Below are 57031 nucleotides of genomic sequence, written 5' to 3'. Positions count from 1 at the left end.
GGGCGGGGTCGCCGGGGATCAGGCGGATCAGGACGAAGACCGATACCGCCACGATCAGCAGCGTCGGCAATGCCATGACGATCCGCGTCAGCGCAAAGCGAAACATGAAAGGCCCTCCCAAGCCTCAGGAGCATTTCCGCATTTCCTGTGCGGGCCGAAGTCCGCTTCGTCCGAAAATGCTCGAAGCCGGCCCCGCCATGCGGCGGGCCGGCGAACCGCCTCACTTGGAGACGCTGACTTCCCAAAGGCGCAACTGGGACGCCCAGGGCGTCACGCCGCTCACGCGCTTGTTGTGGGCGATGATGTCGAGGTCGTTATGGGTGAAGATGGTCGGGACCTGGTCGATGAAGCGCTTGTTCAGGTCGTCGAAGATCTTCTGGCGCTCGGCGACATCCGTCACCACCATCGACTTCTGGATCAGGGCGAGCGCCTCCGGCTCCTCCCAGATCTTGCGCGGCTGCTTGTCCTTCGGGCCGGCGATCTGCTCGTAGCCGAGCGCGGGGTCGAAGCGGCTCGAATAGGAGAAGGCCTGCATCTGGTAGTTGCCCTTGTTGTAGCGGTCCAGCTGCGTTGCCCATTCCAGCACCTCGATCTCGGCATTGATGCCGACCGCCTGCATCATCGCCTGGGCGATGACGGCGGTGTTGAAGCTCGGCACGCTGGAGCGCTTGTTGGCGAGGATCGTGATCTTCTCGCCCTTGTAGCCGGCCTTCTGCAGCAAGGCCTTGGCCGCGGCGGGGTCGTATGTGAAGCCCTGCTTCTCGACGTCGCCGTAATATTTCGAGGTCATGTAGACCGGCGAGTTGTTGGGCTTGCCGAGGCCGTTGGTGACATTGCCGACGAGCTCGGGGAAGTCGATCGCGGCGGCGATCGCCTGGCGCAGGGCCTGGTTCTTCATGACGGGATCGCGCGTCTGGATGATCAGGCTGTGCCGGACCGGGTTCGGCGCGATGGCGAGCGTCAGGTTCGGCGCGTTCTTGAGATCAGGCACGTCCGATTCCGGCATCAGCGCCATGTCGAGCGAGCCCGAAAGCAGGCCAGCCTTCACCGTTGCCGCATCGGGGATGACCATGAAGCGGGCTTCCTTCACCAGCGGGCGCTTCGAGCCGATATAGCCGTCGCGCTTGTCGCCCTTGGGCGAGACATACTGGTCGAAGGCGAGGAGCTGGACCGACTGGGCGCGCTTCCACTCGCCGAGCATGAACGGGCCGGTGCCGATCGGCTTGTCCCAGCTGCCATCGGCCTTGACCGAGTCCTTGTGGAGCACGGCGGTGCCGCCGCAATCGGCGCGGGCGAGCGAGTCGAGGAAGAGGCCGTTGGGCTCGTTGATATCCATCACGACGGTGTCGCCGTCCGGAGCCGCGATCTTCTCGACCTTGAGGCCGTTGCGCCCGTCGAAATCGGACAGGCAGCGCCAGTCGGTCTTCGGGTCCATGTAGCGGCTCCAGCTCCACAGCACGTCGGCCGAGGTCATGGTCGCGCCGTTATGGAACTTCACGCCCTTGCGCAGGCGGAAGGTGTAGGTCTTGCCGTCGGGCGAGATTTCGACCTTCTCGGCCAGAAGCGGGCCGACCGAGCCGTCCTCGGCATAGCCGACGAGGCCCTCGACCATGTGCATCACGACGGCATCGGTGTTGCCGTCGCGGTTCACGCCGGGATTGGTCGAGCGGATATCGGCGTTGAGCACGGCCGTCAGCGTCTGGGCCTGCAGGGCGCCAGCCGAGAGGGCCAGCGCTGCGGCGGAGACAAGGAAGCGCTTCATGGTGGTTCCCCTGTTCTTGTGAACGTTCAGGCTGCCTTGCGGGCGGCGCGGATGCGGCGGAGTTCGCCGGCGAAGAAATCCTCGACGACCGGCACGACCTTGACGCCGTCATGCGGCGTGTTCGGCACGAGGTCGAAGCGGGCGGCGATGCCGTGCGCGGCGAAGTTGTCGCGCAGGCTCGCCAGCCGCTCCGGCCGGTTGGTGCCGGCATGGTTGGCGTCCGGCATCCAGTTGCGGCCGCCCGGCTTGTGGGTGATCTCCCAGGTCTCGAGATCGGCGGCGCCGACGACCATCTGGACCGCGACCTGCTGCATCGCGGGGATGTCGAGTTCCTGGCCGAAGAGTTCGGCGAAGTTGCGCGTGCCGACCCACCAGTCGCGGCTGGGGTCGAGCAGAGTGACCGAGCCCGGCGCGCCGATCGAGACGCCCCAGAGCTTGTGCGGCTGCAGCATCAGGAAACGATGGGCGAAATGGCCGCCGCCGGAATAGCCGAACAGGCCGAAACGGTCGAAGGCGATGCCGTAGCGCTCGGAGACCTCCTCGACGATGGCGAGCAGGATATGGTCGTAACGGAGATTGCCCTCGCGCATGTACTTGAAGCCGTCGCGATAGCCGTCGCCCATCACGCCGATCGGGAAGAGCGGCGCCAGGATGATGCAGTTGTTCCAGCGGGCGAAGGCCGAGAAGGCGTCGCGATAGCCGGTGAAGCCGCGGCCGGTGCCGTGCATCGCGACGATCAGCTCCGGCTTCTCGCCGCCCTCGCCGAGGCTCGGCGGGACATAGAGGCAATAGGGGAAGCGCGGATCGTGCTTCGCGGAATAGATCGAGGTCGGGCCGTATTCGTAGAGCGCCTTGGCGCGGGCGGCCGCCTCGGAGTCGGGCTTGGCGGTCTGTTCTGCCACGGCGTTCACAGGCATTCTCCTCTGGCGAAATTATTGGCGCCAATTTTGTCGCATGTTATGGTCCGCTTCGCAACCAACTTCTTCCAGCTTGCGCGAATCCTGCTAGAGAGCCCCTCATGAACGAGCGGAAACGCAAGAACACCAGCACGCGGCGCGCCATGCTCGCCAACGAGATCGCCCAGGCGATCCGCCTGCGCGCGTTCCGGCCGGGCGAATGGCTGCGCCAGATCGATCTCGAGGAGCGCTTCGAGGCGACGCGCTTCGACGTGCGCAGCGCGCTCGACGAGCTCGCCGTGCGCAAGACGATCGAGCATGTGCCGAACCGGGGCTATCGCGTCGCCGAGGTCGACCTGAAGACCTATGAGGAGATCCTCGCGACGCGGATCATCCTGGAGCGGGCCACGGCCGAGGGCGTCGTCGCACGCATCGACGACGCGGCGATCGCGCGGCTGGACGCACTCGCGGCGCAGTTCTCCGCCGCGGTCACGACCGGCAGCCGGACCGAGCAGAGCGAGATCAACCGCGCCTTCCATCAATTCATGTACTCCTTCTGCGGCAATGCCGTGCTGGAGGAGATGATCTGGGGCCTGCGGGACCGCGGGCGCGGTTCGCAGATCACGGTGTGGAGCTCGCATGAACTGCTCCAGAAGAGCGACCGCGAGCATTTCGAGATGATGGCGGCCCTGAAGGCGCGCGATGCGGAGCGGCTGGCAGCGCTGATCGCGACCCATATCATCAAGGGCGGGGTCGTTGGCCCGGTCCCCGTCGAGCCGGGCTGAACGGCCACCCTCACTTGGCGATGCCGACCTCCCAGAGGCGTGGCTTCGAGGCGACCCAGGGCGCGAAGCCCTGCAGGCGCTTCGATACGACGGCCGTGTCGACCTGATTGTAGAGGAAGATCAGCGGCGCATCGGCCAGCATCATGACATGGAGCTGGTCGAAGATCTTCCGGCGCTCGGCCTCGTCGCTGACCAGCGTCGCCTTCTCGATCAGCGCATCGGCCTCGCGATTGTCCCAGACCTTGGATGGCAGCTTGTCCTTCGGGCCGGAGAACTGGTTGTAGCTCTGGGCGGGGTCGATGCGGGCGGAATAGCTAAAGGACATCATCTGGTAGTTGCCCTTCGAGAAGCGGTCGAGCTGGGTCGCCCATTCCAGGATCTCGATCTCCGACTTGATGCCGGCTGCCTGGAGCATGGCCTGCGCCATGATCGCGATCGGATAGCTCGGCACCGTCGAGCGCTTGTTGGCGATCAGCCTGATCGTCTCGCCCTTGTAGCCGGCCTCGGCCAGGAGCTTCTTCACGCGCGCCGGATCGTGCGTGTAGCGCTTCTTCTGGACCTCGTCATAATAGGGTGAGGTGATGTAGACCGCCGAGTTGTTGGTCTTGCCCAGGCCGTTCGAGACGGCGCCGACGATCTCGTCCTGATTGAGCGCCGCCACGATCGCCTGGCGCATGCGAACATCGCCGAGCAGCGGGTCGCGGCTCTGGAGCAGGATGCCGTGCTTGGTGGCGCTCGGCGCCGTGAGCACCTGCAACCCGCTCTTCTTCATCTCCGGCACGTCCTCGTCGGGGACATCCGCGACGTCGAGCGCGCCGGACATCAGGCCGGCCTTCACCGTCGCGCCATCGGCGATGGCGAGGAACTTGACCTCGGCCGCCAGCGGGCGCTTCGAGCCGACATAGCCGTCGCGCTTGTCGCCGGCCGGGGAGGTATAGGCATCGAAGCGCTTGAGCAGGACGAATTCGCCGCGGCGCCAGTCGGCGAGCTGGAAGGGGCCGGTGCCGATCGGCTTGTCCCAGCTACCATCGGCCTTCAGCGAGTCCTTGTGCAGGATCGCGACCATGGCGCAATCGGTGCGGGCCATGGTGTCCAGGAAGAGCGCGCTCGGCTTTTCCAGCTTCATCATGAAGGTCGAGGCGTCGGGAGCGGTCGCTTCGGTGACCTTGAGGCCGATGCGGCCGTCGAATTCCGGCTTGCAGCGCCAGTCGGTCTTCGCGTCCATGTAGCGGTTCCAGCTCCACAGCACGTCGGCCGAACTCATCTCGGCGCCGTTGTGGAATTTCACGCCCTTGCGCAGGTGGAAGGTGTAGGTCAGCCCGTCCTGCGAGACGTCGATGGTTTCGGCAAGGAGGGGCGCGACGGCGCCGTTCTCGCGATAGCCGACGAGGCCCTCGACCATGTGCAGCACCACGGCATCGGTGTTGTCGTCGCGGTTGACGCCCGGATTGGTCGAGCGGATGTCGGCATTGAGCGCGACATTGATGGTCTGCGCTTGCGCCGCGCCGCCCAACAGCGCGAGCGCCAGGGTGGCGGTCGAAATACGGATCATTGCCGTTCCCTCGTTATCGTGTCGGTCGGGCATGCCCTGTGGGGGCATGCCGTGCTGTCGGAGGTAGCGAAGGCGAGGTGACGGCCGTTACTGGCCGAGGCTGACTTCCCAGGCGCGGGGCAGCGAGCTCAGCGTCGAGACATAGCCCTGAGTCTTGTTGCCCATCGCACCGCCGACGATGCCGTTGTAGAGCATCACCATCGGGACATCGGCGATGAAGCGCTGGTGCAATTCGTCGAAGATCTTCTGGCGCTCGGCCTTGTCGTTCACGACCATGGACTTGTCGAGCAGGGCCTGCACCTCGGGATTGTCCCAGAGCTTGCGCGGCTGCTTGTCCTTCGGGCCGGTCATCGACTCGTATGACAGCGCGGGGTCCATGCGGCCGGAATAGGGGAAGGCCTGGATCGTGTAGTTGCCCTTGCTGTAGCGGTCGAGCTGCGTCGCCCATTCCAGCACCTCGATCTCGACGTTGAGTCCGACAGCCTGGAGCATCTGCTGGGCGACGACGGCGGCGTCGAAGCTTTCGGGATAGCGCTTGTTGGCGAGCATCACGATCTTCTCGCCCTTGTAGCCGGCTTCCGCGATGAGCTTCTTGGCGGCGGTGGGATCGTATTTCCAGCCCTGCTTCTGGACCGGGCCGTAATAGGCCGAGAGCGCCGGCACGATCGAGTTGTTGGGCGAGCCGATTCCGTCGGTGACGGCGTTGACCAGTTCCTTGGAGTCGATCGCGGCGGCGATCGCCTGGCGCAGCTTGAGGTTCTGCAGCAGCGGGTCGCGGGTCTGGATGATCAGGCCGACGAGGCCCATGCTGGTGACGACGGAGGTCTTGACCTTGTCGTTCTTCTTGAGCTCGGCAATGTCGGTATTGGCGATATCCGGGACGACGTCGATATCGCCCTTCAGCAGGGCGGCCTTGGCCGTCGCGTTGTCGGGGATGATCAGGAAGCGCACCTCGTCGACCAGTGGCTTCTTGGCGCCGGTCAGGCCGTCGATCTTGCCGGGCAGAGAGGCATAGTCGGCGAAGCGCTCCAGCCGGATGTACTCGCCGCGCTTCCATTCCGCGAACTTGAACGGGCCGGTGCCGATCGGCTTGTCGAAGGAGCCGTCGGCCTTGACCGAGTCCTTGTGGAGGATGCCGGTCATCGCGCAATCGGTGCGGGCGAGCGCCGAGAGGAAGAGCGCGCTCGGCTTATCCAGCTCGAAGACGACGGTCTTGTCATCAGGCGCGGAGATTTTCTCGACCTTGACCTGGCCGCGGCCGTCGAATTCCGAGAGGCAGCGCCAGTCGGTCTTCGGATCCATGTAGCGGTTCCAGTTCCACAGCACGTCGGCTGCGGTCAGCGGGGCGCCGTTATGGAACTTCACGCCTTGGCGCAGGGTGAAGCTGTAGCTCTTGCCGTCCGGGGAGATGTCGATCTTCTCGGCGAGCAACGGCTTCGGCAAGGCGTCCTCGCCATAGGCGACGAGGCCTTCGACAAACTGAATGACGACGCCGTCGGTATTGGCGTCGCGATTGACGCCCGGATTGATCGAGCGGATGTCGGCGCGGAGCTGGATCTTGAGCGTGCTCGCCCCTGCGGCCTGAACGAGGCCGCCGCACAGGAGCGCGGCGGCGAGGGCGGTCTTGGTGATCAGGCGCATCATGTTCCCCTGTTTTTCTTCGGTTGTGACGCGGGATCGGGATCGGCTTATTCGGCCGCTTCGGCGAGCAGCACGGGGTCCTCGGTCAGGCTGTAGCGGGTGAAGACGCGGTTCTCGGCCGGCAGCGGCGCGACCTCCATGATCCCCTTCGCCGGCTGCATGATCACCATCGCGACCGTCGCCGAGAGATTGCCCTGCTCGTTGGGGCGGGCCGGACGGCAGACCGAATAGGGCGACAGGAAATCGTCGAAGAGCGCCTGCTTGAGATCGTCGACGGTCAGCTTGCGGCCGGCCTCGTCGAGCAGCTTCCTGACGCGCCAGTCGCGGTAGAAGCTCTCCGGCACGCGCGGGATGCTGGTGTTCTTGACCTTGGTCAGCGCGACCTGGCCGACCCAGTGGTTGGCATGCACGATTATGCCGTCTTCCGGATAGATCGGGAACGCCTCGTCCGGCGCGCATTCGAAATCGATGCCGAAGCCCTTCACGGTCGAGAGCATCATATTGTTTGAGCAGGCCTTGGGCGTCGCGGCGACGGCCTTGATGGCGAAGGCGAGATGCTCCTGCTCCAGAACCTTGCGGCGGATCAGGGCGAGCGGCACGCCCGACTGGGTGAAGTCGCGCTCGCATTCCAAGTAGTTGGCGGTGATCGAGACGCCGGCCGCGTTCATGCCGCAGCGGGCGAGGCCGCCGGCCTCGACGAAGGTCAGGAAATCCGGGCCGTCGGCACGGCGCACGCGCAGCACGATCGCGGTTTCCGCGCATTCGGCGCGCCAATCCCAGTTCTGGCCGTGGATGACTTCGCCATTGGCGCTGCGCTCGGGCAGGATGATCGCGCCGGTGCAGCCGTCGTCGAGCTCTTCCGTCGCCTCGACCGGCTTGTTCTTGATCATCCGCGCCTTGGCGATGACCTCGGTGCGGGCATTGACCATGATGATGTCTTCGAGCGCGACGCCGGCGCCGTCGGCGATGCCGCGCATCTCCTCGATGTAATGCGCGCCGAAAGCCTCGATCTCGCTGGCGAACTCGCCGATCAGGGCGGATTTGGCCTTGGCATCGTAGCCGAGATCGCCGAGCTGGCCGCCATAGAGCTCGATCGAGCGCTTCACACGGCTCGGCACGGCGGCGCCATGCTGGCGGCCGCGCTCATAGGGCGTGCCGGAGACGTCGACGAAGGGGCAGGGCTGGACCATGGCGCGCATCTTTCGGATATGCTGGCAGGAGATCGTACTTTAGTGTATTTCATCATCAACTAAAACAATCAAGGGCCTTCCCATGGCAGCGCCGACCCGGCTGCAACAGGACATTGCCGAACGCATCCTGCAGCTCGTGCGCGACGACGCGCTGGCGGCCGGCGCCTGGCTCAACGAGAACGCAACGGCGAAGCGGCTCGGCGTCTCGCGCACGCCCGTGCGGGCCGCGCTGGATCACCTGGCCGAGCAGGGCGTGGTGCGGCGGCATCTCAACAAGGGCATCGAGCTCATCCACCTGCCGGCCGCGACCGATAGCGCCCGGGCGCCGGAGACGATCGAGCTCGCGATGGTCAAGCTCGCGCATGAACGCGAGAACGGCCTGCTGCCCGACGAGGTCTCGGAACTTGAGGTGATGCGGCGCTACGAGCTCGGCCGGCCCGAGGCGCAGAAGCTGCTCGCCCGCCTTGCCGATCTCGACATGGTCGAGCGCAAGCCCGGCTATGGCTGGCGCTTCCTGCACGAGCCGCGCGACAAGCGCCTGCGCGACGAGAGCTACCGCTTCCGGCTGGTCATCGAGCCGATGTGCATGCTCGAACCCGGCTTCCACCTCGAACCCGGCTGGATTGCGGAGATGCGGGCGCGCCATCTCGCCTATCTGCAAAGCCCGTGGCGCGAGTCTTCCAGCATCGCCTTCTACGAGATGAATGCCGCGTTCCATGAAGGCTTGGCCGCGGCGACGGGCAATCGCTATTTCCACTCGGCCGTGCGCCGTCAGAACCAGCTCAGGCGCCTCTCGAACTACGATTGGGGCCTGGGCTTCGAGCGCGTGCGCGTGAACTGCACAGAGCACCTCGCCATGCTCGACCATCTCGAAGCCGGCGAGAACGAGGTCGCGTCGGCCCTGATGCGCAGCCATTTGCTCAGAGCCAGCAAGCTCAAGCTGGGGACGCGGCAGGCGGGAGAGACCGACTGAACGCGGGCTTGCCCGGCGCGGGATGGCCGCCCTGCCATGGAGACGGTTGACCCGGACGTGATTTGGGCCAGCAATGGCGGCAACCCGAATCCGACAGGTCGAGTATCATGACTGTTCACCAGCGCCCGCAAGCCATTGACGCCGCCAAGCTCGACAAGCTGGCCGAGGTCGCCATCCGCGTCGGCCTCAATCTCCAGCCGGGACAGGACCTGTTCCTGACTGCGCCGGTCGCGGCGTTGCCGCTGGTGCGTCGCATCGCCGAGCATGCCTATAAGGCGGGTGCCGGGATCGTCACGCCGATGCTGGCGGACGAGGAGGTGACGCTCGCGCGCTATCGCTTTGCGCCGGATGCGAGCTTCGACAAGGCGCCGGCCTGGCTCTACAAGGGCGTGGCCGAGGCCTTCTCCGCCAATACCGCGCGTCTCGCCATCGTCGGCGACAACCCGATGCTGCTGGCGAACGAGGACCCGGCCAAGGTCGGGCGCGCCAGCAAGGCGAATTCGCTGGCCTATCAGCCGGCGCTGGAGAAGATCGCCGGCTTCGACATCAACTGGAACATCCTGGCCTATCCGAGCGCGGCCTGGGCCAAGCAGGTCTTCCCTGATGATGCCGAGGAGGTCGCGGTCGGCAAGCTGGCGGAGGCGATCTTCTCGGCCTCGCGCATCGATCAGGCCGATCCGGTCGCTGCCTGGGCGGCGCATAACGCGGCGCTGCGGACGCGGCGCGACTGGTTGAACGGCCAGCGCTTTGCCTCGCTGCATTTCACTGGGCCGGGCACCGATCTGACCGTAGGCCTGGCCGACGGCCATGACTGGCAGGGCGGTGCCTCGCCGGCCAAGAACGGCATCGTCTGCAACCCCAATATCCCCACCGAGGAGGTCTTCACCACCCCGCATGCGCGCCGGGTCGAGGGCCATGTCTCGAGCACCAAGCCGCTCTCCTATCAGGGCTCGCTGATCGACCAGATCCAGGTCCGTTTCGAAGGCGGGCGGATCGTCGAGGCCAAGGCCTCGCGCGGCGAGGCGGTGCTGAACAAGGTGCTCGACACCGACGAGGGCGCGCGCCGGCTCGGCGAAGTCGCGCTGGTGCCGCATTCCTCGCCGATCTCGAAGAGCGGCATCCTGTTCTACAACACGCTCTTCGACGAAAACGCGTCCTGCCATATCGCCCTCGGGCAGTGCTATTCGAAATGCTTCGTCGATGGCGCGAACCTGACGCCGGAGCAGATCGCGGCGCAGGGCGGCAACAAGAGCCTGATCCATATCGACTGGATGATCGGCTCGGGCGAAGTCGACATCGACGGCGTCCATGAGGATGGCCGCCGCGTGCCGGTCTTCCGCAAGGGCGAGTGGGCCTGAGGGCAGACATCCGAGCCTCGCCCTTTCCGTCATGGTCGGGCTTGTCCCGACCATCCACGTCTTCGCTGGTCGAAAGCCGTGTCCCAGACGTGGATGCTCGCCACAAGGGCGAGCATGACGATGTGGTTGCCCGTCAGCCTGCGTTCGCCCTGAGCCAATCCCCCAGCGACGGGCTGTGATGCCCGTCCCGCCCGGTCGTGGCGGGAGCCGCGACCAGCGCGTTGAGCACGGCTTCCTGCGTCGCCTCTGCGGCGGCGCGGAAAAGCGTGTCGATGCGGTTCTCGTTGAGGGCGCGCAGCGGCACGAGATCATCAGGCTGGTCATGGTGGATCGGGTCGGCTGTCGTGAAGGCGACGGCGATATCCCCGCTGCCATTGCCCCAGAAGGCGCCGAGCCGGGCGAGGCCCGCTCCGCCACGCCGCGCGACGCGATGCAATTGCCGCGATTCCAGCGGCACGTCGGTGGCGATGACCAGGATGACCGAGCCGCGCTCGGCCTGCGGTTTCGCCTCGGGTGGCGTCGGGCGCCGGCCGTCGGGCAGGACGAGATCGCCGGCATTGCCGAAATTGGCCAGCGCCAGCACGCCGAGCGTGTGATCGGTCTCGTCTAGGGTGAAGCGGCGCGAAGCCGTGCCGATGCCACCCTTGAAGCCGAAGGCGCTCATGCCGGTGCCGGCGCCGACCGCGCCTTCCATGACGGGACCCGAGGCTGCGGCATCGAGCGCGGCGAAGGCATGGGCTTCAGTCAGCGCGCGGGCGCGGATATCGGAGAGATAGCCGTCATTGCATTCGAGCACGACCGGATTGACGGTGCCTGTCTCGCGGCCGATGTCGGGATTATCAGCGAGCGCGCGCGTCACCAGAGCATCGAAGCCGGTGCCGACGGCGAGCGTGTTTCCGAGCAGCAGCGGCGTTTCGATCTGGCCGAGCTCGGCGAGCTGCATCAGCCCGGCGCTCTTGCCGAAGCCGTTGATGATATCGACCGCGGCGCGGACCTTGCGACGGAAGAGATTGCCGTCGTGAGGCAGCAGCGCGGTGAAGCCGGTCCGAAGGTCACCCTCGTTCACGGTGACATGGCCGAGCTTGACGCCGGGCACGTCGGTGATCGCGTTGAGCGGGCCGGGCTGCTGGATGCCGCAAATGAGGCCGAAATCGCGGAGGCGCTGGGTCATGACGTGGTCCGGTGAAACGGTTCGGGATCAGCGCGGCAGGGTCGTGCCACGCCCATTCGCACGGGCCTTTTCGACGACCAGATGCGCGAGCGCGAGATCGGCCAGCGCGACGCCGCGGAAGCAGAAGAAGGAGCGGCCTGCCGGTGCGGTCGGGTGCGGACCGCCCGCAAGTTCCGTCATGTCATGGCCGAAGCTGACGGTCGTGACCGGATTGCCGGCGGCGTCATAGGGTGCGTGTGACTGCTCCAGGCTATCGGTGGCGAGGACGTCGAAGGCCGGCAGGGTCTCGGGCAACCAGCTCCGGCCGGTATCGACCGCTGCGGCGAAGGCGACGGGCTTTAGGCGCCGCGCATCGAGGAAGGGCCTCATCCCGGGGCCACCCGGGACCATCGAGATCACGATATCGCTCTGCGCGAGCAGCGTGTCCGCATCGTCCAAAACCTGCGCGGCGAGGCCGGTCGCGCGTGCGGCTTCCGCGAGGCGGTCGGCCGAGGCGCGGCTGCGGCTCATGGCCAGCGCCATGGTGAGGCCCGGATAGAGCGCACGGAAGGCGGCGAGATGGGCATGGGCCTGCAAGCCGCAGCCGATGAAGCCGATGGTTCGGGGCTGAGGCGGAGCGAGCCGTGAGGCTGCGGCGGCGGTGATCGCTGCGGTGCGGATCAGCGTGATCTCGTCGCCATCGAGGATCGCGCGCGGCATCCCCGTCGCATAGTCGTTGACGCAGATCAGCGCGCTGACGGCCGGCAGGGACGAGCCTGCCGCGATGGGCGCCATCGCCACCCATTTCACCGTGGCGATCTGCTGGGCGGAGGACGCCGCGGTCATCGCCTGGAAGCCGTGGCCGACTCCCAGCATCAGCGCCGTTTTCGGGATGCTCCGGTTCAAGCCGGCGGCATGGTCGCGAAAGCCTTGCAGTACGGCCTCGCGCGCCTCGTCGGGCGAGATCGCCAGCGCCCGGACGTCGTCGCGCGAAAGATACAGCAGGCTGTCGCTCATCCGGGGCACTCCATGACGCGGGCAAAGGCCCGAAGCGGCATGGATGCCGGGATACAGCCTGGCCGGAGCGGCGTCGAGGCACTCGGCCCCGATCGCAAGCCTCACCTTAGGGAAGCAAAATGCGTCACAGGATTGACATCTTCCTTAACTCGCGTATTTTTCCTTATATTGCAACCCAAGTTCCATTTAATGGAACTTTATAGGTAAATCGCGATGTCGATCCTGTCGTCGGCCGTGGATGTGCTGCGCTGCTTTTCGAGCACGCGCCATGACGTGACGGTGACGGATCTGGTGACGCTGCTGGGCATGCCGAAGAGCAATGCCTCGCGGCTGCTCCGGGCGATGCGCGACGAGGGGCTGCTGGAAACGGTCGGCGAGAGCAAGCGTTACCGGCCCTCGCTCCTGCTCAACCAGGTCGGCCATCTCTATCGGTTCGCGGCTTCGCTGATCGACCGCGCCGATGCGGTGGTTGGGGCCATCTCGGACCGGATCGGCCATACCGGCTATGTCAGCGTCCGGCGCGGCACCGAGATCGTCGCGGTGACGGCCCATCCCGGCCGCCATGCCCTGCGCGTGGTCACCTCGATCGGCGACCGCATTCCCGCCTTCGCCTCCAGCACCGGCCGCGCGCTGCTCGCCCGCCTGACGGACGACGAGGTCCGTGCGCTCTATCCCGCGGGCTTCACCCCGCCGTCCGAAACCGCGCCGCGTGATATCGACGACCTGCTCGATCGGCTGGCGCGTGTCCGCGATGAGGGATTCGCCGAATCACGCGACGAGGCGGTGCGCGGCGTGCGCGCGCTCTCGGTTGCGGTCGGCGACCCCGCGACCGGCGACGAGGTCGCGCTCTGCCTGTCCTTCCCGGCCGCCACCGTCGAGCCGGCCGAGCGCCTCGCCATCATCCGTTCCCTGGGAGAGGGCGCCGCGGAAATCGCGAGCCTCACCAAGGACAAGCGCTTCCACCCCCTCAATCTCGCAATCGCGGAGACCGCTCCATGAGCAATCGTTGGCGTATCGGCTTCGACATCGGCGGCACCTTCACCGACTTCATCCTGTACGATTCGCAGGAGCGTTCGGTTCGGCTGCACAAGCGCCTGACCACCCCGCATGATCCGTCCGAAGCGGCACTGATCGGTCTTGGCGAACTCACCGAAATGGCCGGGATCACGCTGGCCGATGTCGGTGACATCGTCCATGGCACGACGCTGGTCACCAACGCCGTGATCGAGCGCAAGGGCTCGAAACTTGGCCTGATCACCACCAAGGGCTTCCGCGACATCCTCGAAATGGGGACGGAGCAGCGCTACGACATCTACGACCTGTTCCTGACCTTCCCCGATCCGCTGGTCTCGCGCGAACATCGCCTCGAAGTGGCCGAGCGCATGGATCGCGACGGCCAGGTCGTCACCGCGCTCGACGCGGACGCCGTGCGCAAGGCCGCCCGCGAGCTCGAAGCCGCCGGCTGCGAGGCAATCGCGATCTGCTTCCTCAACAGCTACCGCAACCCCGCTCACGAGCAGGAAGCCGGCCGGATCGTCCGCGAGACCTGCCCGGAGCTGACCATCTCGCTGTCGAGCGAGGTCGTCGCCGAGATCTGGGAGTACCAGCGCTTCGTCACCACGGCGGCCAACGCTTATGTCCAGCCGCTGATGCGCCGCTACCTCCAGCGCCTGGAGCGCGAGCTTGCGGCCCGCTCCTTCCGCGGTTCGTTGACGCTGATGCATTCGGCCGGCGGCCTGGTCTCGCCCGAGACGGCGCGCACCTTCCCGATCCGCCTGCTCGAAAGCGGCCCTGCCGGCGGCGGCCTCGCCACGGCGCTGTTCGGCGAACTCGCCGGCCACAAGGACGTGATCTCCTTCGATATGGGCGGCACCACCGCCAAGGCCTGCATGATCGAGGATGGCCGCGCCGAGATCGCGCCGATGCTCGAAGCCGGCCGCGTCAACCGCTTTGCCAAGGGCTCCGGCCTGCCGATCAAGGCCCCCGTCATCGATATGATCGAGATCGGCGCCGGCGGCGGCTCGATCGCCGCGATCGACGAGGTCGGCCTGCTCAAGGTCGGCCCGCATTCGGCCGGCTCCGATCCCGGCCCGGCCTGCTACGGCATGGGCGGCACCAAGCCGACCGTCACCGACGCCAATCTCGTGCTCGGCTATTACGATCCCGGCTTCTTCCTGGGCGGGCGCATGGCGCTCGACCTTGAGGCGGCGCGCAAGGCGGTCTCGACCGTCGCTGCGCCGCTCGGCCTTTCGATCGAGGAAGCCGCCTGGGGCATCCACAAGGTCGTGGTCGAGAGCATGGGCGCCGCCGCCCGCGTCCATCTCGTCGAGAAGGGCAAGGACCCCCGCCATTACGCAATGGTCGGTTTCGGCGGTGCCGGCCCGGCGCATGCCGTCGATGTCGCCCGCGTGCTCGGCGTCAAGCAGGTCATCATCCCGCCGGCCTCTGGCGCGGCCTCCGCGCTCGGCTTCCTCGCCGCACCGCTCTCCTTCGACATGGTGCGTTCGCTGCCGGTCGAGTTCTCCGAGGGCTTCGATGCGGCCTCCGTCAATGCCGTGCTCCGCGATCTCGAGGTCGAAGGCCGCAAGCACCTGACCGAGGCCGGCGTGAAGTCCGACGACGTCACGGTGGAACGCACGGCCGATATGCGCCTCGTCGGCCAGATGCACGATATCTCCGTGCCATTGCCGGCCGGGACCATCGATGCGTCGAGCCTGGAGGCCGTCCGCGCGGCGTTCAGCAAGGCCTATTCCGCCCGCTATACCTCGGTCTATGAGGGGGCCCGGCTGGAGGCGATCAATTTCCGCGTCCGCTGCGCCGGCCCGGTGCCGACGCTCTCGCTCTCAGGCGCGGCCGGCGGCGGCGATGCCGCGAACAAGATCAAGGGCACCCGCAAGGCCTGGTTCGAGGGCGGCTGGAGCGAGGCCACCGTCTATGACCGTTACGCGCTGCGCTCCGGCGACAGCATCAAGGGACCGGCTATCATCGAGGAGCGCGAAGCGACCACGATCGTCCCGCCCGGCGACAGCGTCGCCATCGACGATGTCCTGAACCTGCTGGTTCATGTCGGACAGGCCAATGCCGCCGAGACCACGATCACCGCCGACATGCCGCTGGCCGAGGCCGCGCGCCGGATCGAGGCCGATCCGATCTCGCTTGAGATCATGTGGAGCCGGATGATCAACGTCGTCGAGGAGATGTGGCTGACGGTCTGCCGCACCGCCTTCTCGCTGGTGATCTCGGAAGCGCAGGACTTCGCCTGCGAACTGCTCGACCCCGAAGGCGAGACGCTGGCGCATTCGCCGCGCGCCATGCCGGTGTTCAACCTGACGCTGCCGCGCGCGGTCAAGGCGCTGCTGGAGCGCTATCCGGCCGATACGCTGAAGCCCGGCGACGTCCTTATCACCAACGATCCCTGGCTCTGCGCCGGCCATCTCTTCGACATCGCGGTGGTGACGCCGGTCTTCCTCGGCGATCGCGTCGTCGGCCTGATGGGCACGGTGGGCCATGTCTCGGATATCGGCGGCACCAAGGACAGCTTGCGGGCCCGCGAGATCTACGAGGAGGGCTTCCAGATCCCGCCGATGAAGCTCTACGAGGCCGGAAGGATCAACGAGACGCTGGTGCGCCTGCTGGGCGAGAACGTGCGCAACTCCGAGCAGGTGCTCGGCGACCTGCACTCCTTCGTCGCGGCCAATGCCATCGGCGCCGAACGGCTCCAGTCCTTCCTCACCGATTACGGCATGCAGGACCTGAGGGCGCTCGCCCATGTCGTGCAGAGCCGCTCGGAGAAAGCGATGCGCGACGCCATTCGCGCCATTCCGGACGGGGTCTATCACGGCACCGCCTCGAACAATCCGCTGGGCACGCCGATGCATTACCCGCTGGCGCTGACGGTGAAGGACGACACGATCCATCTCGACTTCGCCGGGGCGCCGCCGCAGCTCGCGCAGGGCGGGCTCAACTGCACGCTCAACTACACGATGGCGCATGCGACCTATCCGCTGAAATGCATGCTGACGCCGAATGTCCGCGGCAATGCCGGCTGCTACCGCGCCTTCACGGTCGAGGCCCCGAAGGGCTCGATCCTGAACTGCGACAAGCCGCTGGCGGTCAACCTGCGTACCCGCACCGGCTGGTATCTGGCGCCGAACATCTTCCGCGCCTTGTCGGAAGCGGCGCCGAAGCAGGTCCAGGCCTTCACCGGCCTGCCGGTGGCGGCGAGCGTCTATGGCCGCGATGCGGCCGGCGACACCTATTCCGACATGCTCTTCTGCGGCGGCGGCCAGGGCGGCTCGGCCCAGGGCGACGGCAAGTCCGGCCTGCTCTACCCGACGTCCGCCGCGAACACCTCGATCGAGACCTTCGAATCGCGGGTGCCAGTGCTGGTGGTCGAGAAGACCTATCTCACCGACTCGGGCGGCGCCGGCCAGCATCGCGGCGGTCTCGGCCAGCGCGTGCGCTTGCGCAAGCTCTCGGATGACGGCCTGCCGACGCTGGTCTCGCTCTATCCGGAAGGGGTCAACAACCCGATCCCGGGCCTGTTCGGCGGCAAGGCCGGCGGCGGGGCGTCGGGCCGGGTGATCGACGAGCAGGGCCATGTGTTGAAGGACGTCGGCACCGGCGAGCTCGTCCAGGTTCGTCAGCCGCAGGAGATCGTCGAGCTCGTGCTCGCCGGCGGCGCCGGCTACGGCCCGGCCTCCGAGCGTTCGCGGGAGGCGATCGCCCGCGACATCGCGCTCGGGCTCGTCTCTTCCGATGCGGCCAAGCGCGATTACGGCGTGCAGGGAGCGCATGCCACGCAGGACGTCGGCGAAGCCAAGGCCGGCATCCTGGTTGCCTGAGAAGGCAAGGGAACAACGCAAACGCCCGACAGGGGCTAATGAGGGGACTGAGGCATGACCAATCCAACCGAGGGGGTGCCTCAGAAGCACCCCAGCCTGTTCGAGCCGGCGACGCTGCTGCTCATCGCCGTGCTCTGCGTCTTCGGCGCGATCATCGGCATGCAGCTTCTGGTGTCGCTCGGCATCACCGCCAACACCTCGCTGATCGGCGCGCTCGCTGCCATGGCGCTGGCGCGCGTGCCGCTCGCGATCTTCGCGCGCTACCGCTCGATCCATGTCCAGAACCTGGCCCAGAGCGCGATCTCCTCGGCCACGTTCGGCGCGGCCAACAGCCTGCTCCTGCCGGTCGGCATTCCCTGGCTGCTCGGACGTCCGGATCTCGTCCTGCCGATGCTTGCGGGCGCTTTCTTCGCCATGCTGCTCGACGCCTATCTGCTCTACCGGATGTTCGATTCCCGCGTCTTCCCGGCGCAGGGCGCCTGGCCTCCGGGCGTCGCAGCGGCCGAGGCGATCAAGGCCGGCGACGAGGGCGGCCGCAAGGCTGTGCTGATGGGCATCGGCTTCGGCACGGGCGTCGTCGCATCCTTCATCAAGATCCCACTGGCCTGGATCGGCTTTGCCGGCTCGGCCGCCGTCACCGGCATTCCGATGTCGGCCTTCGGCGTCGCCTTCATCGGCAATATCTGGGCGCTGCTCATGTTCGGCATCGGCCTGCTGCTGCGCGGCTATTCCGGCCAGCTCTTCAGCGGCCCGGCTTTCGCCAACATCATCCCGAAGGGCGACCTGATGGCCGCCTATATCCCGCACGGCTTCATGATCGGCGCCGGCCTCGTCGCCCTGTTTCAGGTCGCGGCGCTGCTGTTCCGGCGCGGCGAGGCCAAGGGCGAGGCGACCTCGGGCGTCTCGGATGCCGAGGTCAAGCGTGCGCTCGGGCTCGGGACGGTCGGCTATCTCGTGATCGCCGTGTTCATCGCGATCGTCGGCGGGCTGATGAGCGACATGTCGATGGGCATGCTGATCCTGTTCGTGCTCTACGCCGCCTTCGCGGCTTATGTGCATGAGCTGATCGTCGGCCTCGCGGCGATGCATTCCGGCTGGTTCCCGGCCTTCGCGGTCGCGCTGATCACGCTGATCATCGGCATGCTGATCGGCTTTCCGATGCCGGCCCTGGCGCTGCTCGTCGGCTTCTCGGCCGCGACCGGGCCTGCCTTCGCCGATATGGGCTACGACCTGAAGGCCGGCTATCTGCTGCGCGGCAATGGCGCAGATCCCGCCTTCGAGCGCGATGGCCGCCGGCAGCAGCTCTTCGCGGCGATGTTCGCCTTCGTCGTGGCGGGCGCGGTCGTGCTGTTCTCCTATCAGTCCTATTTCGACCAGAACCTCGTCGCCCCCGTGAACAAGGTCTATGCCGCGACGATCAAGGCAGGCGTCGCTGATGGCGTCGCCTGGCAGCTCTTCCTCTGGGCGATCCCTGGCGCGATCCTGCAGTTCATCGGCGGGCCGAAGCGGCAGATCGGCGTGCTCTTCGCCACCGGCCTGCTGATCGCCTTCCCGATGGCGGGCTGGGCTGTGCTGGCCGGCATCCTCTGCCGGATCATCTGGGAGAAGCTGCGCGGGGCGGGCGGCGAGGGCGACATGGAGGTCTTCGCTGCCGGCGTCATCGCGGGCGACGCGATCTTCTCCTTCTTCGACTCCGTCTCGAAGAATTTCTGGAAGCGCTGAGCGAACCAGGCCTCGGGGCGATCGTCCCGAGGCCTTTTCATCGCGGAGGAGGCATCGCCATGAGCAAGCTGGGCACCTTGACCATCGGCCAGGCGCCGCGCGCCGACATCACGCCGATCCTCGACGACGTGCTCGACGCGCGCCTGGCGCGACGCCATGCCGGCGTGCTCGACGGTCTGAGCCGTGCCGAGATCGAGCGCGACTTCGCGACCGAACCCGGCAAGCCGGTGCTGATCACCAAGCTGCTCGACGGCAGTGCCGCGGTCATCGACCGCGCCCGTACCGAGGCGGCGGCGCAGGCCAAGCTCGCCATGCTGGAAGCCGAGGGCTGCTCGACGATCCTGATGCTCTGCACCGGGCATTTCGAGAGCCTGAGGACGGAGAAGGCGCGACTCGTCGAGCCGGACCGCATCCTGCCGCTGACCGTGGCGGCGCTGGTGCAGGGCGCCCCGCTCGGCATCATCGTGCCGCTGGCCGAGCAGATTTCGTCGGAGGCTGGGAAATGGGCGCCGCTCGGGCGCGCACCGCTCTATGCCGCAGCCTCGCCCTATGGCGGTGGCGGGATTTCGGTCGCGGAAGCTGCGCGTGATCTCGCCGGGCGCGGCGCGCAGGTCCTGCTGATGGACTGCATGGGCTTCGTCGAGCGGCATCGTCGCGAAGCAGGAGAGGCGGGTCTGCCGGTCATCCTCTCTAACAGCCTGATCGCCAAGCTGGTCTCGGAGATCGTCTGACGGTCCCTTGAGGTTCCAAAGAAAAGGCCGCCCAAGGGCGGCCTTTTGCGTTTGCTGCGAGGCGCAAGTCTCACTTCGGCGCGAAGATACCGAGGCTGCTCGCGGTGATGTCGAAGGAGAGCGTAGCGACCACGGCTGCACCGCACCACTTGGAGCGGCCGCTGCCGCTGGTGATCCCACGCGGATCGGCCGTCAGCGCGAAGCATTCGTTCTTCGACAGGTCGGTGTCGTGATAGCGGACATCCGCCGTGACGTTCTTCCAGGTATAGGACACGCCGGCATTCCAGTAGTTGTAGTCCGGCAGGTTGGTCGGCGGCACCGTCGACCAGATCGCGAGATTGGTGGTGCCGAGCCAGTAATGGCCGAACTCGCCGGAGACCGAGAGGCCTTCCAGGAAGGGCAGGGCGTACTTGGCGGTCACCGAGGCGTAGGTGCCGCTGGCGCCGGTGCCGAGCCAGTCCCAGGCGTAGAAGACGTTGGCGCCGAGCGTCAGGCTCTCCGCGAAGGTGTAGGAGACCTTGCCGTAGACCTCGGTGTAATCCGTGTTCTTCGGCGTCCAGAACACGCCGGTGGCGTCGATCAGCTGCTTTTCGTTGGGATAATAGTACTGCATCACGCCGAGGTCAAAGGCGAGGTCGCCGAATTTCGGCCGGATGCCGCCGTAGAAGTCGATTTCAGCCGGAGGGCGCGTGGCGAGGTCGACGCTCGAGCCGTAGACGCCGGCATAGAACAGGTTGTTGTAGATCTGCAGCTCGGCGCCGCCGCCGATGCCGGGCTTGCGGTCGGTCTGGGAGATGCCGCGGAAATTGTAGTCGGTCTGGGCCTTCACGTTGACGGCAATGTCGAACCAGGTGATCGACGGGACGACCGGCACAGGCGGTGCGCCCTTCTTGCTCGGCAGGTCCGAGGCCTGGGCACTGCCGATTCCGGCTGCCAGAGCCAAGCCGAGTATCGAGGAACGGAAGAGATCGGACATCTACAGAAACCCCTCGCCGCGCATGGATCGCGCTGTCGATCCATCAAACTGGCGGGGGCGGGTTTCCGGCAAGGCGAGCTTTTGGGCTGAACGCACACCGAAAAAGCAAAGGCCCCCGAAACGGGGGCCTTCGCGCCTGCAAAAAAGGCAATGCGGATTATCTGCTAATCCGTGACAATTATGCCACGCTCGCTGGGCAGCCAGATGAACGTCTCAGCGCTGCGCCGGCTGGCTCGCATAGGCCGCCGTCGACTGGTCGAGGCTGGAGGTCTTGAGGCCGTTGGCGCGGCGTGGCGGCAGCGGAGCGCTGGTCGTGGTCGGCGAGGCCGGAACGACCGAGACGACCGGAGCCGCTGCGGTGGCGACGCCCTGATCGGCCGTGCCGCCGAAGGTCGGCATGAAGCTGAGGGCGCGCTGCAGGAAGGGCTTGTCCTCCGCAGGGGCTGCCGGAGCGGCCGGGACGACCGGCGTCGAGGAGGCACTGGCCAGCACCGGTGCCTGCTGGGCATTGCCCGGGGCGACCTTGGCGAGCTGCGTCGCGGCGGGAGCCACGGCTGCACGCGGCGCCACGGCGGGCTTGGCCTCGATCGGGGCGGGCTCCTCGGCGGGCGCGGCGGCGACGGCAGCGAGGATGGCGTCATTGTCGGCAGAGGCAGCGCGGATGGTCGCCTTCGCCTTGCCGGTATTGTCGAGCACCACGACGCGCGGGCCGGAGGCGAGCGCATCCTCGCGGCTTATGCCGACATCCCGCGACGCCCAGGAGGCGGAGCGATTCAGGGCATCGGCGCCGTTGGAGGCCAGCGCCCGCTTGAACGAGGCGTGCTGGTCGCCGTCGTCATAGATCAGCTTGATCGCGGGCGTGCCCTTGGCGACGAGGGCCGCGACCTGGACATCGTCCTCGCGGCGCTTCTCGGCGACGGCGGCCGGGGCCTGGCCGCCATTGAAGACGTAGCGGCCGCCGGCGACGGACACGGCCGGCTCGTCCTTCATGACCTCGAAATAGTCGGAGCCTTCCTTCAGGTTCTTCCAGAAGGCGATGTTCGGGTCGAGCCGGTGCTTGGCCAAGTTCTGCGCGGTCATCCGGAAGGGATAGGCCTGCATCTGCACCGCGCGCTGGCCGGCATTCTGGGCCTCGCGCACCAGGGCGTAGATCTCGCCGATCTGGTCGTCCGTCATCGAATAGCAGCCGGCCGAGGAGCAGGCGCCATGTACCATCAGATGCGCGCCGGTGCGGCCATAGGAGCGGTCATAGGCGTTGGGATAGCCCATGTTGAACGAGACGTAATAGGACGAATTCGGGTTCATCTGCTGGGGCGTGATTGCATAGAAGCCCTCCGGCGCCATGCGATCCCCCTCGCGGACCTTCGGGCCGAGCTGGCCGGACCAGCGGCACATCGGGAAGGTCTTCAGCAGCGCGTATTGCCCGTCGGCCTTGCGCTTCCAGACCTCCAGCTCCGATTCCTTCTTGTAGGATCGGATGATGATCGGCTGGTCCTTGTTCATGCCCTTCTCGGACATGAGGGCATAGGTCGCGCTCGGAATCGGGATGTTGTGGCGCGCGGAGCCGCGATAGCGGTCTTCCTCGCAGGCAGCCAGTGTCAATGCAACAAAAGCCACGAGCGCGAGTTGCTTGATTGCCACGTCGTCAATCCCATTGATCGGCAGGCCGGGGCGCGACCTGTGACTTCGCAAGACGGCCAAATTGTGCCGTCGACTCGTTTTAGATGCGTTAGCCTTGAGGGTTCCTTACCATAGCCTTCCCGAGTCTGGCCACATGGTCAACGCGGGGTAAAGGACCCTTGCTTTCGCAATTGCGAGATATTCGGTTCCCGAGATTGCTCAGAGATTGCGGCCGATCGCGAGAAACTTGTCCGCACGCTTGGCGACGATGTCGTCGCCGCTCAAGCCGGCGAGATCGCTGAGCGCGGCGGCGATCGCATCGCCCGCGCGGTTGATCGCGGCCTGGCCGTCGCGATGGGCGCCGCCCGTCGGCTCCTGCACGATCTTGTCGATGATGCCGAATTTCAGCAGATCCTGCGCGGTGATCTTCATGCCCGTCGCGGCGTCCTGCGCGCGTGCCGTGTCGCGCCAGAGGATCGAGGCCGCGCCTTCCGGCGAGATCACCGAATAGATCGCATGCTCCATCATCATGACGCGGCTGGCGGCGGCGATCGCGATCGCCCCGCCCGAGCCACCCTCGCCGATGACCAGCGCGATGCTCGGGCTGCGCAGACCCAGCCAGGCTTCGGTCGACCGGGCGATGGCCTCGGCCTGGCCGCGCTCCTCCGCCTCGATGCCGGGATAGGCGCCGGCGGTGTCGACGAAGCTCAGGACGGGCAGGCCGAAGCGGTCCGCAAGCTCGGCCAGGCGCACGGCCTTGCGATAGCCCTCAGGCTTGGGCATGCCGAAATTGTGCCGGATGCGGGTCTCGGTCGAGTCGCCCTTCTCCTGGCCGATGACGCAGACCGGCTCGCCGCGGAAACGGCCGAAGCCGCCGACGATGGCCTCGTCCTCGCCGAAGGCGCGGTCGCCGGCGAGCGGGGTGAATTCGGTGATCAGACCGGCGCAGTAATCCTTGAAATGCGGGCGCTGCGGATGGCGCGCCACCAACGTCTTCTGCCAGGGCGTCAGGGCCGCATAGAGTTCCTTCAGCGCCTGGCTGGCGCGGGCGTCGAGCTTGCCGATCTCCTCCGAAAGGGAGATGCCGTCGCCGCGTGCCTCGAGGGCCCGCAGCTCGTCCGCCTTCGCCTCCAGCTCGGCGACCGGTTTCTCGAAATCCAGGTAGCTACGCATCGTGATCCAGTTCAGATTCCGCGCCTTGAGCGGGCGGAGCGGCGGTTTACAGTGAAACCGGGCTTGAAAAGCGGCGGACCTTGGCCGCGCCCCGGCGAAATTGTCAACCCGTTCCTGGCTTCGCAGGCGGGTTTGCCGCGCGCTGCGTGGGCGACGCCTGCGGCAGGAGAACCGGTCTCAGCGCGAAACTGCGCCGCGTCGCGCGCAGGGGTGCGCGCCGGTAGAATTGCTTGGTGGCGTCGATGATATGGACGCCGGCGAAGGGCAGCGAAAGGCCGGAACCGATCCGCTCCCAGGCCAGCGCCGAGCGCATCAGCAGCTGCCTTTGCAAGGGCGGGACATAGAGCGCCTCGGTCCAATGCTCGGGCGAGAACTCGGCGCCGCGCATCAGGGCTGAGAGCTGGCGGCGGCTGAAAGGGCGGCCCTGGCCGAAGGGCGTGCCGTCCATCCGGGCCCAGAGGCCGCGTCGGTTGGGCACGACGAGAATCATCCGTCCGCCAGGATTGAGCACGCGCGAGACCTCTTCCAGGAGGTCGTCCGGGCTTTCCGTCTCTTCCAGCGCGTGGACGAGCACGACACGGTCGATCGAGGCAGTCGGCAGCGGCAGGAGCGTCGGCTCGACCAAGGCGGAGGCGGAGAGGCCGGGCGAGGGCCAGTTCACCACGCCTTGCGCTGCCGGCATGAAGGCGATGGTCCGCTCGGCCTGCATGCCGAGCACCGAGAGATAAGGCGTCGCATAGCCTAAGCCCAGCAGGCGCTGGCGGGCGCAGTCCGGCCAGAATCGCAGCATCGCCCGGCCGATGAAGCGCCGGGCCACATGGCCGAGCGGGCTTGCATAGAAGGCGCGCAGGTCGACGACGTCGAGAGGCATGGCGCCTGAGATGGAACGCGCGGCGCCCGAACGCAAGGGCTGCCCTGCGGCGATGCCGGGTTGATCGGCGAGCGGGCATGGCCCATGCAGAGGCATGACCGCCTGCCGTTCCGGTGGGCCGACCCTGCCGGAGGAAGCCATGCCGCTCGACCTTCACGTCTTCCGCACGCTCAACGACAATGCGGGTGCGCTGCTCCACGATCCCGCCAGCGGCGCCTGCGCGGCCGTCGACGTGCCTGATGCCGGCGAGACGCTCGCCGCCGCCAAGGCCAAGGGCTGGACGATCAGCGACATCTTCATCACCCATGCCCATCACGACCACACGCAGGGCGTCGCCGAGGTGAAGCAGGCGACCGGCGCCACTGTCGTCGGCCCGGCCGATGCGCGGACCAGCGCGCCGCTCGACCGGGTCATCGGCGAGGGGGACACCGTGAGCTTCGGCGGCGAAAGCTTCGAGATCTGGCATACGCCGGGCCATTCCGACGGGCATCTCAGCTTCGTTGGGCGCAGTGCCAAGCTCGCACTGGTTGGCGACGTCGTCTTCGTGATGGGCTGCGGGCGGGTCCAGCCCGGCCAGATGGAGCGGATGTGGACCTCGCTCTCGCGCTTGATGGCGCTGCCGGGCGACACCCGCCTGCTCTGCGGCCACGACTACACCCTCGCCAATGCCCGCTTCGCCCGCTCGGTCGATCCCGCGAACGAGACCCTCAAGGCGCGCTTTGCCGAGGCCGAGACCGCCAAGGCCGAGGGCCGCTTCTGGGCACTGACCACGGTCGCCGAGGAAAAGGCGACCAATCCGTTCTTCCGTGCGGCCGAGCCGGCGCTGGCGAAGGCGGTGGGGCTGGTGGGTGCTGCACCGGGCGCGGTCTTCGCAGCCCTGCGCGAAGCCAAGAACCGGTTCTGACCGTGACAATGCGGCTCGACGGGCTCTCGGCGGCGGAGGTCATCCGCCTGCTCGATCTCAAGCCCCATCCCGAGGGCGGCTATTATCGCGAGACGTTTCGCGACGCGGCCGGGCCGGAGGGCCGGGGCTTCTCGACCGCGATCTACTATCTGCTCGATACCGGCGAGACCTCGGAATGGCACCGCGTCGATGCGGCCGAGATCTGGCACCATTATGCCGGTGCGCCATTGGTCATTACCGTCTCGCCCAATGGCCACGATGCCTCGGCGTATCATCTGGGCACGGAGCTTGCCGCCGGCCAGCGCCCGCAATTCGTGGTGCCGGCCGGCTGGTGGCAGAGTGCGACCTCGCTCGGCGCCTGGACCTTGGTCGGTTGCACGGTCGCGCCGGGTTTCGAATTCAAGGGCTTCGAGATGGCGCCGCCGGGCTGGCGGCCGACACCGCGCAAGCCGTCCGGGGGATAGGATGCTGACGAAGACGGATAACAGCGAATTGGTGCTCGGCTGCGAGCGGCGCATCATCAATGCCTGGCCGGCGTTGTCGACATTGATCGTCGGCGATTGGGTATTGCGCTTCGCCAACGGCTATTCGGGCCGGGCCAATTCGGCGACGCCGTTGAGCTATGGCGCCGAACTCGACGGCACGATGCTCGACCTGATCGAGGAGCTCTATCGTGCGGACGGATTGGTCCCTGCCATTCGCCTGACGCCGCTGGTGGCGGATGCGACGCGCGCGGCGGTGCTGGAGCGCGGCTACCGGGTCAAGGACAAGTCGTTCGGCCAGATCGCGCCGCTTGCCGGCCTTGCCGCCTCCGAGGAGCCGGAGCTGCAGATCGAGGCGCGGCCGAGCCAGGAATGGACGGCCGGGGTCGCCGCGCTCCAGAGCGGCCACAAGACCCATGTCGCCAATCTCGCTGCCATCATCGAGAAGGTCAGGTTGCCGGCCGGTTTCGCGACCTGGCTGGTCGAGGGCGAGGCTGTCGCCTTCGGCATGAGCGTGGCCGAGCGCGGCATGGCCGAGATCGGTCTGATCTGCGTCGATCCCGGCCATCGCGGCCATGGCTATGGCCGCAAGATCGTGCAGGGATTGATGGGCTGGGCCGCGGCGATGGATTGCCACAGCGCCTATCTGCAGGTCGAGCAGAGCAACGCGGTCGCGATCAACCTCTATGGCAGCCTGGGCTTCCGCGAGCTCTACCAGTACGAGACGCGGATACTGGATTGAGGGCGTCGTTCTCGGGCTTGACCCGAGAATCTCAGGCCGGAAGAGACGCCGGAACCTCCGCGTCACGAGAGATGCCCGGGTCAAGCCCGGGCAGGACGGTGAAGCTATCGCGTCAGCAGCGCCGTGCCGTAAAGGCCGAAGGCGAAGAGAGTGTGGCTGACGATATTCAGCAGCCGGATCTGGTTCGCGTTCGGCTTCTTCGAGGCGGCGATGCCCATGCCCATGCCGGGCTGCAGGGCGAACCAGCCGCAGCCGATCGTCGCCCAGCCGACGATGAGTGCCGGTAGGAAGGTCGGATTGCGCGCCCAGCCGGCCCCGGCGATGGCCAGCACGATCCCGGCGAAGGCGATGCCGACGAGGTAATGGCAGATCCAGCCGATCGCGAGCTCACCGGCGACGGGCTCGGATTTGCCGATGTCCTCATGCCAGACGCGACCGCGCGGCAGGTGCGCGAACCAGCGGCCGGGCATCGCCCAGTTCGGCTTGGGGAAGCCGAACAAGCGCAGGAACTGAGCCCAGATATCGGTGAGCGCGGTCGCGCCGATACCGATGACGATCATCCGCAAGATCAGATCCGACACGTTCCATCCCCCAGGGCCGCATCGACGCGGCTCGCTCCCTGTTGGAGCGGCGATAGCGGCAGCGGTCAACTGCGGCAGCGCGCGAGCGGGCTGCATGCGGCGCATCGACCAGGCGGGGGAACCGTGGCCGCTGCCGATGGGTTGCCTCCGCTGATCCACATCCGAGCGAGGGGGAACGACATGGCCACGGCAACCGCCGAGACGTCACGCAATGCCGCCAAGGCCGCGACCGGGCCGCATGGCGCGAGCGAACTGCCTTCCGTGGTGGTCACCAGCTATAATCTGGAGGTTCGCGACGATGACGGCTTCGTCGGCGACAAGGCGAGCCGCGGCGCCTTCATCGAACATCTCGACGCGCTGCGGAGCCATCTCAAGCGCAACGGCGACGATCCGCTCAAGGGCAAGACCGCCGAGATCAGCAAGAAAGAGCTCGATGCGCTGATCAAGGACGGCGATGCGAAGGAGGCTGCGCTGGTTCTCAGTGCCGTCGAGGGCTTCGCCCAATCGCTGGCCTTCGTCATTCGCCGCTTCGCGCGACTGAAGAGCTGGGCCGAGATCGAGCGCATCGTGGTCGGCGGCGGTTTTCGCGAGAGCCGGGTCGGCGAACTCGCCATCGCGCGGGCCGCCATCATCCTGCGGACGGAGGGGCGCGATCTCGATCTCGTGCCGATCAGCCATCATCCCGACGAGGCGGGTTTGGTCGGCAACGCCCATCTCGCGCCGAAATGGATCTTCGAGGCCTATGACAGCCTCGTTGCGGTCGATATCGGCGGCTCCAACATCCGCGCCGGCATCGTCGAGCTCAGGCAGAAGAAGGCGCCGGATTTGAGCAAGGCGCGCGTCTGGAAATCGGAGCTCTGGCGCCATGCCGACGAGGAGCCGAGCCGCGACGAGGCGATCAAGCGGCTGGGCAAGATGCTGCGCGAGCAGATCGCCAATGCCGAGAAGGAGGGCTTGCGGGTCGCGCCCTTCATCGGCGTCGGCTGCCCCGGGCTGATCCAGCCCGACGGCGCGATCGATCGCGGCGCGCAGAACCTGCCCGGCAACTGGGAAAGCAGCCGCTTCAACCTCGTCGACAGCATCCGCGCGCTCGTGCCGGAGATCGGCGAGCACGAGACCGAGGTGGTGATGCACAACGATGCGGTGATCCAGGGCCTGAGCGAAATGCCGGCCATGCAGGATGTCGATAACTGGGCGGTTCTGACGATCGGCACGGGGCTCGGCAATGCGAGCTATCACAACCGTGCCAAGGCGAAGGGCAAGGCGCGCGATTGAGGGGCTAAGCGACCGAAAGCGGCGCTTCGCCATCTTCAGGTCGCGTTTAGCGGTGATGAGGCGGCGGGGCCTGTCTCCCCGCCCCGATCCCTTTGCAAGCCCGGGAGCCCTCCGTGCCGGCCGAATTCCGCTCTTCATCTTGCCTTGCGGGCATGGCTGTGCCGAGGGTCGAGCCGGAGCCGAATCATCTGCAAGGACAGGGCCGCACCCCCATGGCAGCGCGCAGGACGCAAGCGTCGTTCCCGAGCCTGAGAGGCTTCCTGGCGGCTTGCCTGATGCTCCTGGCCGTGGCCTTTGCGGTTGCCGGCTCGGCCTTTGCCCAGACCGCGCCCGAGCCGGGCAGCCTTCGCGCCCGGCTGGACAGCGTCCGCGCCGATCTCGCCCAGATCGAGACGACGCTCGCCTCGCCCAGCCCGACCGACGCCGAATTGCAGCGGCAGCGGCTACGCCTGCAGCCTTCGCTGGACCAATTGCGTCTGATCATCGACGAGCAGGCGCCGAAGGTCGACCAGGCCAAGCTCCGGCTCGACCAGCTCGGCCCCAAGCCGGAGGCCAGCGCGCCGGCCGAGAGCGCCGAGATCGTCCGCGACCGCGAGGCGCGGGCCAAGGCCTTCGCCGATGCCGACGAGACGCTGAAGCTCGCCAAGGCCTCGCTGCTCCAGGCCGAGCAGCTCCAGAGCAGCATCGGCGACAAGCGCCGCGAGATCTTCGCCAAGGAATTGTTCGCCGCCGGTCCTTCCGTGGCGAATCCGGAGGTTTGGGGCAACGCGATCGCCACCGCGCCGGAAGACCTGCGCGCCTCCGGCTATATCTTCGGGGGCTGGCTGGAAGGGGTCAGCGACGCTCTTTCGGGCACGCGCGGGGCCGTCGTCGCCTTCGCCCTGATCGGGGCTCTCCTGCTCTATCTGGCGCGGGCGCGCTATCTGCCGCGCTTCAAGGCGCGCTTCAGCAACACGCAGGACACCGGCAACCTGCACTGCCTCTATATCGCGCTGGCCCATATCGTCGCCGGCGCCGCGCCGCCTCTTCTGGCGAGCTGGCTGATGTACAAGGCCCTGAACACGGCAGGGCTGCTGCCGCCGCGCATCCAGCCGGTGATCTGGGCCGTGGTCGTCGGCCTCGCCTTCTTCGCCTTCGTGCAGGCGCTGGCCGATGCGCTGTTCGCGCCGTCGAGCCCGCAGCGGCGCCTCGTCAAGGTGATGGACACGACGGCGCGCAGCGTCGTCTGGATCGCGGGTTCGCTGGCGGCGGTGATGTCGGTCGGCAAGGTCTTCGAGGCCTGGCTCCAGGCGATCGCCGCCGGCCTCGCCATCTCGATCATCGTCAAGGCCTTCTTCGCCATCCTGTTCGCGCTCGCGCTGATCGCCGGGCTCTACCAGATCCGCGACGACGACGAGGTCGAGCAGGAGGCCTGCCTCGGCCCCTATGTCCCGGTGGACGGCGCGAGCCTCGGGCCGGTGCGCATCCTCGGCTGGATCATCGGCTTCGCCATCATCGCGGCGGCGCTGAGCGGCTATGTCATCTTCGCGGCCTTCCTGGCCGAGCAGGCGCTCTGGGTCGGCATCGTCGCCTGCCTGTTCCTGCTGGCCTTCCAGTTCATCGATCTCGGCATTCCCCGGCTGTTCGGCGGCAAGGGCCGCTTCGCGCTCACGCTCAAGGCCGGCATGGGCCTGCGCGCCGCCACGCTCGATAAGATCTCGGTCATCGGCGTCGGCGTGCTGAAGCTCCTGCTCATCGCGGTGACGCTGCTCCTGGTGCTGGCGCCCTGGGGGCTGGAATCGAGCGATTTCCTGGTCTCGCTACGGGCGGCCTTCTTCGGCTTCCAGGTCGGCGGCGTCACGGTCTCGCTCTCGACGATCGTCGTCGGCGCCATCGTCTTCGCGATCGGCATCGGCGCGACGCGGGCGATGCAGCGCTGGCTCGAGAACCAGTTCCTGCCGACGACCGCGATGGATCCCGGCCTGCGCAACTCGATCACCACGGCCGCCGGCTATGTCGGCTATATCGCGGCGGCGGCGATCACGGTCACCGCGGTGGGCCTGAGCTTGGAGCGCCTGACGCTGGTCGCGTCGGCCCTCTCGGTCGGTATCGGTTTCGGCCTGCAGTCGGTGGTGTCGAATTTCGTCTCGGGCCTGATCCTGCTCTGGGAGCGGCCGATCCGGGTCGGAGACCAGGTTCTGGTCGGCGACATCGAGGGCATCGTCAAGCGCATCAATGTCCGCTCGACCGAGATCGCGACCTTCGACCGGGCGACGGTGATCGTCCCGAACTCGAACCTGATTTCCGGCGTGGTGCGCAACCGCGTGCGCAACGACCGGACCGGGCGCGTGCTGATCGCGCTCACCGTGCCGCGGACGCTGGATGCCGGCCAGGTGCGCGCGATGCTGTCCGAGGTCGCCTCGAACCATGGCGACGTGATGCAGAAGCCGCCGCCGGCGGTGATGTTCAAGAAGCTCGGCACCACGACCATGGATTTCGAACTCGTCTGCGTGGTCGGCGATGTCGAGATCACGGGCCGGGTCAACAGCGACCTGAATTTCGCGATCCACAAGCGCCTGGCCGAGATGGAGCCGGCCGCCGCCGTGCCGGAACTGATGGTGCGCGGGCTTGAGGGCGTGGAGCATTCGCTCGGCAGCATCGCCGAGGCGGTCGGGCGCCGCGACGGCGCGGGCAGCCGCGTGAAGCAGGACGCGCCGAAGCCGGCCGCAGCCGCTCCGGCGCGCCGCGCGCAAAAGCCGGTTGCGACGGAGGAGCCCGAGGAGGAAGAGGCCGGGGCTGCGAAGCCCGCTTCCGCCCCGGCTCCCGAGCCCGCCAAGGATGACAGCAAGGAATGATCGGATGCTCAGCTTTTTGTGCCGCGCCGCGGCTTCGCGCGCAATGACCTGCCCGGCCGCGCTTGCCGGCGCTCTCGCCATCCTCGGCGTCGCCGGCTGCACCGAGCCGCAGCGGCAGGCCCAGCCGGCCTTCTACCGCGATCTCGGCTCGGCCTCGGCGCAGGTCGATACGGAGCAGGCGCGGGCGATGATCTCGGCCTACCGACTCAATGCCGGGCTCGGGCCGCTCGTGCTCGATCCGGCGCTGGTCGAGGCCGCCCAGCGCGAAGCCACCGCCATGGCCGGTTCCGACAAGCCGGCGCAGGCCGATGCGGTCAAGGCGCGCCTCGCCCGGGAAGGGCAGCCGGGCGCGGAAGCCAATCTCTCCGCCGGCTATCGCCGCCTCGCCGAGGCCTTCTCGGGCTGGCGGGACTCGCCCCAGCACGACCGCGTCATGAAGGATGCGAAGGCCAAGCGCATGGGCATCGCCACGGCCTATGCGCCCGGCTCGAAATACCAGGTCTACTGGGCGCTGATCGTCGCGCCGTAGCCGGCGACATCCGGCCAGCGCCGCAAACTGCTGAGATGGCCGAGGGCTATAGCAACTGATTCTGCAACTTTTGGTTGCTGATTTACGCTTATGCAACCATATGCAACTTATTCTTGCATCCTATCCGATGACTCCCGTTCCGGGACCAATCTCGAGGGGTGCCGATGTCACGCCGTCCGCTTGCGCTTGTCCTGCTCGCCACCTTTGTCCTGCCGGGAGCCGCCAGCGCCCAGTCGGGCGGCCTGATCGACGTCTGCACCGGGCTTGGCGTCTCGCTTCCGGTGCTCCAGCCCCTGACCGGAGCGGCGTCCGGCCTGCTCGGAGGCCTGCTCGACCCCGTGCTCAACGGCATCGTCGGGGATGTGAACCTCAACCTGCGCGATGCGCTGAGCGGCCGAAATATCGGACTGAATATCCGCGACCAGAACGGCAATCTCGTCACGCTGCCCGGCAACTGCAAGCTCAAGGCCGACAGCGTCACGGTGGAGGGGCCGGGCGGGATCGCGATCGGTGGCGGCGAGGTCAGCGGGCTTGGCAGCACGGCCAACCCCAAGGCGAGTGCGACGGACCCGAACGCCATCGCCTTCGGCAACGGCGCCGCGACCTCCGGCGCGGCCACAGGCGCGGTCGCGATCGGCCTACGCGGAGCGGTCACGGCGGCGGACGGGGTGGCGATCGGGCGCGACAGCGCCGTCTCGGCCGCGGGCGGCATCGCGCTGGGAGCGGGATCGGTTGCCTTGCGGGCGGGCCTCGCGGGCGGAGCCGAGGCGTTTAGCGGTGTTGCGATCGCTTCGACGCAAGGGGCGTTGTCGATCGGCTCGGCCGGTAACGAGCGCCAGATCACGCATGTCGCCGGTGGCACCCAGGATACCGACGCGGTCAATCTGCGCCAGCTTCGCTCCGTCGCCAATGGCGCGGCCTCGGCTCTCGGAGGCGGTGCGGGCTTCGCTGCGAATGGCAGCTTCACCGGCCCGAGCTATGCCCTGCGCGGCGGAATCTATACGACCGTCGGCGCGGCGCTGAACGCGCTCGATCAGCAGAGCGGGGTGATCGCCGGTAACAATTCCAGCGGTTACGCACTTGCATCCGCCGCAGGCCGTGATGCGATGGCAGCCGGCTATGGCGCGCGGGCCGACGGTGCCCGCGCAACGGCGATCGGCACGCAGGCGCAAGCTAGCGGCGAGGAGAGTGTCGCGATCGGTGCCGGTGCCACCACCACGCGTCCGCGGCAGGTCGCGATCGGCACGGCGGCCAGCACCTATTCGCTGCCGGGCCTGACCTCGGGGGCGAGCCGTGCAGCACAATCCGGGCCGACGCAGGTCGTGACCACTGATGCGGCCGGCAATCTTGCCGCGCTCCCGATCGATCTCACCGCGCTCGACCAGCGCATCGACGGCGTCGCCGCCTATGCGCGCGAGGGGCGGCGCGAGGCGCGGCAGGGCATCGCGGCCGCCATGGCGATGACCGCGGCGACGATGCCGTCCCGCCCCGGCAGGACGAGCTGGAGCGGCAATACCGCGACCTACAAGGGCGAGTGGGCGGCCGGCTTCGCCGTGGCGCATCGGCTCGACGTCGCCATCCCCGTCGCGATCAATGCCGGGGTCAGCCTGGCCGGCAACAGCTTCGGCGGCGCGCGCTTCGGTGTGAGCGGCGAATTCTGAGAGGCGGGCCCGTTTGCAGGGCTGGCCATCGCGACGCTCCCGCCATTTCCTGTCAGCGGCGGCACGTCCCGCCCCTTAACCGGCGCGGCCGGTGCGGCTAGCTTACGCCGCATGCCTCCACGCCCGCGTCAGCCGATCTACCTTCCCGTCGAACAGGCCCGGCGCCTCTGGCTGCATGCCCAGCGGCTCGACCGGCGCGATCCCTTCGGGTCCGGGCCGGAGGCGGCGCGCGCCGCGGTCGAGCATCTCGGCTATGTCCAGATCGACACGATCAACGTGATCGAGCGCTGCCACCACCATATCCTCTATGCCCGCATCCCGGCCTATCGCCGGGCCGATCTCGCGCATCTGCAAACGGCCGCGAAAAGCGTCTTCGAATATTGGACGCATGCGCTGGCGTATGTTCCCACCCGGGACATCCGCTATTTCCTGCCGGCGATGAAGGCGCATCGCGAGGAGCCGAAGCGCTGGTCGGCGGTCGGCGCTCGCGAGGAGACGCGCAAGCTTTTGCGCCGCATCCGCAAGGACGGTGCGCTGTCGATCCGCGATATCGATGAGGACCTGATCGAGAAGGCGCATCTCTGGGCCAGCAAGAAGCCGTCCAAGGGTCTGCTGGAGCGCGCCTTCTACGATGGCGAACTCGCGATCTCGGCGCGTGCCGGCATGGTCAAGACCTATGAATTGTTCGACCGGCATTTCCATTGGGAGAAGAAGCCGACGCCGGCCAGCGAGCGGCAGATCACCGCCTATCTGCTCGACCGCGCGTTGACGGCGCAGGGGCTGGTCAGCCTCGATTCCATTTGCCATCTCGACGCGCCCTCCAAGAAGGCGGTGGCCGAGCTGATCGCCGCCCGCGTCCGGCGCAAGGAACTCGTTCCCGTCGCGGTGGAAGGCGCCGGCAAGACCCAGCACTGGGCGTCCCCTGCTGCGCTGGAGCCCCTTCCCGCGCCGGACGAGACGCTGATCCACATCCTTTCGCCTTTCGACCCACTGATGATCCAGCGCAAGCGGGCGAAGCTCCTGCTCGATTACGCCCATGTCTTCGAGGCCTATCTGCCGAAGGAGAAGCGGGTCTACGGCTATTTCGGCCTGCCGGTGCTGGCGGGAGAGCGCGTCGTCGCGGTGCTCGACCTCAAGACGGATCGCGCGGCCGGGAAGCTTCTGATGCAGCAATGGACCTGGCTCGACGGCTGCGAGACGCCGGCACTGAAGGCGGCGATCGAGGAGGAGTTGCAGCGTTTCGAGCGGTTCCAGCTCGGATTGGACGAGATTGCGGCGGAACCTGTGCCCGAGATCACAAAAATGCCGGCTTGATCGCTGTTGTTGCCCGGCAAGCGAGCAGGGGCAAATACCGGGATGACGAGGACCATGCGATCGGCGGCGCCTGCCGTTAGCGGGAACGCGGCCTGAATCGTGGCGATCGCGCTCCCGGCCCGGTTCGCGAGGCCCGCTCCCGGTTTGCCGGTCGCCGCGATCCTGCACGCTGCGCTGCTTTTCTGGCTGGCGTCCTTCGCGATCCAGAGCTTCGAGACCGCTCCGATCGCGGAGCAGAGCGTCGAGGTCGAATTGCAGACGCAGGAGGAATTCGAGGCACTGATCCGGCCCAAGCCGCCGACGGTCGTCGTGACACCAGCTCCTGTGCCGCCAGCGCTTCCGGCGGTGCCTCCGAAGCCGGACGAGCCTGCGCCTTCCTCGCAACCGCCCGCTCCAGGCACGCCGCCGGCGCCGGCCGAGGCCGATGGCATGATTCATCCGCCACGGATGCTGTCGCAGCGCGTGCTGGCCGATCCGCGCAGCCGCGAGACCGTCGCGCTGCTGCCTAGGCTTGCGCCGGACGAGCGCGTCGAGCAGCTCTGCGGGCTGGAGGCGATGGGCCAGATCCATGACTGGAAGCGCGATTTCGAGCCGGACCGCGTCACGGCCTATGCGCTGTCGGGTACCAAGCTTTCAGGCCGGGTCTTGACGGCGGAGGGCGCGGCCTTCCGCAGCCGGCGGCGCTGGTACGGCCTGCGCTTCGCCTGCACGGTTTCGCCCGATCTGAAACGGGTCACGGCTTTCGCCTTCCATGTCGGCGAGCCGATCCCTAGGGAGAGCTGGGACGCGCTCGGCCTGCCGGCCGTGCATTAGGGCAAAAACCCGGAAACTACCCCACGCCCTCATCCTGAGGAGGCCCGGAGCGCCGTTTCGAAGGATGACGGCTGAGGGTGTTCGGAGCGCTTCCTATGCCCCGAGCAGGTCGATCAAGGGCGGGATCAGCGGCTCGTCGGCCGGCGGCATGGCGAGTTCGCGCAATTTGCCGGGGCGGACCCATTTCAGCGCCTGGCCCTCGCGGGACATGGCCGTGCCTTCCCAGCGCCGGCAGATATAGAGCGGCATCAACAGGTGGAACTCGGGATAGGCGTAGCTCGCGAAGGTCAGTGGGGCGAGGCAATCTTCCTTCACGGTGATGCCGAGTTCCTCGGAAAGCTCGCGGATCAGCGCCGGCTCCGGCCGCTCGCCGACCTCGAGCTTGCCGCCGGGAAATTCCCACAGGCCCGCCAGCGCCTTGCCTTCCGGGCGCTGCGTGACGAGGACGCGGTTATCGGCATCGATCAGGGCGCAGGCGACGACGAGGAGCAGCTTCACAGGGGAACTCAGTTGCCGGAGAGGATGACCTGGACGGGCTCGGTTTCCTTGCCCGTCAGCGTGACGCTGTCATAGACCGAGCCGCCCTCGCGCGTGAAGGCGGTCTCCTCGCCCCAGATCACCTGGGTCGTCAGGAAGTAGGTTCCGGGCGCGACCTTGTCGAAGGCGAAGCGGCCATTCGCCTCGGCCTTGGTCGTCCGGGTGTATTCGGAATAGCCAGGGTCGACCTCGTCCTCGCGCGGATAGTTGGCGTGCGGGACATATTTGCCCTTGCCGTAGAAACTGGCGAAGCGCTCGCGGGCGAAGGCGGTGGCAGGAACGAGGCGCACGACCTGGCCGGCGGCATTGACGACCACGCCGCTCGGCTTGGTGCGGAAGGCATGGCCGGTGATGACGCCTGTTCCGGTCTTCTTGATGAAAGCGGCCTCCTCGGCGGAGAAGGCCACGGTCGCCGGCTTGCGGTCGACGCAGCCCGTGATGACGGCGCCGGCCAGCAGTGCCGTCGCGATAGTCCCGATCCTCATGAAGCCCCCACCCTGCGCGGCGCCATCGTGACGAGGAACACGCCGGCCAGGATGATGCAGCCGCCGAGGACCTGCCGCAACTCCAATGCTTCGTGCAGGACGACGACCCCGATAATCACCGCGACTGTCGGCACGAGATAGCCGGTCATCGCCGCGCGCGTCGGCCCTGCGGCCCGGATCAGGCGCATGAACACCGTGACCGGGATCGCCGTCGCCAGTACGCCGAGCGCCAGCATGGTCGGCAGGTGGTCGAGCACCGGCAGGAAGGCCGAGGGACCGAGGAAGCCGAGCGTGAGCGTCGTGGCAATCGTGCCCGAGAACATCTGCTGGCCCAGCGCCAGCCGGGCCGGTTCGCCGGTCGCGGCCGGCACCGAGCGGACATAGAGATTGGCGGTGGTGTAGCTCAGCGCCGCGCCGACCATGGCCAGAACGCTGAGCGCCGTCCCGCCGCCCTCGAACAGGCGCGGGCCGATCAGCATGGCGACGCCGGCCATGCCGAGCAGGATGCCGGCGACCCGGCGCCGGTTCAGCCGCTCCTCCGCGAAGAAGAGATGGGCGCCGAGCGCGGTGACGAGCGGGCTCGCCGCCTGGATCATCGCCGCCGGGCCACTGGGGAGCTGCGTCAGCGCATAGGCGACGAGCACGTTCGGCAGCCAGCCATTGGTGGTACCGAGCACGAGCCATGGCACGATCTCGGCCCGGCGCGGCAGCGGGTTCTGCCGGCGCCACAGGCTCCAGAGCGCGAGCGCGGCCGCGCCCAGCAGCCCGCGCCCGGCCGCGATCGCGAGCGCCGGAACCTGCCCGCTCATCAGCTTGATGAACAGGTAGCTCGAGCCCCAGAGCAGGGCGCAGATCGCGAGATTGACGGCGATGAAGCTGCGGCTGGGATCCGCCGATGCCTCAGGAGCGGTAATCGCCATTGATCTCGACATAGGCCTTGGTCAGGTCGCAGGTCCAGACCGTGGCCTTGCCGCGCCCGATGCCGAGATCGGCGGTGATGACGATCGAATCGCCCTTCATGTAGTCGGAGACCGCGACTTCGTCATAGGAGGGGGCGCGGGCACCTTGCTTCGCGACGACGATATCGCCGAAGCCGATATCGAGCCTGTCGCGGTCGGCCGGCTCGCCGGCCTTGCCGACGGCCATGACGACGCGGCCCCAATTGGCGTCCTCGCCGGCGATGGCGGTCTTGACCAGCGGCGAATTGGCGATCGAGAGCGCGACGCGCTTGGCCGAGCGTGCCGACGTCGCGCCGGTGACGCGCACTTCGACGAACTTCCGCGCGCCTTCGCCGTCCTTGCAGACGAGATGGGCGAGCTCCAGCAGGATCGAATTCAGCGCCCGCTTGAAGCCTGAAAGCCTGTTGTCGTTGATCTCGTTGATCGCCGGTACACCGCGCGCCGCGGCTTTGCCGGTAGCGAAGAGCATCAGCGTGTCCGAGGTCGAGGTGTCGCTGTCGACGGTCACCGCGTTGAACGAACCCTTCACGCCCTTGGAGAGCAGGGCCTGCAGCACGGGGGCGGCGATCGGCGCATCGGTGAAGACGAAAGACAGCATCGTCGCCATGTCCGGCGCGATCATGCCGGCGCCCTTGGCGATGCCGGCGATGACGACCTCCTGGCCGTCGATCCTGGCCTTGCGGGTCAGCGCCTTCGGGAAGGTGTCGGTGGTCATGATCGCGCGGGCGGCGTCGATCCAGGGGCCGTCCGCGGCGCGCTTGGCGCATTCGTCGAGCACGCCCTTGAACTTGGTCGCGTCGAGCGGCTCGCCGATCACGCCGGTCGAGGCGATAAACACCTCCTCCGGCTTGCAACCGGCCGCCTTGGCGGCGATCTCGGCGGTCAGCTTGACGGAATCACGGCCTTTCAGGCCGGTGAAGGCGTTGGCGTTGCCGGAATTGACGACGACGGCGCGGGCCGAACCCTGCTTCAGGTTCTCGCGGCACCAGTCGACCGGCGCGGAGGGGCATTTCGAACGGGTGAAGACGCCGGCGACCTGCGTGCCTTCGTCGAGCAGCGCGAACCAGACGTCCTGGCGGCCCTTGTAACGGATGCCGGCCTCGGCAGTGGCGAAGCGCACGCCCGGAACGGCTGGAACCTTGGGCTGGCGCTTGGGCGCGAGCGGGGAAACGGGGACATCCTTGCCGGCCATCGCGACTTCCTCCTGCGGAGCGCTGCTGGAAGACCGGCGAATCGTTCTCATCGCCGGGCAGCGCGTCTCGTTCGAAAGCCCTCTGCCGCAGGCCGATGACGAAAACAAGAAGGGCGGCCGCAAGGGCCGCCCTCCAAAATCGCGTGAGACGGAGCGAAACGCTCAGTTCTTCTTCGGCTCGGCCGGCTTGGCGGCGTCCGGAGCCGGGGCGGCAGGCGCGGCCGGCTTGTCGAGGCGCTCGACCTTGGCCTTCTCGCGCATGGCTATCACGAGGTCCTGCTGGGCCTTGCGCTCGAGATACTGGTCGATCTGCGGCTTCACCGCCGCGAAGTCCGGCAGCGGCTTGGAGCGCTTGTCCTCGAGCTTGATGACGTGCCAGCCGAACTGGCTCTTCACCGGCTCTGAAATCTCGCCCTTCTTCAGCTTGAAGGCGGCTTCGGCGAATTCCGGCACCATGCGGTCCTTGGTGAACCAGCCGAGATCGCCGCCCTCCTTGCCGGAGCCCGGGTCCTTGGAGAGCTCGGCGGCGACCTTGGCGAAATCCTCACCCTTCTTCAGCCGCTCGACCGCGGCCTTGGCCTGCGCCTCGTCCTCGACGAGGATGTGACGGGCATGGACTTCCTCCTCCGGCGCCATCGCCTTGGTGGTGTCGTCGAAGAGCTTCTTGGCGGCTTCGGGGGTGACGGCCTTCTTGCCCTCGCGGGTCAGATATTCGTCGAGCAGAACCTTCTCGCGGTAATAGGCGAGGCGGGCGGCGAAATCGGGGGTGTCGCCGATCTTGGCTTCGGCCGCGGCCTTGGCGCCGAGCTTGAGGTCGACGAGATAGTTGATGACTTCGTCGCGCTTGCGCTCCTCGGGGAGCTGGGCCAGGCGCTCGCCGAGATCCTCGGTGGCGAGCTGGATGTCCTTCTCGGTGATCGCGATGCCGTCGACCTTGGCGACGACCTTGTCGGCCTGGGCGAAGGCCGGGCCCGCCAGCAGCGCGAAGCCGAGGACGGCGATGAAACGGGCTGAGCTCATGAATGACGGCCTTTCGTCGGAACCGAGGCGGTTTGGCGGCTGCACTGCCCGATCAACGCGGCAAAGGCAAGGCGGTTCAGGAGGCCGCGGCGGCCGATCACGCAGCTTTGCACCGCCCCGGATGCCGCAGCGTCCGATGATCTTGAGCGCAGGCTCTTGGAAGGGGAGCGGAAAAACCCCACATCCAGAGCCGAATTCACTTGCCGTTTCGGTGCCGATTGGTCGAAACGCACGCTGGACCCTGCCCGCGCTCGCGTCTAAACACGCGGTCGCATTTCGAGAATACCGAACCTCCGGTTCGCGCGCGACAAGCGATACGCGCCGGCCGGGGGCTCAACGCATCACCTGAAAGGCCCAACATGCTTGGCGCGCTCGCAAAGAAACTCTTCGGCTCGTCGAATGACCGCCGCGTCAAGGGCTATCAGCCCCGCGTCGCGGCGATCAACGCCCTGGAGACGGAGATCGCCGCGCTGAGCGACGAGGCTCTGAAGGCGCGCACCGAGGAGTTCAAGAAGCAGATCGCCGAAGGCAAGAAGCTCGACGATCTCCTGGTCCCGGCCTTCGCCACGGTGCGCGAGGCGGCCAAGCGCGTGCTCGGCCAGCGACCCTACGATGTCCAGCTCGTCGGCGGCATGGTGCTGCACGAGGGCGCCATCGCCGAGATGAAGACCGGCGAAGGCAAGACGCTGGTCGCGACCCTGCCGACCTATCTCAATGCGCTCGAAGGCAAGGGCGTCCATGTCGTCACGGTCAACGACTATCTCGCCCGGCGCGACGCCGAGTGGATGGCCAAGCTCTACAATTTCCTCGGCCTGACCGTCGGCATCATCGTGCACGGCCTCGACGACGAGGAGCGCCAGCGCGCCTATGCCTGCGACATCACCTACGGCACGAACAACGAGTTCGGCTTCGACTATCTCCGCGACAACATGAAATACGACGTCGCGCAGATGAGCCAGCGCGGCCACCATTTCGCGATCGTCGACGAGGTCGACTCGATCCTGGTCGACGAAGCCCGCACGCCGCTGATCATCTCCGGCCCGCTCGACGACAAGTCGGACCTCTATGTCTCGATCGACAAGGTGCTGCCGGGCCTCGTCCCGGCCGATTACGAGGTCGACGAGAAGCAACGCACCGTGGCACTGACGGAAGCCGGCAACGATCACATCGAGGAATTGCTGCGCGAGGCCGGGATATTGAAAGAGGGCGATCTCTATGACGCCCACAACGTCACGCTGGTCCACCACGTCAATCAGGCGTTGCGCGCGCATTCGCTGTTCACCCGCGACAAGGACTATATCGTCCGCAACGACGAGGTCGTGATCATCGACGAGTTCACCGGCCGCATGATGCCGGGCCGGCGCTATTCGGAGGGCCTGCATCAGGCGCTGGAAGCCAAGGAGCACGTCACCGTCCAGCCCGAGAACGCGACGCTGGCCTCGATCACCTTCCAGAACTATTTCCGCCTGTATCAGAAGCTCGCCGGCATGACCGGCACGGCGGCGACCGAGGCCGACGAGTTCTTCCAGATCTACAAGCTCGAGGTCGTCGAGATTCCGACCAACGTTCCCGTCGCCCGCAAGGACGAGGACGACGAGGTCTATCGCACCTTCGAGGAGAAGGTCCGCGGCGTCATCCGCGAAATCCAGGCCGCGCAGGAGAACGGCCAGCCGGTGCTGGTCGGCACCACCTCGATCGAGCGCTCGGAGCTGATCGCCGAGATGCTGGAGAAGGCGGGCTACAAGCTCATCGACTTCACCGACCCGACCGCGCTGGAGCCGGTCTATGCTGCTGCCCGCGAGGGCAAGACGACCAAGGCCTTCGCGGTGCTGAACGCCCGCTTCCACGAGCAGGAAGCCTATATCGTCGCGCAGGCCGGCGTGCCCGGCGCGATCACCATCGCCACCAACATGGCCGGCCGCGGCACCGACATCCAGCTCGGCGGCAACGCCGACATGCGGATCTCGCACGACCTTGCCGGCATGGAGGAAGGCCCGGAGCGCGACGCGAAGGCCGCCGCCATCCGCGCCGAGGTCGCCGATTTCAAGCAGCGCGTGCTCAAGTCCGGCGGGCTCTACATCGTCGGCACCGAGCGCCACGAGAGCCGCCGCATCGATAACCAGCTCCGCGGCCGTGCCGGCCGCCAGGGCGATCCCGGCCGCTCCAAGTTCTTCCTGTCTTTGCAGGACGACCTGATGCGCATCTTCGGTTCCGACCGGATGGACGGCATGCTGACCAAGCTCGGCCTCAAGGAGGACGAGGCGATCGTCCATCCCTGGATCAACAAGGCGGTCGAGAAGGCGCAGGGCAAGGTCGAGGCGCGCAATTTCGACATCCGCAAGAACATCCTGAAATACGACGACGTCATGAACGACCAGCGCAAGGTCGTGTTCGAGCAGCGCCGCGACTTCATGCGCCAGGCGAGCGTGCGCGAGACCATCGACGACATGCGCCATGGCGTGGTCGAGGATGTCGTCGCCCGCCACATCCCGGAAGAGGCCTATCCCGAGCAGTGGGATACCGCCGGCCTCAAGCAGGAGGTGATCCAGCATCTCAACCTCGATCTGCCGATCGAGGACTGGGCCAAGGAAGAGGGCATCGCCGACAGCGAGATACGCGAGCGCATCCGCAAGCTCGCCGACGATGACTATGCCGAGCGCATCGCGCGCAACAGCGACGAGGTCATGACCTATGTCGAGAAGCAGGTGCTGCTGCAGTCGCTCGATCATCTCTGGCGCGAGCATCTGGTCACGCTCGACCATCTCAGGCAGGTCATCGGCTGGCGCGGCCTCGCCCAGCGCGACCCGCTGCAGGAATACAAGCAGGAGGCCTTCGAGCTGTTCGACGGGCTGATCGGCCATCTGCGCCAGCAGGTCACCGGCCATCTCTCGCGCATCGAAGTGCGCTTCGACCAGCCGGAGGATCAGGCGCCGGCGCAGGTGCAGGACGGGGCTGGATCGGGCTTCGGCGATTATGGCGCGACCGGCGTGCAGTTCGCCGCCACCGATGCCGACACGGCCGTGCTCGACCGCAATCCGGACGATCCGGAGAGCTGGGGCAAGGTCGGCCGCAACGAGCCGTGCCCCTGCGGCTCCGGCAAGAAGTTCAAGCACTGCCACGGCCAGTTCGCCTGAGGCAGGGCATTTCTGAATGCGTTCGATGCCCGGCCTTCGTGCCGGGCATTGTCGTTTGAGGCTGCAACACCTTGTCATTCCGGTGCGTGCCGCAGGCACGAACCCGGAATCCACGACTTGATGGGGCCTTCAAAACGTCGTTGCAGACGGCTCACCCAGCCGTGGGTTCCGGGTTCTTCGCTGCGCGAAGCCCCGGAAAGACAACCGCCCTGCGCCGGATCGACGCAGGAATTGTTCGGGTCGCATTTACGCCTCGGTAACACTCTCCTTTCCAAGTTGGCCGCGATGAAAGGAGATGAGACCATGTTCAAGACAGCGCTTTCGACCGCCTGCCTCGTCGCTCTGACGAGTACTGTTGTACAGGCGGCGGGCCCCACATCCCTGGGTCAGTTCGGGGATTGGAATGCGGCCACTTACGCAAAGGGCGATCTGGCGCGTTGCTTCATCATGAGCAAGCCTTCGTCAGAAGAACCCTCGAATTTGCGTCATGGCGAAGTATTTTTCTTCGTCCAGACCGGCGATAAGGCCTCGAATACGGAATCGAGTTTCCAGGCGGGCTATGACTTCGCCCGGGACTCGGTCGTCACCGTCACCATCGGCGATGACAGCTTCCGCATGCTGACCGAGGGCAGCAATGCCTGGCTCGAACGGCTGGAGCGTGAGCCGGCGCTGCTCGCGGCGATGCGGGCAGGCAGCACCATGACGCTCGAAGCGCGCTCGCTGCGCGGCAACGTCACCACCTATCAGTTCTCGCTCGCGGGCGTGACCGCGGCGTCGCGCATGCTGGCGCGCTGCGATACGAACGCGACGCAGAGCTGACGCAGGTTTTTGGGGCGAGCCGCCGCTGCGGATGGCTTGCCCCTCGATACCTCCGCTTGCATCCGGCCTTCGCAAGCGCCAGTTTGAGGCTCGAATGAGCAGGACGGCGCATCGGCGCAGCGGGGGACGAGATGGACTTGTCGGGCTTCAACATCGCCGTGATCATCATTGTGGTGGTGATCGTCATGGCGATCGGGCTCGGTGTCCGCACCGTTCCCCAGGGTTACAATTTCACCGTCGAGCGCTTCGGCCGCTATTCGCGCACGCTGGGTGCCGGTCTCGGGCTGATCTGGCCCTGGATCGACCGCATCGGCCACAAGGTGAATGTCATGGAGCAGGTGCTCGACATTCCCTCGCAGGAGGCGATCACCAAGGACAATGCCGGCGTGCGCATCGATGCCGCCGCCTTCTACCAGGTGCTCGATGCGGCCAAGGCCTGCTACGAGGTGTCCTCGCTCAACGACGCTCTGATGGTCCTGACCATGACCAATATCCGCACCGTCGTCGGCTCGATGGACCTCGACCAGCTCCTGTCGCATCGAGACGAGATCAACGAGCGGCTGCTGCGCGTCATGGATGCGGCGGCCTCGCCCTGGGGCGTCAAGGTCACGCGCATCGAGATCCGCGACATCCTGCCGCCGGCCGATATCGCCGGCGCGATGAACCGGCAGATGAAGGCCGAGCGCGAGAAGCGCGCCGCGATCCTGGAAGCCGAGGGCTTGCGCCAATCCGAGATCCTCAAGGCCGAAGGCCAGAAGCAATCGCAGATTCTGGCGGCCGAAGGCCGTAAGGAATCGGCTTTGCGCGATGCGGAGGCGCGCGAGCGGCTGGCGCAGGCCGAAGCGAATGCCACGGCCATGGTTTCGGAAGCGATCAGCCGCGGCGACATCCAGGCCGCCAATTTCCTGATCGCCGAGCGTTATACCGATGCGTTGAAGGCGATCGCATCGAGCCAGAACAGCAAGGTCGTGATCGTGCCGATCGAGGCGGCGGCGCTCGCCGGCACGGTCGGCGGCATCGCGCAGCTCACCAAGGCCGTATTTGGAGATGAGGCCGTCATGCAGCGCCGGGGCGGCACCGGCTCGGTGCCGGTCTCCGGACGCAGCAGCGACTGAGGCAGACGACGATGCCCGACTGGCTTGCGACACATAATGGCTGGCTCTGGGCCATTCTCGGCCTGCTGCTGGTCGGCGGCGAGATGCTGGCCCCGGGCGTCTTCCTGATCTGGCTGGGGCTGGCGGCACTCGTCACCGGCGCGGTTGTCGGCCTCTTCGGTCTCGGCTGGCAGGCGGCCTGCATCGTCTTCGCGATCTTCGCCATCGCCTGTGTCGCCGGCGGCCGCATGCTGACGCGCCGCAAGAGCGAGGAGCCCGATGCCGCGACCGGGCTCAACGATCGCGGCCGCCAGCTCATCGGCAAGGTGTTCCGGCTGGAAACGACGATGACGGGCGGCGAGGGGCGCGTGCGCGTCGGCGATTCGTCGTGGCGGATCGTCGGCCCCGAATTGCTGGCCGGGGCCGAGGTCAAGGTCGTCAGGGTCGAAGGCTCGACGCTGGTCGTCGAAAAGGCCTGAAGCCCGCCATGAGATTTTTGCATCGGTCGCGATGTTTTTCGCGGCTGAGTTGCGTCTAGGGCGTTGGCCTGCCGGGCTGCCGGGACTATAGCAACCGCTCCTCCGTGAGCGCATCGTCATGACCAGTCCCAGCGAACGCCTTTCCCTTCCGAAGGACCGCATCAAGGTCCTGCTCCTGGAAGGCATCAACGATTCCGCCGTCGAACTGCTGGAGCAGGCCGGCTACAGCAATCTTGTGAGGCTGCCGAAGGCGCTCGATCGCGACGGCCTGCTCAAGGCGATCCAGGGCGTGCATGTGCTCGGCATCCGCTCGCGCACCCAGCTCACGCCGGAGATCTTCGCCGGGGCCGACAGGCTCTTTGCCGTCGGCTGCTTCTCGGTCGGCACCAATCAGGTGGATCTGGAGGCTGCGCGTTTGCGCGGCGTGCCCGTGTTCAACGCGCCGTTCTCGAACACGCGCAGCGTCGCCGAGCTCACCATCGGCGAGATCGTCATGCTGCTCCGGCGCATTCCGGACCGCTCGCGCGACGCGCATCAGGGCGGCTGGGACAAGTCGGCCAACGGTTCGTTCGAGGTGCGCGGCAAGACGCTCGGCATCGTCGGTTACGGCAATATCGGCAGCCAGCTCTCGACTCTGGCCGAGGCGATGGGCATGCGGGTGATCTATTACGATCACACCGACCGGCTGCGCCACGGCAATACCGAGCCCACGGCGAGCCTCAACGCTTTGCTCGGCGCCGCCGATATCGTCTCGCTGCACGTGCCGGAGACGGCTCAGACGGCGGGCATGATCGGCGCGGCGCAGATCGCGGCGATGAAGCAGGGCGCCTATCTCATCAACAATTCGCGTGGCACTGTCGTCGATCTCGACGCGGTGGCGGCTGCGCTGAAGAGCGGCCATCTGGCGGGCGCGGCGGTCGACGTCTTCCCGGTCGAGCCGGCCTCCAATGCCGAGCGCTTCGTCACGCCGCTGCAGGGCCTCTCCAACGTGATCCTGACGCCGCATATCGGCGGTTCGACCGAGGAGGCGCAGGAGCGCATCGGGGCGGAGGTCGCGCGCAAGCTGGTCGATTATTCCGATGTGGGCTCGACCGTGGGCGCGGTGAACTTCCCGCAGGTGCAGTTGCCGGCCCGTGCGATCGGCACGCGCTTCATCCATGTCCAGCGCAACGTGCCGGGCATGCTGCGACGCCTCAACGACGTCTTCGCCAGCCGGCAGGTCAACATCGCCGCCCAGAACTACCAGACGGACGGCGAGGTCGGATATGTCGTGATGGAGGCGGACGGCGTGTCGAGCAACGAGGCGCGCGACATCCTGCGTGAGATCCGCACCCTCGACGGTACGATCCGCGCCCGCCTGCTGAACCAGCGCAATTGAACTGGCTCACTTCACACGGAAACACGCTGTCATTCCGGGCTTGACCCGGAATCCATCACGAGGCTCGGCGCTTTCCGATGGATTCCGGATCGGCGGCGCCTCGCGGCTTGTCCGGACGGCGTCACTTTGCCTGAAGTGCCGTGTCAGGCCGGCTTCTTGGTCTTGGCGCCGGGCTTGATCGGCGTCTGAGCCGCGACGGGATCGCTGGCGGGGAAGGTGTCCTTCAAGGCGCGATTGAGCTCGGCGTCCTTGCCGTGCTTGCGCTCGGCTTCGCGCTGCTCTTTCTGCTCCTGGCGCAAGCTTTCCTTGGCGGGATTGGCTGTGGCGGTCATGATCGCTCCCTTCGGCGTGATGGTTCTCCGAGGAAACGCGGCTCGGCTCGGCACGTTCCGCCAGAACGCCAGCGCAGGCGCGCCATGACGAAGCGAGCCTGCCTCTGGACCGGGGCGGTCAGCCTTCCCATGTGGTGAAGCTACCTCGTTCCGCCGGGCTATCCCGACGCCAGCCACAGGGGCCGTCATGGTCGCGATCTCCGTCCTCGATCTCGTTCCCGTCGTCGAAGGGGAGGGGCCGCGCGAGGCCCTGCTGAAATCCACCGACCTGATCCGCCATGCGGAGCAGCTTGGCTATACCCGCTACTGGGTGGCCGAGCATCACAACATGGTCGGCATCGCCAGCGCCGCGACATCGGTGGTGATCGGGCAGCTCGCGGCCGCGACCAGCACGATCCGGGTCGGTGCCGGCGGCATCATGCTGCCGAACCATGCGCCGCTGGTCATCGCCGAGCAGTTCGGCACGCTGGAGGCACTTTTCCCGGGGCGCATCGATCTTGGCCTCGGCCGCGCGCCCGGCACCGACCAGCTCACGCTGAGGGCCCTGCGCCGCAGCCCGATGTCATCCGACAGCTTCCCGCAGGACGTGCTCGAATTGCAGGCTTTGTTCGCGCCGGCCGGGCCGAACCAGGCGATCCGCGCCGTGCCGGGCGAGGGGCTGAACATTCCGCTCTGGATTCTCGGGTCGAGCCTGTTCGGCGCGCAGCTCGCGGCCGAGCTCGGCTTGCCCTACAGCTTCGCCTCGCATTTTGCGCCGGATGCGCTGATGCAGGCGCTCGCCGTCTATCGCGAGCGCTTCAAGCCGTCCGAGCAGCTCGTGGCGCCCCATGCGATGCCCGGCATCAATGTCGTGGCTGCCGACACGGACGAGGAGGCGCGTTATCTCGCGACCTCGCTGCAGCAGCGTTTTGTCGGCATGGTCCGGGGTGCACGCGGCAAGCTCCAGCCGCCGATCGACGATATCGAGCAATACTGGTCGCCGGCGGAGAAGGCGCATGTCTCGGGGATGCTGCGCTATGCCTTCATCGGTTCGCCTGAGACACTGAAGCGTACACTCGGCGCCTTCGTACGCGAAACCGGGGCGGACGAGATCATGATCACCGCGCCGATCTTCGACCACGAGAAGCGCAAGCGCTCGTTCGAGCTCGTAGCCGGGATGGCGAGCGAGCTGGGGTCGTAGGTCTGTCTTTCCATGGAAACACACCGTTATTCCGGACAGGCGCCGCAGCTGCGCCGATCCGGGATCCAGCAAGGGCTCTGCGCTCAACGATGGATCCCGAGCCCGTTCCGGGATGATCAACGCTTCCCGGAATAACTTGTTGGTATCGAGACGCATTTGCGATTATATTGCAAATGAGAATGATTTTCTTATGGGCCTTTTTGCAATCAGCGGTCGTCATTGCTATGGCAAGGCATGAGCGAGACCGACCGGCGCATTGCCGTTTTCGAGAGCCAGTTGAAGGGGGCCGGGCTGCGCATGACGCAGCAGCGGCGGCTGATCCTGCGCGTGCTGGCCGAAGCCGACGACCATCCCGATGCGAAGGGCATCTTCACCCGCGCCTTCGCGCATGACCCGACCCTGTCGCTCTCGACCGTCTACAGGACGATGAAGGTGCTGGAATCGCAAGGCGCGATCGAGCGCCATGCCTTCGAGGACGGCATCTCGCGTTACGAGCATGCCGATCAGGAGCATCACGACCACCTGATCGATGTCGATTCCGGCGAGGTGATCGAGTTCTCCTCGGATGCGATCGAGGAATTGCAGCGCCGTATCGCGGCGGAGCTCGGCTATGAGCTCGTCCGTCATCGCCTGGAGCTCTACGGCCGCAAGAAGCAGCCGGCCCGGAAGCCAGCGCGCAAGCGGGGCTGAGACTTGCCATTCCGAGGCTTCGTCTCAGCGGAGCCTCCAACCCAAGAACATGGCTTTTCCTTCATGGTCGGGCTTGTGCCGACCATCCACGCCTTCCCTCATGCCATGCGTTGCTCAAGACATGGATCCTCGCCACGGGGGCGAGCATGACGACGGTTGGAGCAGCATCGTGCACGTGGAGTCTGGATTCAGGCCTGCGGGCTGCCCCTGAATGACGGCGTGAAGCGGTTTGCCGCCTGGGCTCAGCCGTTGACGACGTCGTTGTAGTCCGGGTGCTTCGCGAGCCAGCCCTGCAAGAACTCGCAGCGCACTACGGCCTTGCGCCCGCTCGCACGCAGTAGTTCGAAGACGCCCTTCGCGAGTTTCGAGCCGATGCCCTGTCCGCCGAACTCCGCGGGCACCTCGGTATGGACCAGCACCAACCGCTCGCCGTCGCGGCGATAAGCCACGAGCGCGGTGCCGCCGTCGAGCGGCAACTCGAAACGCTTCTGCTCGGCGTTCTCGACGACATCCATGGTGCAGGCTCCTTCAGATCAACCTTGCGCTTCGGCGCGCCAGGGGTAGCTCCAGGTTTCGGTGAGCGTCTTGCCGCCACTGCGCAGGAAGGCGCGCATCTCGGCGAGCTGGCCCGGCTCGACCACGACGTCGACGAAGGCGCGGAAGCCGTCGGTCTTGCGGTTCGGCACGATGAAGGCGCGGTCGATCCGGCCATAGGCGATCGAGGGCACGATCTCGACCTTCTCCGGCTGCTTCAGATAGTAGTCGAGATCGCCGCCGGCGAAGTCGATGATGAAGCGGCGCGAGCCCTCGGTCACCGGCTCGCCCGAGCCCAGCGCCTTGGGCTTGGCCTGGTAGGTGTTGACCACCCGTCCGCCCGGATGCAGGTCGCTGGAATCGAGCATCGCGATCAGCTTGTAGCCGAAGGAGAATTCCTTGCCCGGCTCTAGCGGCGTCTTCGGCGCCCAGAGCGCGACGATATTGTCGTTGGTCTCGTCGGTCGTCGGCATCTCGATCAATTCGACGACGCCCTCGCCCCAGTCGCCCTGCGGCTCGATCCAGTAGGAGGGCCGCAGCTCGTAGGAGAGGTCTAGATCCTGGTAGTGCTCGAAGGTGCGGTCGCGCTGCATCAGGCCGAAGCCGCGAATGTTGCGCTCGACGAAAGAGGAGACGGCCTGCTGCTTCGGGTTGCGCAGCGGGCGCCAGATCCATTCGCCGCTGCCGGAATGGATCATCAGCCCATCGGAATCGTGCAGTTCGCTGCGGAAATCGTCGAAGAAGCGGCGGTCGTTTTCTCCGGTGAAGAACATCGAGGTCAGCGGCGCCAGGCCGAGCTTTTCGATCGGCGCACGCGGATAGAGCGTGGCGGCGACCTCCATGACGGTGTCGAGATCGGGATAGATGGTGAAGCGATAGGCGCCGGTGACGGCCGGCGAATCGAGCAGGGTGTGGATGACGATGCGCTCGGCATTGGCGGCCGGTTGCTCGACCCAGAACTCGCGGAAGACCGGGAACTCCTCGGCGGCCGTGCCGGCGCCGATCGAGAGGCCGCGGGCGGAGAGGCCGTAGCGCTGGCCGCGGCCGAGCACGCGGAAATAGCTCGCGCCGATGAAGGAGATCAGCTCGTCGAAGACGCGGGGGTCGTTGAGCGGATAATGCAGGCGGAAGCCGGCGAAGCCGAGATTGACCGGCAGCGGCTTGTCGAACTTGACCTTGCCGTAATCGAACAGGTTCGCGGCATAGGGCACCGGCATCGGCACGCCGTCGCGCACGACATTCACCGTGACCGGGCGGGTGAAGAGGAAGCCCGGATGGAACATCTGCATGCGGAAGGGCGAGCCGTTCTGCGCCAGCAGGGCGCGCTCCGGCCGGAAGCGGATGTCGCGCCAGGAGTCGTAATCGAGCTTGGCGAGCGCCTCCGGCAGCGGCGCGATCGGCTCATAGGGGACGGCGGCGATCTCGCGGGCGCGGCGCTGCACGTCCTCGAAGCCGAAGCGCGGCTGCGGCGCGGCGTTCTGCGGGGCCGGCGGCGGTTGCGGGCCCTGCTGCTGCGGCTGGGGCTGCTGGGCCAGGAGGACGGAGGGCGCGGCCGAAAGGCACAGCGCGGCTGAAAGTCCGCCCAGGATGCGGCGGCGGTCTGTCGTGGTCATGCGTGGTCCGTCTTCCCGTCGCCTCGGCTCGGCAAAATAGGCGGCTACCGAGAGTTAAGGCCATGAAATGGGGCCGGTCTAGGGCCTGCGGCATTGACAGGAGATGAACATGCGGCAACCTTTGCGCCCGGCCGGATGCGGCCAGCCGCTCGCGCCCAGCCCAGGGCAAGGTGAACGCATCCATCAAGTTCCTGTCCTGATCCCGATCGACTCGTGGACGGATATCGGCAAGGCGAGCCCCGATCCCAACCGTCCGCAGCGAAAAGGATCACGACGATGCGTAGCTTTCGCGATGCGAAGCTGATGGCCAAGAGCCTGCGCGACACCATGGCTTCACGGCAGGTGCCGCTTTCCCACTCCGAGACCCTGGAAATCGTGGCGCGCCAATTCGGCTATGACGACTGGAACGTGCTGGCGGCGAAGATCGGCGAGGCCGCGCCCGAGAAGCCGGCGGAGGCGGTCCGCCTCCAGATGGGGATCCCGATCCTCAGGATCTTCGACGAGGCCAAGGCGAAGGAATTCTATCTCGACTTCCTCGGCTTCACGATGGACTGGGACCACCGCTTCGGGCCGAACATGCCGCTCTACATGCAGGTGTCGCGTTCCGGCCTGCAGCTCCATCTCTCCGAACATCATGGCGATGCCAGCCCCGGCTCGACCGTCTTCGTCTGGATGGAGGGGATCGATGCCCTGCACGCCGAATTGACGGCCAAGGGCTATACCTACTCCAAGCCGGGCATCGAGGAGGACGGGCCCGGCGGCCGGACGCTGCAGGTGCCCGATCCCTTCGGCAACAGAATCCGCTTCTGCGAGAAGCGCGGCTAACTCCTAGCCGGCGAAGGGCTTTTTCCCGTCAACCCGTTCCCGAGCGGGCGCGGATCGGCCCTGCAAAAAAATGCGGCCCCGGGCGCATAAAACACTTGTGGTCCGGGGCAAGCGTCCGTATATCGCGTTCACCCAATTCGCACGTGCCTGTGGCCGCGTGCTGGTCGGTGGGCATCCGGACAAGAGGCCGGACAGCCGCCAGGGGTTGGAGGACGGATGGAGGGGATGGACATCCCTCAAATCACGCCTCCCGTTTCTCGCAAGAGAGGCGTTCCCCGACACAGACCAGCAGCCGGAGGCAAAACCGGCGAACCCCGAATCTCCACGGGGGACGCAGCTTAAAGCAACGACGGAGCGGGCTTTTTTGGTCTCGCCGGCTTTCCACAGGCCGGCACCGAAGAGGCTTGTCCTTCATTGCCGGCCGTGCGGGGTCTTCCCCAATCGAACGGTGTTTCGGGTCCGGACGTCTCGTCCGCTGTCACAGGCGTCTCCACAGCGCCTTGCGATGGCAACGATTCATTCGGCGATACATCGCATCGACGCCGCTTGCGTCGAAGGGGAGTCGCGTCTCATGACCGACCGCATCCGTGAGTTTCTTCGTACCCGCCGCGAGGACGGGCCCTGCGTCGTCATCGACACCGATGTCGTGCGCGAGAACTATCATGCCTTCGCCCGTGCGCTGCCCGACACCCGCGTGTTCTACGCGGTGAAAGCCAACCCGGCGCCGGAGGTGCTCGCCCTGCTCGCCAAGCTCGGCTCCTGCTTCGATTGCGCCTCGGTCGTCGAGATCGAGCTCGCGCTCGCCGCCGGCGCCACCGCCGACCGCATCTCCTTCGGCAACACCATCAAGAAGGAGCGCGACGTCGTGCGCGCCATGGAGCTCGGCGTGCGCCTGTTCGCCGTCGACTGCACGGCCGAGGTCGAGAAGGTCGCCCGTTCCGCCGAGAAGACCGGCACCAAGGACGCGCGCATCTTCTGCCGCATCCTCTGCGACGGTGCCGGCGCCGACTGGCCGCTCTCGCGCAAGTTCGGCTGCGTGCCCGAGATGGCCGCAGACGTGCTCGAGCACGGCCATCGCATGGGCCTCATGGCCTATGGCATCTCGTTCCATGTCGGCTCGCAGCAGGCGAACGTGAACGCCTGGGATTCGGCCCTGGCTTCGGCCTCGGCGATCTTCAAGGAATGCGCCACCCGTGGCATCTCGCTGTCGATGGTCAACCTCGGCGGCGGCTTCCCGGCGCGCTACCTGAAGCCGATTCCGGGCGTGCCGTCCTATGGCGACGCGATCTTCCGGGCGCTGTCGAAGCATTTCGGCAACCAGCTCCCCGAGACGATCATCGAGCCGGGCCGCGGCATGGTCGGCGAAGCCGGCCTGATCGAGGCCGAGGTCGTGCTGATCTCGAAGAAGGCCGAGTCGGACGAGGTCCGCTGGGTCTATCTCGACATCGGCAAGTTCAACGGTCTCGCCGAGACCATGGACGAGGCGATCCGCTACCCCATCCGCACCGTGCGCGATGGCGATGCGACCGTCCCGTGCGTGCTCGCCGGCCCGACCTGCGACTCGGTCGACGTCATGTACGAGAAGACCCCGTACATGCTGCCCTTCTCGCTGGAGATCGGCGACAAGGTGCTGATCGAGGGCACGGGCGCCTATACGACGACCTATTCGGCCGTCGCCTTCAACGGCTTCCCGCCGCTGAAGCAGTACGTCATCTGACGTCGGAAGGAGCGCGAGCTCCTTCCTGATCCTATCGGGTCCGGCGAAGCGCCCTGTCTGAGACGGCAGGCTGCCCGGTCAAACGGGCGGAGCGTTCGTATCTCCAGAACGGAGATGCGGGCGTGGCTCCCGCCGGACCCCTCTTCCCCACATCGTTCCATTGTGGCCGCGCGCGAGCGTGGCGCCGGGTAGGTCCATGAGAATGGGCGCTCCGGCCGGAGGTGCGTCATGATCACGATCCGCGACGAGATCGCCATCGACATTCCCGCCCGCGAGGCGCTGCTCGACCGTTGCCTGGGCGAGCGCCGCACCGCCAAGTCCAGCGAGCGCCTGCGCGAGGGCCGCCTGCCGGCGCAAGGCCTGGCGCTCACCGCCGAGCGCGACGGCGAATTGCTGGCCACCGTCCGCCTCTGGCATGTGGAAGCCAATGGCGTGCCGGCGCTGCTGCTCGGCCCGCTCGCAGTGAAGCCTGAATTGCAGGGCGAGGGGCTCGGCAAGGCGATGATGCGCGAGGCACTCTGGCGCGCGGCCTGCCGCGGGCATGGCGCCGTCATCCTCGTCGGCGATGCGCCCTATTACGCCCGGTTCGGCTTCGACCCGGCGCTGACGCGCGATCTCGCGATGCCCGGCCCGGTCGAGCGCGAGCGCTTCCTCGCGATCGAATTGCGCGACGGCGCGCTCGACGGTGCGCGTGGCGTGCTCGTCGCCAGCGGCGCCATGATCCCTGCGACCCTCGAAGCGGACGAGGTGGCGCAGGCCGCCTGACGTTCCCGACCCATCGTCATCGCGCCGTCATCGCCCGGCGCTTTCCATGCGTTCACCCGCGGGGAAGGCGCGCCGGCGATTGACGGCGCGATTTTGCGCCCATACGACCCTTTCGGCCCGTTTTATCCCCAGAACCCAGGAGTTACAGAGAATGACGAATTGGCCCGTCTACGGCGAGATCACCGGCCCGATCGTGATGATCGGCTTCGGCTCGATCGGCCGCGGTACGCTGCCGCTGCTCGAACGTCACCTCAAGTTCGACAAGAGCCGCTTCGTCGTCATTGCTCCCGATGATTCCAATCGCCACCTGCTCGACGAGCGCGGCATCCGCTTCATCCACGAAGCCGTCACCCTCGAGAACTACAAGGAGTTCCTGACGCCCTTGCTGACGGCCGGCGGCGGGCAGGGCTTCTGTGTCAATCTCTCCTGCGACACCGGCTCGCGCGACATCATGGAGCTCTGCTCCAGCCTCGGCGCGCTCTATATCGACACGGTCAACGAGCCCTGGCTCGGCTTCTATTTCGACGAGAGCAAGGGGCCGGGCGAGCGCTCGAACTATGCTTTGCGCGAGATGACGCTGGCCGCCAAGCGCGCCCGCGCGCCCGGCTCGACGACGGCCGTCTCCTGCTGCGGCGCCAATCCCGGCATGGCTTCCTGGCTCGCCAAGAAGGCCCTGCTGAACGTTGCCGCCGACATGCGCCTCAACGTGCCGCAGCCGAAGACCCGCGAGGAATGGGCCTCCCTGATGAAGCAGGTCGGCGTCAAGGGCATCCATATCGCCGAGCGCGACACGCAGCGCTCGAAGAACCCCAAGCCGCCGGGCGTCTTCGTCAATACCTGGTCGGTCGAGGGCTTCATCTCCGAGGGCGTGCAGCCGGCCGAGCTCGGCTGGGGCACCCATGAAAAATGGATGCCGGAGAATGCGCGCACCCACGAGACCGGATCGCAGGCCGCGATCTACCTGATGCAGGCCGGCGCCGAGACCAAGGTGCGGAGCTGGTGCCCGACGCCGGGGCCGCAATACGGCTTCCTGGTCACGCATAACGAGTCGATCTCGATCGCGGACTATTTCACCGTGCGCGACGAGACCGGCAAGGCGATCTACCGGCCGACCTGCCACTACGCCTACCATCCCGCGAACGACGCGGTGCTCTCGCTGCACGAGATGTTCGGCAATGCCGGCCGTCCGCAGGAGGAGCACCACATCCTCGAGGAGAACGAGGTCGTCGACGGCATCGACGAACTCGGCGTGCTGCTCTACGGCCATGACAAGGGCGCCTATTGGTTCGGCTCGCAGCTCTCGACCGAGGAGGCGCGCAAGCTGGCGCCGTACCAGACCGCGACCGGGCTGCAGGTTACCTCGGCCGTGCTCGCCGGCATGGTCTGGGCGCTGGAGAACCCGAAGGCCGGCATCGTCGAGGTCGAGGAGATGGACCTCGACCGCTGCCTCGCGATCCAGATGCCCTATCTCGGACCGGTGAAGGGCTACTACAGCGACTGGACGCCGCTCGACGGCCGCCCGGGCCTGTTCCCGGAGGATATCGACACCAGCGATCCCTGGCAGTTCCGGAACATCCTGGTTCGCTAAGAGCTACTATTTGAAGGGTGTCATCCCGTGCGCGCTGCGGCATGTAAATGCCGCTGCGCAGACACGGGATCGTTTTCAGGAAAGGGCGCCTTCTCATGCAGGGGGCGCCCTTGTCTTTATGGGGTGCCTTTTTCTGAGGGCGGTCCCGCATCTGCGCAGCAGCACTACGTGCCGCGGCGCGTGCGGGATGACACGCTATGATCGGCGGACCTTCACGCCGGCCAGTAGCGCCGCGCCTGCCAGGAAGAACACGATCAGCACGGCCAGTCCCGCGCGCTGGCTGGCGAAGATCGTCGTCGCCAGCGCGACCAAGGTCGGCCCCAGGAAGGACGTGACCTTCCCCGAGAGGGCGAACAGCCCGAAGAACTCGCCGATACGCCCGGGAGGCGCCAGCCGCGCCATCAGGCTGCGCGAGGCCGCCTGCATCGGTCCGGCGACGAGGCCGATCAGCAGGCCCAGGCCCAGATAGACCCGCTCCGGCAGCGAGGCGTAGAGCCCGTCGCCCGGGGCGGGCGGGGCGGCCGGAATCACGAAGAGGATATGGTCGGCGCTGAGCGAGAGGATGCCCAGGCAGGCGAAGAGCAGGCAGGCGATCGCGCCCAGGATCACCGGTTTGCCGCCGATCGCATCGTCGAGCTTGCCGCCGGCCCAGGCGCCGAGCGTGCCTGTGATGGTCAACAGGATGCCGAAGATGCCGAGCTCGATGGTCTGCCAGCCGAAGACGCCGGCCGCATAGATGCCGCCGAAGGCGAAGAGCGCGACCAGCGCATCCTGATAGATCATGTTGGCGAGCAGGAAGCGGCCGAGCGCAGGCAGCTTCGGCAATTCGGCGAGCGTCGCCTTCAACCGTCCCACGCCGCCCTGCGCGGCTTCCGAGAGGCTCAAGCCTGTCCGGCGCGAATCCGGCGTGAGCAGGAACATCGGCGTGACGAAGACCACGAACCAGAGCGCGGTCAGCGGGCCGGAGAAGCGGTCGCCCTCGCGCGCGGCGGCATCGAGCCCGAGGATCGGCGCGATGCCGGCCAGGGTCTTGCCGGTCTGCGGATCGGCGGCCAGCAGGCCGAGCGTAATCGCCAGGGACAGGAGACCGCCGAGATAGCCGACGGCCCAGCCGGTGCCCGAGAGCCAGCCGAGCCGCTCCGGCGGCACCAGCCGCGTCATCATGGCGTTGTTGAAGGTGGTGGCGAATTCGGCGCCGATCGTCGCGATGACGAAGCCCGTAAGCGCGATCGGCACTGCGGTCGTCGAACCCGGCACCGCAAACCAGAGCATGGTGGAACCGACGACGAGGAGC

49 protein-coding genes (1 of these 49 cut by a window edge) are annotated in these 57031 nt (G+C 66.9%); 27 read left to right on the top strand and 22 right to left on the bottom strand.

Going from position 1 to position 57031, the window contains the following annotated elements:
* The 3 genes from JHD80_RS08970 to JHD80_RS08960 all read right to left on the bottom strand — a co-directional run.
* On the bottom strand, positions 1-106 hold the 5' portion of the coding sequence (locus JHD80_RS08970) for an ABC transporter permease (RefSeq protein ID WP_199086198.1). Its footprint begins 839 nt before the window's first position; 106 of the gene's 945 nt are visible here — the first part of the coding sequence; the start codon lies at positions 104-106; its stop codon lies off the left edge, out of view.
* A 114-nt stretch (positions 107-220) separates the two neighbouring features.
* Complete coding sequence (locus tag JHD80_RS08965) at positions 221-1762, bottom strand: ABC transporter substrate-binding protein (RefSeq protein WP_199086196.1); 1542 nt, start codon at positions 1760-1762, stop codon at positions 221-223.
* Between the two features lie 26 nt (positions 1763-1788).
* On the bottom strand, positions 1789-2673 hold the full coding sequence (locus JHD80_RS08960) for an alpha/beta hydrolase family protein (RefSeq protein ID WP_349237237.1): 885 nt from the start codon (positions 2671-2673) through the stop codon (positions 1789-1791).
* Between the two features lie 107 nt (positions 2674-2780).
* On the opposite strand from JHD80_RS08960, the gene JHD80_RS08955 reads away from it, so the two are divergent.
* On the top strand, positions 2781-3443 hold the full coding sequence (locus tag JHD80_RS08955) for a GntR family transcriptional regulator (protein WP_199086192.1): 663 nt from the start codon (positions 2781-2783) through the stop codon (positions 3441-3443).
* A 10-nt stretch (positions 3444-3453) separates the two neighbouring features.
* Here JHD80_RS08955 and JHD80_RS08950 read toward each other — a convergent pair whose 3' ends face one another.
* From JHD80_RS08950 to JHD80_RS08940, 3 genes are all read right to left on the bottom strand, one after another.
* Positions 3454-4995 carry an ABC transporter substrate-binding protein gene (locus tag JHD80_RS08950; RefSeq protein ID WP_199086191.1) on the bottom strand — a complete coding sequence of 514 codons (1542 nt, stop codon included), beginning with the start codon at positions 4993-4995 and terminating at the stop codon, positions 3454-3456.
* Between the two features lie 87 nt (positions 4996-5082).
* Positions 5083-6639 carry an ABC transporter substrate-binding protein gene (locus JHD80_RS08945; protein ID WP_248311449.1) on the bottom strand — a complete coding sequence of 519 codons (1557 nt, stop codon included), beginning with the start codon at positions 6637-6639 and terminating at the stop codon, positions 5083-5085.
* 44 nt (positions 6640-6683) lie between these two features.
* Positions 6684-7826 carry a C45 family autoproteolytic acyltransferase/hydolase gene (locus JHD80_RS08940; RefSeq protein ID WP_199086189.1) on the bottom strand — a complete coding sequence of 381 codons (1143 nt, stop codon included), beginning with the start codon at positions 7824-7826 and terminating at the stop codon, positions 6684-6686.
* Between the two features lie 82 nt (positions 7827-7908).
* Here JHD80_RS08940 and JHD80_RS08935 point away from each other — a divergent pair, with 82 nt between their 5' ends.
* Both JHD80_RS08935 and JHD80_RS08930 read left to right on the top strand, forming a co-directional pair.
* Complete coding sequence (locus JHD80_RS08935) at positions 7909-8799, top strand: GntR family transcriptional regulator (RefSeq protein ID WP_199086187.1); 891 nt, start codon at positions 7909-7911, stop codon at positions 8797-8799.
* Between the two features lie 107 nt (positions 8800-8906).
* Entirely contained in the window at positions 8907-10157 is a 1251-nt protein-coding gene (locus JHD80_RS08930; RefSeq protein WP_199086185.1) for an aminopeptidase, read from the top strand.
* 133 nt (positions 10158-10290) lie between these two features.
* Here the strand turns inward: JHD80_RS08930 and JHD80_RS08925 are convergent, their stop codons facing one another.
* Together JHD80_RS08925 and JHD80_RS08920 are read right to left on the bottom strand one after the other, a co-directional pair.
* A complete protein-coding gene (locus tag JHD80_RS08925; protein WP_199086183.1) occupies positions 10291-11328 on the bottom strand; it encodes a DmpA family aminopeptidase in 1038 nt (345 codons plus the stop codon).
* 27 nt (positions 11329-11355) lie between these two features.
* On the bottom strand, positions 11356-12324 hold the full coding sequence (locus JHD80_RS08920; protein ID WP_199086181.1) for a hypothetical protein: 969 nt from the start codon (positions 12322-12324) through the stop codon (positions 11356-11358).
* A gap of 213 nt (positions 12325-12537) precedes the next feature.
* On the opposite strand from JHD80_RS08920, the gene JHD80_RS08915 reads away from it, so the two are divergent.
* From JHD80_RS08915 to JHD80_RS08900, 4 genes are read left to right on the top strand one after another with little or no spacing between them, the layout of a single operon-like run.
* The gene (locus tag JHD80_RS08915) at positions 12538-13323 is read left to right on the top strand and encodes an IclR family transcriptional regulator (protein WP_199086179.1); all 786 of its coding nucleotides are present in this window, start codon (positions 12538-12540) and stop codon (positions 13321-13323) included.
* Positions 13320-17168 (top strand): hydantoinase B/oxoprolinase family protein, encoded by a 3849-nt coding sequence (locus tag JHD80_RS08910; protein WP_199086177.1) that lies wholly within the window; start codon positions 13320-13322, stop codon positions 17166-17168. Before JHD80_RS08915 ends, JHD80_RS08910 begins: the two co-directional genes overlap by 4 nt.
* A gap of 54 nt (positions 17169-17222) precedes the next feature.
* A complete protein-coding gene (locus tag JHD80_RS08905; RefSeq protein ID WP_199086175.1) occupies positions 17223-18890 on the top strand; it encodes an OPT/YSL family transporter in 1668 nt (555 codons plus the stop codon).
* Between the two features lie 59 nt (positions 18891-18949).
* Positions 18950-19621 carry an AroM family protein gene (locus JHD80_RS08900; RefSeq protein WP_199086173.1) on the top strand — a complete coding sequence of 224 codons (672 nt, stop codon included), beginning with the start codon at positions 18950-18952 and terminating at the stop codon, positions 19619-19621.
* A 70-nt stretch (positions 19622-19691) separates the two neighbouring features.
* Here JHD80_RS08900 and JHD80_RS08895 read toward each other — a convergent pair whose 3' ends face one another.
* The 4 genes from JHD80_RS08895 to JHD80_RS08880 all read right to left on the bottom strand — a co-directional run bounded on the left by JHD80_RS08895 (position 19692) and on the right by JHD80_RS08880 (position 24261).
* Positions 19692-20597 carry a TorF family putative porin gene (locus JHD80_RS08895; protein ID WP_199086171.1) on the bottom strand — a complete coding sequence of 302 codons (906 nt, stop codon included), beginning with the start codon at positions 20595-20597 and terminating at the stop codon, positions 19692-19694.
* A gap of 213 nt (positions 20598-20810) precedes the next feature.
* Complete coding sequence (locus JHD80_RS08890; protein WP_349237236.1) at positions 20811-22238, bottom strand: murein L,D-transpeptidase family protein; 1428 nt, start codon at positions 22236-22238, stop codon at positions 20811-20813.
* A 198-nt stretch (positions 22239-22436) separates the two neighbouring features.
* Entirely contained in the window at positions 22437-23390 is a 954-nt protein-coding gene (locus JHD80_RS08885) for an acetyl-CoA carboxylase carboxyltransferase subunit alpha (RefSeq protein ID WP_199086169.1), read from the bottom strand.
* A gap of 103 nt (positions 23391-23493) precedes the next feature.
* A complete protein-coding gene (locus tag JHD80_RS08880; protein ID WP_199086167.1) occupies positions 23494-24261 on the bottom strand; it encodes a class I SAM-dependent methyltransferase in 768 nt (255 codons plus the stop codon).
* A 139-nt stretch (positions 24262-24400) separates the two neighbouring features.
* Here JHD80_RS08880 and gloB point away from each other — a divergent pair, with 139 nt between their 5' ends.
* From gloB to JHD80_RS08865, 3 genes are read left to right on the top strand one after another with little or no spacing between them, the layout of a single operon-like run.
* A complete protein-coding gene (gloB, locus tag JHD80_RS08875; protein ID WP_199086224.1) occupies positions 24401-25165 on the top strand; it encodes a hydroxyacylglutathione hydrolase in 765 nt (254 codons plus the stop codon).
* 8 nt (positions 25166-25173) lie between these two features.
* Complete coding sequence (locus JHD80_RS08870) at positions 25174-25629, top strand: cupin domain-containing protein (RefSeq protein WP_199086222.1); 456 nt, start codon at positions 25174-25176, stop codon at positions 25627-25629.
* Position 25630: 1 nt separating this feature from the next.
* Complete coding sequence (locus JHD80_RS08865; RefSeq protein ID WP_199086165.1) at positions 25631-26389, top strand: GNAT family N-acetyltransferase; 759 nt, start codon at positions 25631-25633, stop codon at positions 26387-26389.
* A 104-nt stretch (positions 26390-26493) separates the two neighbouring features.
* On the opposite strand, the gene JHD80_RS08860 is transcribed toward JHD80_RS08865, so the two are convergent.
* Complete coding sequence (locus JHD80_RS08860; RefSeq protein ID WP_248311451.1) at positions 26494-26949, bottom strand: DUF2938 domain-containing protein; 456 nt, start codon at positions 26947-26949, stop codon at positions 26494-26496.
* Between the two features lie 201 nt (positions 26950-27150).
* On the opposite strand from JHD80_RS08860, the gene JHD80_RS08855 reads away from it, so the two are divergent.
* The 6 genes from JHD80_RS08855 (at position 27151) to JHD80_RS29270 (ending at position 35396) form a co-directional block, all read left to right on the top strand.
* Positions 27151-28245, top strand: coding sequence for an ROK family protein (locus JHD80_RS08855; RefSeq protein ID WP_199086161.1), 1095 nt, complete (start codon positions 27151-27153; stop codon positions 28243-28245).
* Positions 28246-28520: 275 nt separating this feature from the next.
* Positions 28521-31079 (top strand): DUF3772 domain-containing protein, encoded by a 2559-nt coding sequence (locus JHD80_RS08850; RefSeq protein ID WP_210339839.1) that lies wholly within the window; start codon positions 28521-28523, stop codon positions 31077-31079.
* A 4-nt stretch (positions 31080-31083) separates the two neighbouring features.
* Entirely contained in the window at positions 31084-31608 is a 525-nt protein-coding gene (locus JHD80_RS08845; protein ID WP_248311448.1) for a CAP domain-containing protein, read from the top strand.
* 164 nt (positions 31609-31772) lie between these two features.
* Complete coding sequence (locus JHD80_RS08840; RefSeq protein WP_199086157.1) at positions 31773-33269, top strand: hypothetical protein; 1497 nt, start codon at positions 31773-31775, stop codon at positions 33267-33269.
* Between the two features lie 111 nt (positions 33270-33380).
* Positions 33381-34583 carry a winged helix-turn-helix domain-containing protein gene (locus JHD80_RS08835; protein ID WP_199086155.1) on the top strand — a complete coding sequence of 401 codons (1203 nt, stop codon included), beginning with the start codon at positions 33381-33383 and terminating at the stop codon, positions 34581-34583.
* Between the two features lie 99 nt (positions 34584-34682).
* Positions 34683-35396 (top strand): DUF930 domain-containing protein, encoded by a 714-nt coding sequence (locus tag JHD80_RS29270; RefSeq protein WP_349237235.1) that lies wholly within the window; start codon positions 34683-34685, stop codon positions 35394-35396.
* A 93-nt stretch (positions 35397-35489) separates the two neighbouring features.
* On the opposite strand, the gene mutT is transcribed toward JHD80_RS29270, so the two are convergent.
* The 5 genes from mutT to JHD80_RS08805 all read right to left on the bottom strand — a co-directional run bounded on the left by mutT (position 35490) and on the right by JHD80_RS08805 (position 39589).
* Positions 35490-35906, bottom strand: coding sequence for an 8-oxo-dGTP diphosphatase MutT (gene mutT / locus JHD80_RS08825; protein WP_199086217.1), 417 nt, complete (start codon positions 35904-35906; stop codon positions 35490-35492).
* The gene (locus tag JHD80_RS08820; protein WP_199086153.1) at positions 35903-36418 is read right to left on the bottom strand and encodes a carboxypeptidase regulatory-like domain-containing protein; all 516 of its coding nucleotides are present in this window, start codon (positions 36416-36418) and stop codon (positions 35903-35905) included. The genes mutT and JHD80_RS08820 overlap by 4 nt, the downstream gene beginning before the upstream one ends.
* Positions 36415-37338: a DMT family transporter gene (locus JHD80_RS08815; protein WP_199086151.1), complete on the bottom strand. Its 924-nt coding sequence runs from the start codon at positions 37336-37338 to the stop codon at positions 36415-36417. Before JHD80_RS08815 ends, JHD80_RS08820 begins: the two co-directional genes overlap by 4 nt.
* Positions 37319-38569, bottom strand: a complete 1251-nt coding sequence (gene argJ / locus JHD80_RS08810; protein WP_199086149.1) for a bifunctional glutamate N-acetyltransferase/amino-acid acetyltransferase ArgJ — start codon at positions 38567-38569, stop codon at positions 37319-37321. The genes JHD80_RS08815 and argJ overlap by 20 nt, the downstream gene beginning before the upstream one ends.
* 162 nt (positions 38570-38731) lie before the next feature.
* Positions 38732-39589 carry a peptidylprolyl isomerase gene (locus JHD80_RS08805; protein ID WP_199086147.1) on the bottom strand — a complete coding sequence of 286 codons (858 nt, stop codon included), beginning with the start codon at positions 39587-39589 and terminating at the stop codon, positions 38732-38734.
* Positions 39590-39948: 359 nt separating this feature from the next.
* Between JHD80_RS08805 and secA the strand changes: the two genes are divergently transcribed.
* The 5 genes from secA (at position 39949) to serA (ending at position 46493) form a co-directional block, all read left to right on the top strand.
* The gene (gene secA / locus JHD80_RS08800) at positions 39949-42723 is read left to right on the top strand and encodes a preprotein translocase subunit SecA (protein ID WP_199086145.1); all 2775 of its coding nucleotides are present in this window, start codon (positions 39949-39951) and stop codon (positions 42721-42723) included.
* 303 nt (positions 42724-43026) lie between these two features.
* On the top strand, positions 43027-43542 hold the full coding sequence (locus JHD80_RS08795) for an invasion associated locus B family protein (protein ID WP_199086143.1): 516 nt from the start codon (positions 43027-43029) through the stop codon (positions 43540-43542).
* A gap of 131 nt (positions 43543-43673) precedes the next feature.
* Complete coding sequence (locus tag JHD80_RS08790) at positions 43674-44657, top strand: SPFH domain-containing protein (RefSeq protein ID WP_199086141.1); 984 nt, start codon at positions 43674-43676, stop codon at positions 44655-44657.
* An 11-nt stretch (positions 44658-44668) separates the two neighbouring features.
* Positions 44669-45115, top strand: a complete 447-nt coding sequence (locus JHD80_RS08785) for an NfeD family protein (protein ID WP_199086140.1) — start codon at positions 44669-44671, stop codon at positions 45113-45115.
* 118 nt (positions 45116-45233) lie between these two features.
* The gene (serA, locus tag JHD80_RS08780) at positions 45234-46493 is read left to right on the top strand and encodes a phosphoglycerate dehydrogenase (protein WP_199086138.1); all 1260 of its coding nucleotides are present in this window, start codon (positions 45234-45236) and stop codon (positions 46491-46493) included.
* 143 nt (positions 46494-46636) lie between these two features.
* Here serA and JHD80_RS08775 read toward each other — a convergent pair whose 3' ends face one another.
* Entirely contained in the window at positions 46637-46825 is a 189-nt protein-coding gene (locus JHD80_RS08775) for a hypothetical protein (protein ID WP_199086136.1), read from the bottom strand.
* A 187-nt stretch (positions 46826-47012) separates the two neighbouring features.
* Between JHD80_RS08775 and JHD80_RS08770 the strand changes: the two genes are divergently transcribed.
* Positions 47013-48005 (top strand): LLM class flavin-dependent oxidoreductase, encoded by a 993-nt coding sequence (locus JHD80_RS08770; protein ID WP_199086134.1) that lies wholly within the window; start codon positions 47013-47015, stop codon positions 48003-48005.
* A 234-nt stretch (positions 48006-48239) separates the two neighbouring features.
* The gene (locus JHD80_RS08765) at positions 48240-48695 is read left to right on the top strand and encodes a Fur family transcriptional regulator (RefSeq protein WP_199086132.1); all 456 of its coding nucleotides are present in this window, start codon (positions 48240-48242) and stop codon (positions 48693-48695) included.
* 242 nt (positions 48696-48937) lie between these two features.
* Here JHD80_RS08765 and JHD80_RS08760 read toward each other — a convergent pair whose 3' ends face one another.
* Together JHD80_RS08760 and JHD80_RS08755 are read right to left on the bottom strand one after the other, a co-directional pair.
* Positions 48938-49210 (bottom strand): GNAT family N-acetyltransferase, encoded by a 273-nt coding sequence (locus JHD80_RS08760; protein WP_199086130.1) that lies wholly within the window; start codon positions 49208-49210, stop codon positions 48938-48940.
* A gap of 18 nt (positions 49211-49228) precedes the next feature.
* Positions 49229-50842, bottom strand: a complete 1614-nt coding sequence (locus JHD80_RS08755; RefSeq protein WP_199086128.1) for an OpgD/OpgG family glucan biosynthesis protein — start codon at positions 50840-50842, stop codon at positions 49229-49231.
* A gap of 276 nt (positions 50843-51118) precedes the next feature.
* On the opposite strand from JHD80_RS08755, the gene JHD80_RS08750 reads away from it, so the two are divergent.
* From JHD80_RS08750 to JHD80_RS08735, 4 genes are all read left to right on the top strand, one after another.
* Complete coding sequence (locus JHD80_RS08750) at positions 51119-51667, top strand: glyoxalase superfamily protein (RefSeq protein ID WP_199086126.1); 549 nt, start codon at positions 51119-51121, stop codon at positions 51665-51667.
* Between the two features lie 571 nt (positions 51668-52238).
* On the top strand, positions 52239-53384 hold the full coding sequence (locus JHD80_RS08745; protein ID WP_199086124.1) for a type III PLP-dependent enzyme: 1146 nt from the start codon (positions 52239-52241) through the stop codon (positions 53382-53384).
* Positions 53385-53612: 228 nt separating this feature from the next.
* Positions 53613-54149: a GNAT family N-acetyltransferase gene (locus tag JHD80_RS08740; protein ID WP_199086123.1), complete on the top strand. Its 537-nt coding sequence runs from the start codon at positions 53613-53615 to the stop codon at positions 54147-54149.
* Between the two features lie 151 nt (positions 54150-54300).
* Positions 54301-55737, top strand: coding sequence for a homospermidine synthase (locus tag JHD80_RS08735; RefSeq protein ID WP_199086121.1), 1437 nt, complete (start codon positions 54301-54303; stop codon positions 55735-55737).
* 195 nt (positions 55738-55932) lie between these two features.
* Here the strand turns inward: JHD80_RS08735 and JHD80_RS08730 are convergent.
* The coding region (locus JHD80_RS08730) for an MFS transporter (protein WP_199086119.1) at positions 55933-57031 on the bottom strand (1099 nt) is incomplete at its 5' end.

It is taken from the genome of Allobosea sp. ASV33 (assembly GCF_016428755.1).
In the GTDB taxonomy this organism is placed as follows: domain Bacteria; phylum Pseudomonadota; class Alphaproteobacteria; order Rhizobiales; family Beijerinckiaceae; genus Allobosea.
Note: the sequence above shows the minus strand (reverse complement) of the source record. Positions and strands in the feature narration are given on the sequence as shown.

What these genes read in the sequence shown, in the direction of transcription:
- JHD80_RS08805 (WP_199086147.1), bottom strand. Translation starts at nt 39,589, where the DNA reads ATGAGCTCAGCCCGTTTCATCGCCGTCCTCGGCTTCGCGCTGCTGGCG.
- JHD80_RS08895 (WP_199086171.1), bottom strand. Translation starts at nt 20,597, where the DNA reads ATGTCCGATCTCTTCCGTTCCTCGATACTCGGCTTGGCTCTGGCAGCC.
- JHD80_RS08755 (WP_199086128.1), bottom strand. Translation starts at nt 50,842, where the DNA reads ATGACCACGACAGACCGCCGCCGCATCCTGGGCGGACTTTCAGCCGCG.
- serA (WP_199086138.1), top strand. Translation starts at nt 45,234, where the DNA reads ATGACCAGTCCCAGCGAACGCCTTTCCCTTCCGAAGGACCGCATCAAG.
- JHD80_RS08765 (WP_199086132.1), top strand. Translation starts at nt 48,240, where the DNA reads ATGAGCGAGACCGACCGGCGCATTGCCGTTTTCGAGAGCCAGTTGAAG.
- JHD80_RS08880 (WP_199086167.1), bottom strand. Translation starts at nt 24,261, where the DNA reads ATGCCTCTCGACGTCGTCGACCTGCGCGCCTTCTATGCAAGCCCGCTC.
- JHD80_RS08885 (WP_199086169.1), bottom strand. Translation starts at nt 23,390, where the DNA reads ATGCGTAGCTACCTGGATTTCGAGAAACCGGTCGCCGAGCTGGAGGCG.
- JHD80_RS08955 (WP_199086192.1), top strand. Translation starts at nt 2,781, where the DNA reads ATGAACGAGCGGAAACGCAAGAACACCAGCACGCGGCGCGCCATGCTC.
- JHD80_RS08760 (WP_199086130.1), bottom strand. Translation starts at nt 49,210, where the DNA reads ATGGATGTCGTCGAGAACGCCGAGCAGAAGCGTTTCGAGTTGCCGCTC.
- JHD80_RS08850 (WP_210339839.1), top strand. Translation starts at nt 28,521, where the DNA reads ATGCTCCTGGCCGTGGCCTTTGCGGTTGCCGGCTCGGCCTTTGCCCAG.
- JHD80_RS08785 (WP_199086140.1), top strand. Translation starts at nt 44,669, where the DNA reads ATGCCCGACTGGCTTGCGACACATAATGGCTGGCTCTGGGCCATTCTC.
- JHD80_RS08845 (WP_248311448.1), top strand. Translation starts at nt 31,084, where the DNA reads ATGCTCAGCTTTTTGTGCCGCGCCGCGGCTTCGCGCGCAATGACCTGC.
- JHD80_RS08965 (WP_199086196.1), bottom strand. Translation starts at nt 1,762, where the DNA reads ATGAAGCGCTTCCTTGTCTCCGCCGCAGCGCTGGCCCTCTCGGCTGGC.
- JHD80_RS08740 (WP_199086123.1), top strand. Translation starts at nt 53,613, where the DNA reads ATGATCACGATCCGCGACGAGATCGCCATCGACATTCCCGCCCGCGAG.
- JHD80_RS08915 (WP_199086179.1), top strand. Translation starts at nt 12,538, where the DNA reads ATGTCGATCCTGTCGTCGGCCGTGGATGTGCTGCGCTGCTTTTCGAGC.
- JHD80_RS08935 (WP_199086187.1), top strand. Translation starts at nt 7,909, where the DNA reads ATGGCAGCGCCGACCCGGCTGCAACAGGACATTGCCGAACGCATCCTG.
- JHD80_RS08840 (WP_199086157.1), top strand. Translation starts at nt 31,773, where the DNA reads ATGTCACGCCGTCCGCTTGCGCTTGTCCTGCTCGCCACCTTTGTCCTG.
- JHD80_RS08775 (WP_199086136.1), bottom strand. Translation starts at nt 46,825, where the DNA reads ATGACCGCCACAGCCAATCCCGCCAAGGAAAGCTTGCGCCAGGAGCAG.
- JHD80_RS08835 (WP_199086155.1), top strand. Translation starts at nt 33,381, where the DNA reads ATGCCTCCACGCCCGCGTCAGCCGATCTACCTTCCCGTCGAACAGGCC.
- JHD80_RS08795 (WP_199086143.1), top strand. Translation starts at nt 43,027, where the DNA reads ATGTTCAAGACAGCGCTTTCGACCGCCTGCCTCGTCGCTCTGACGAGT.
- secA (WP_199086145.1), top strand. Translation starts at nt 39,949, where the DNA reads ATGCTTGGCGCGCTCGCAAAGAAACTCTTCGGCTCGTCGAATGACCGC.
- JHD80_RS08870 (WP_199086222.1), top strand. Translation starts at nt 25,174, where the DNA reads ATGCGGCTCGACGGGCTCTCGGCGGCGGAGGTCATCCGCCTGCTCGAT.
- JHD80_RS08790 (WP_199086141.1), top strand. Translation starts at nt 43,674, where the DNA reads ATGGACTTGTCGGGCTTCAACATCGCCGTGATCATCATTGTGGTGGTG.
- JHD80_RS08750 (WP_199086126.1), top strand. Translation starts at nt 51,119, where the DNA reads ATGCGTAGCTTTCGCGATGCGAAGCTGATGGCCAAGAGCCTGCGCGAC.
- argJ (WP_199086149.1), bottom strand. Translation starts at nt 38,569, where the DNA reads ATGGCCGGCAAGGATGTCCCCGTTTCCCCGCTCGCGCCCAAGCGCCAG.
- JHD80_RS08745 (WP_199086124.1), top strand. Translation starts at nt 52,239, where the DNA reads ATGACCGACCGCATCCGTGAGTTTCTTCGTACCCGCCGCGAGGACGGG.
- JHD80_RS08770 (WP_199086134.1), top strand. Translation starts at nt 47,013, where the DNA reads ATGGTCGCGATCTCCGTCCTCGATCTCGTTCCCGTCGTCGAAGGGGAG.
- JHD80_RS08905 (WP_199086175.1), top strand. Translation starts at nt 17,223, where the DNA reads ATGACCAATCCAACCGAGGGGGTGCCTCAGAAGCACCCCAGCCTGTTC.
- gloB (WP_199086224.1), top strand. Translation starts at nt 24,401, where the DNA reads ATGCCGCTCGACCTTCACGTCTTCCGCACGCTCAACGACAATGCGGGT.
- JHD80_RS08855 (WP_199086161.1), top strand. Translation starts at nt 27,151, where the DNA reads ATGGCCACGGCAACCGCCGAGACGTCACGCAATGCCGCCAAGGCCGCG.
- JHD80_RS08860 (WP_248311451.1), bottom strand. Translation starts at nt 26,949, where the DNA reads ATGATCGTCATCGGTATCGGCGCGACCGCGCTCACCGATATCTGGGCT.
- JHD80_RS08900 (WP_199086173.1), top strand. Translation starts at nt 18,950, where the DNA reads ATGAGCAAGCTGGGCACCTTGACCATCGGCCAGGCGCCGCGCGCCGAC.
- JHD80_RS08920 (WP_199086181.1), bottom strand. Translation starts at nt 12,324, where the DNA reads ATGAGCGACAGCCTGCTGTATCTTTCGCGCGACGACGTCCGGGCGCTG.
- JHD80_RS08735 (WP_199086121.1), top strand. Translation starts at nt 54,301, where the DNA reads ATGACGAATTGGCCCGTCTACGGCGAGATCACCGGCCCGATCGTGATG.
- JHD80_RS08815 (WP_199086151.1), bottom strand. Translation starts at nt 37,338, where the DNA reads ATGGCGATTACCGCTCCTGAGGCATCGGCGGATCCCAGCCGCAGCTTC.
- JHD80_RS08910 (WP_199086177.1), top strand. Translation starts at nt 13,320, where the DNA reads ATGAGCAATCGTTGGCGTATCGGCTTCGACATCGGCGGCACCTTCACC.
- JHD80_RS08820 (WP_199086153.1), bottom strand. Translation starts at nt 36,418, where the DNA reads ATGAGGATCGGGACTATCGCGACGGCACTGCTGGCCGGCGCCGTCATC.
- JHD80_RS08950 (WP_199086191.1), bottom strand. Translation starts at nt 4,995, where the DNA reads ATGATCCGTATTTCGACCGCCACCCTGGCGCTCGCGCTGTTGGGCGGC.
- JHD80_RS08945 (WP_248311449.1), bottom strand. Translation starts at nt 6,639, where the DNA reads ATGATGCGCCTGATCACCAAGACCGCCCTCGCCGCCGCGCTCCTGTGC.
- JHD80_RS08865 (WP_199086165.1), top strand. Translation starts at nt 25,631, where the DNA reads ATGCTGACGAAGACGGATAACAGCGAATTGGTGCTCGGCTGCGAGCGG.
- JHD80_RS08940 (WP_199086189.1), bottom strand. Translation starts at nt 7,826, where the DNA reads ATGGTCCAGCCCTGCCCCTTCGTCGACGTCTCCGGCACGCCCTATGAG.
- JHD80_RS08925 (WP_199086183.1), bottom strand. Translation starts at nt 11,328, where the DNA reads ATGACCCAGCGCCTCCGCGATTTCGGCCTCATTTGCGGCATCCAGCAG.
- JHD80_RS08930 (WP_199086185.1), top strand. Translation starts at nt 8,907, where the DNA reads ATGACTGTTCACCAGCGCCCGCAAGCCATTGACGCCGCCAAGCTCGAC.